The sequence below is a fragment of the Acidimangrovimonas sediminis genome, assembly GCF_002871005.1.
GTDB lineage: Bacteria > Pseudomonadota > Alphaproteobacteria > Rhodobacterales > Rhodobacteraceae > Acidimangrovimonas > Acidimangrovimonas sediminis.
Map to the genome: position 1 here is coordinate 1 of NZ_PHSN01000018.1, position 55763 is coordinate 55763.

General features: G+C 67.5%; 54 protein-coding genes and 2 tRNA genes (1 of these 56 running past the window's edge). 28 read left to right on the top strand and 28 right to left on the bottom strand.

The window, feature by feature from the left end; translation table 11 throughout:
* Positions 1–81: 81 nt before the first annotated feature.
* The 3 genes from radC to dnaK all read right to left on the bottom strand — a co-directional run bounded on the left by radC (position 82) and on the right by dnaK (position 4080).
* A complete protein-coding gene (gene radC, locus CVV76_RS16670) occupies positions 82–834 on the bottom strand; it encodes a RadC family protein (RefSeq protein ID WP_102225821.1) in 753 nt (250 codons plus the stop codon).
* Between the two features lie 119 nt (positions 835–953).
* Positions 954–2093 (bottom strand): molecular chaperone DnaJ, encoded by a 1140-nt coding sequence (gene dnaJ, locus CVV76_RS16675; RefSeq protein ID WP_102225822.1) that lies wholly within the window; start codon positions 2091–2093, stop codon positions 954–956.
* Between the two features lie 70 nt (positions 2094–2163).
* Positions 2164–4080: a molecular chaperone DnaK gene (gene dnaK, locus CVV76_RS16680; RefSeq protein ID WP_102225823.1), complete on the bottom strand. Its 1917-nt coding sequence runs from the start codon at positions 4078–4080 to the stop codon at positions 2164–2166.
* Between the two features lie 171 nt (positions 4081–4251).
* Between dnaK and CVV76_RS16685 the strand changes: the two genes are divergently transcribed.
* On the top strand, positions 4252–4896 hold the full coding sequence (locus CVV76_RS16685; RefSeq protein ID WP_102225824.1) for an alpha-ketoglutarate-dependent dioxygenase AlkB family protein: 645 nt from the start codon (positions 4252–4254) through the stop codon (positions 4894–4896).
* Positions 4897–4963: 67 nt separating this feature from the next.
* On the opposite strand, the gene CVV76_RS16690 is transcribed toward CVV76_RS16685, so the two are convergent.
* Positions 4964–5668, bottom strand: a complete 705-nt coding sequence (locus tag CVV76_RS16690) for a response regulator (RefSeq protein ID WP_102225825.1) — start codon at positions 5666–5668, stop codon at positions 4964–4966.
* A 42-nt stretch (positions 5669–5710) separates the two neighbouring features.
* Positions 5711–6220 carry a MarR family winged helix-turn-helix transcriptional regulator gene (locus tag CVV76_RS16695; protein WP_102225826.1) on the bottom strand — a complete coding sequence of 170 codons (510 nt, stop codon included), beginning with the start codon at positions 6218–6220 and terminating at the stop codon, positions 5711–5713.
* A 167-nt stretch (positions 6221–6387) separates the two neighbouring features.
* Between CVV76_RS16695 and CVV76_RS16700 the strand changes: the two genes are divergently transcribed.
* On the top strand, positions 6388–7257 hold the full coding sequence (locus tag CVV76_RS16700) for a branched-chain amino acid aminotransferase (RefSeq protein ID WP_102225827.1): 870 nt from the start codon (positions 6388–6390) through the stop codon (positions 7255–7257).
* 88 nt (positions 7258–7345) lie between these two features.
* On the opposite strand, the gene CVV76_RS16705 is transcribed toward CVV76_RS16700, so the two are convergent.
* The 11 genes from CVV76_RS16705 to CVV76_RS16755 all read right to left on the bottom strand — a co-directional run bounded on the left by CVV76_RS16705 (position 7346) and on the right by CVV76_RS16755 (position 21122).
* A complete protein-coding gene (locus CVV76_RS16705) occupies positions 7346–7858 on the bottom strand; it encodes a hypothetical protein (RefSeq protein ID WP_102225828.1) in 513 nt (170 codons plus the stop codon).
* 174 nt (positions 7859–8032) lie between these two features.
* A complete protein-coding gene (locus CVV76_RS16710; protein WP_102225829.1) occupies positions 8033–8230 on the bottom strand; it encodes a hypothetical protein in 198 nt (65 codons plus the stop codon).
* An 89-nt stretch (positions 8231–8319) separates the two neighbouring features.
* Positions 8320–9366 carry a tRNA epoxyqueuosine(34) reductase QueG gene (queG, locus tag CVV76_RS16715; RefSeq protein WP_102225830.1) on the bottom strand — a complete coding sequence of 349 codons (1047 nt, stop codon included), beginning with the start codon at positions 9364–9366 and terminating at the stop codon, positions 8320–8322.
* A gap of 69 nt (positions 9367–9435) precedes the next feature.
* Entirely contained in the window at positions 9436–10101 is a 666-nt protein-coding gene (fzlA, locus tag CVV76_RS16720) for an FtsZ-binding protein FzlA (RefSeq protein ID WP_102225831.1), read from the bottom strand.
* Positions 10102–10165: 64 nt separating this feature from the next.
* A complete protein-coding gene (gene mtgA / locus CVV76_RS16725; RefSeq protein WP_102225962.1) occupies positions 10166–10828 on the bottom strand; it encodes a monofunctional biosynthetic peptidoglycan transglycosylase in 663 nt (220 codons plus the stop codon).
* A gap of 183 nt (positions 10829–11011) precedes the next feature.
* Entirely contained in the window at positions 11012–11965 is a 954-nt protein-coding gene (locus CVV76_RS16730) for a Hint domain-containing protein (protein WP_102225832.1), read from the bottom strand.
* A 187-nt stretch (positions 11966–12152) separates the two neighbouring features.
* A complete protein-coding gene (gene gltB, locus CVV76_RS16735; protein ID WP_102225833.1) occupies positions 12153–16691 on the bottom strand; it encodes a glutamate synthase large subunit in 4539 nt (1512 codons plus the stop codon).
* 138 nt (positions 16692–16829) lie between these two features.
* A complete protein-coding gene (locus CVV76_RS16740; protein WP_102225834.1) occupies positions 16830–17609 on the bottom strand; it encodes a hypothetical protein in 780 nt (259 codons plus the stop codon).
* Positions 17609–19042, bottom strand: a complete 1434-nt coding sequence (locus CVV76_RS16745; RefSeq protein ID WP_102225835.1) for an NAD(P)-dependent oxidoreductase — start codon at positions 19040–19042, stop codon at positions 17609–17611. Before CVV76_RS16745 ends, CVV76_RS16740 begins: the two co-directional genes overlap by 1 nt.
* A 232-nt stretch (positions 19043–19274) precedes the next feature.
* Complete coding sequence (locus CVV76_RS16750; protein ID WP_102225836.1) at positions 19275–20075, bottom strand: undecaprenyl-diphosphate phosphatase; 801 nt, start codon at positions 20073–20075, stop codon at positions 19275–19277.
* A gap of 60 nt (positions 20076–20135) precedes the next feature.
* Positions 20136–21122, bottom strand: coding sequence for a complex I NDUFA9 subunit family protein (locus CVV76_RS16755; RefSeq protein WP_102225837.1), 987 nt, complete (start codon positions 21120–21122; stop codon positions 20136–20138).
* Positions 21123–21314: 192 nt separating this feature from the next.
* Here CVV76_RS16755 and CVV76_RS16760 point away from each other — a divergent pair, with 192 nt between their 5' ends.
* The 3 genes from CVV76_RS16760 to CVV76_RS16770 all read left to right on the top strand — a co-directional run bounded on the left by CVV76_RS16760 (position 21315) and on the right by CVV76_RS16770 (position 22695).
* Positions 21315–21773, top strand: a complete 459-nt coding sequence (locus CVV76_RS16760; protein ID WP_102225838.1) for a DUF4260 domain-containing protein — start codon at positions 21315–21317, stop codon at positions 21771–21773.
* Positions 21774–21965: 192 nt separating this feature from the next.
* Positions 21966–22050, top strand: a tRNA-Leu gene (locus CVV76_RS16765).
* Between the two features lie 33 nt (positions 22051–22083).
* On the top strand, positions 22084–22695 hold the full coding sequence (locus CVV76_RS16770; protein ID WP_102225963.1) for a ribonuclease D: 612 nt from the start codon (positions 22084–22086) through the stop codon (positions 22693–22695).
* 80 nt (positions 22696–22775) lie between these two features.
* Here CVV76_RS16770 and CVV76_RS16775 read toward each other — a convergent pair whose 3' ends face one another.
* Positions 22776–23789 carry a hypothetical protein gene (locus CVV76_RS16775; protein ID WP_102225839.1) on the bottom strand — a complete coding sequence of 338 codons (1014 nt, stop codon included), beginning with the start codon at positions 23787–23789 and terminating at the stop codon, positions 22776–22778.
* Positions 23790–23963: 174 nt separating this feature from the next.
* On the opposite strand from CVV76_RS16775, the gene CVV76_RS16780 reads away from it, so the two are divergent.
* The 7 genes from CVV76_RS16780 to CVV76_RS16810 all read left to right on the top strand — a co-directional run bounded on the left by CVV76_RS16780 (position 23964) and on the right by CVV76_RS16810 (position 29499).
* Positions 23964–24950 (top strand): KpsF/GutQ family sugar-phosphate isomerase, encoded by a 987-nt coding sequence (locus tag CVV76_RS16780; protein WP_102225840.1) that lies wholly within the window; start codon positions 23964–23966, stop codon positions 24948–24950.
* 1 nt (position 24951) lies between these two features.
* Positions 24952–25650 (top strand): LPS export ABC transporter periplasmic protein LptC, encoded by a 699-nt coding sequence (lptC, locus tag CVV76_RS16785; RefSeq protein ID WP_102225841.1) that lies wholly within the window; start codon positions 24952–24954, stop codon positions 25648–25650.
* 1 nt (position 25651) lies between these two features.
* Entirely contained in the window at positions 25652–26194 is a 543-nt protein-coding gene (gene lptA / locus CVV76_RS16790) for a lipopolysaccharide transport periplasmic protein LptA (RefSeq protein ID WP_233192991.1), read from the top strand.
* The gene (gene lptB, locus CVV76_RS16795; protein WP_102225842.1) at positions 26191–26952 is read left to right on the top strand and encodes an LPS export ABC transporter ATP-binding protein; all 762 of its coding nucleotides are present in this window, start codon (positions 26191–26193) and stop codon (positions 26950–26952) included. The genes lptA and lptB overlap by 4 nt, the downstream gene beginning before the upstream one ends.
* 90 nt (positions 26953–27042) lie before the next feature.
* Complete coding sequence (gene rpoN / locus CVV76_RS16800; protein ID WP_102225843.1) at positions 27043–28350, top strand: RNA polymerase factor sigma-54; 1308 nt, start codon at positions 27043–27045, stop codon at positions 28348–28350.
* Between the two features lie 71 nt (positions 28351–28421).
* Positions 28422–28997 (top strand): ribosome hibernation-promoting factor, HPF/YfiA family, encoded by a 576-nt coding sequence (gene hpf / locus CVV76_RS16805; RefSeq protein ID WP_102225844.1) that lies wholly within the window; start codon positions 28422–28424, stop codon positions 28995–28997.
* 37 nt (positions 28998–29034) lie between these two features.
* A complete protein-coding gene (locus CVV76_RS16810; protein ID WP_102225845.1) occupies positions 29035–29499 on the top strand; it encodes a PTS sugar transporter subunit IIA in 465 nt (154 codons plus the stop codon).
* A 205-nt stretch (positions 29500–29704) separates the two neighbouring features.
* Here the strand turns inward: CVV76_RS16810 and CVV76_RS16815 are convergent, their stop codons facing one another.
* The 3 genes from CVV76_RS16815 to CVV76_RS16825 all read right to left on the bottom strand — a co-directional run bounded on the left by CVV76_RS16815 (position 29705) and on the right by CVV76_RS16825 (position 33436).
* Positions 29705–30628, bottom strand: coding sequence for a 5'-nucleotidase, lipoprotein e(P4) family (locus CVV76_RS16815; protein ID WP_158243190.1), 924 nt, complete (start codon positions 30626–30628; stop codon positions 29705–29707).
* Positions 30629–30767: 139 nt separating this feature from the next.
* Positions 30768–31472 (bottom strand): response regulator transcription factor, encoded by a 705-nt coding sequence (locus CVV76_RS16820; protein ID WP_102225847.1) that lies wholly within the window; start codon positions 31470–31472, stop codon positions 30768–30770.
* Positions 31469–33436: a hybrid sensor histidine kinase/response regulator gene (locus CVV76_RS16825; protein WP_233192992.1), complete on the bottom strand. Its 1968-nt coding sequence runs from the start codon at positions 33434–33436 to the stop codon at positions 31469–31471. Before CVV76_RS16825 ends, CVV76_RS16820 begins: the two co-directional genes overlap by 4 nt.
* A 240-nt stretch (positions 33437–33676) precedes the next feature.
* Here CVV76_RS16825 and CVV76_RS16830 point away from each other — a divergent pair, with 240 nt between their 5' ends.
* Positions 33677–35650 (top strand): AMP-binding protein, encoded by a 1974-nt coding sequence (locus CVV76_RS16830; protein WP_233192993.1) that lies wholly within the window; start codon positions 33677–33679, stop codon positions 35648–35650.
* Here CVV76_RS16830 and CVV76_RS25695 read toward each other — a convergent pair.
* Positions 35557–35775, bottom strand: coding sequence for a hypothetical protein (locus tag CVV76_RS25695; protein ID WP_408607890.1), 219 nt, complete (start codon positions 35773–35775; stop codon positions 35557–35559). The genes CVV76_RS16830 and CVV76_RS25695 overlap by 94 nt on opposite strands.
* Here CVV76_RS25695 and CVV76_RS25465 point away from each other — a divergent pair.
* The 9 genes from CVV76_RS25465 to CVV76_RS16870 all read left to right on the top strand — a co-directional run bounded on the left by CVV76_RS25465 (position 35723) and on the right by CVV76_RS16870 (position 44870).
* Positions 35723–35926, top strand: a complete 204-nt coding sequence (locus CVV76_RS25465; RefSeq protein WP_233192994.1) for a hypothetical protein — start codon at positions 35723–35725, stop codon at positions 35924–35926. The two genes, CVV76_RS25695 and CVV76_RS25465, sit on opposite strands and share 53 nt — an antisense overlap.
* Positions 35919–36737 (top strand): ABC transporter ATP-binding protein, encoded by an 819-nt coding sequence (locus CVV76_RS16835; protein WP_102225848.1) that lies wholly within the window; start codon positions 35919–35921, stop codon positions 36735–36737. Before CVV76_RS25465 ends, CVV76_RS16835 begins: the two co-directional genes overlap by 8 nt.
* A 32-nt stretch (positions 36738–36769) precedes the next feature.
* Positions 36770–37756 (top strand): branched-chain amino acid ABC transporter permease, encoded by a 987-nt coding sequence (locus CVV76_RS16840; RefSeq protein ID WP_199178640.1) that lies wholly within the window; start codon positions 36770–36772, stop codon positions 37754–37756.
* Between the two features lie 34 nt (positions 37757–37790).
* Complete coding sequence (locus CVV76_RS16845; protein ID WP_102225849.1) at positions 37791–38867, top strand: branched-chain amino acid ABC transporter permease; 1077 nt, start codon at positions 37791–37793, stop codon at positions 38865–38867.
* Between the two features lie 82 nt (positions 38868–38949).
* Positions 38950–40239: an ABC transporter substrate-binding protein gene (locus CVV76_RS16850; RefSeq protein WP_102225850.1), complete on the top strand. Its 1290-nt coding sequence runs from the start codon at positions 38950–38952 to the stop codon at positions 40237–40239.
* A gap of 67 nt (positions 40240–40306) precedes the next feature.
* Positions 40307–41134, top strand: a complete 828-nt coding sequence (locus tag CVV76_RS16855) for an ABC transporter ATP-binding protein (protein ID WP_102225851.1) — start codon at positions 40307–40309, stop codon at positions 41132–41134.
* 29 nt (positions 41135–41163) lie between these two features.
* Positions 41164–42405: a phenylacetate--CoA ligase family protein gene (locus tag CVV76_RS16860; protein WP_102225852.1), complete on the top strand. Its 1242-nt coding sequence runs from the start codon at positions 41164–41166 to the stop codon at positions 42403–42405.
* Positions 42406–42449: 44 nt separating this feature from the next.
* Positions 42450–44150 carry a peptidoglycan-binding domain-containing protein gene (locus CVV76_RS16865; protein WP_102225853.1) on the top strand — a complete coding sequence of 567 codons (1701 nt, stop codon included), beginning with the start codon at positions 42450–42452 and terminating at the stop codon, positions 44148–44150.
* Positions 44151–44570: 420 nt separating this feature from the next.
* Positions 44571–44870 carry a hypothetical protein gene (locus tag CVV76_RS16870; protein ID WP_102225854.1) on the top strand — a complete coding sequence of 100 codons (300 nt, stop codon included), beginning with the start codon at positions 44571–44573 and terminating at the stop codon, positions 44868–44870.
* Between the two features lie 121 nt (positions 44871–44991).
* Here the strand turns inward: CVV76_RS16870 and ykgO are convergent, their stop codons facing one another.
* Both ykgO and CVV76_RS16880 read right to left on the bottom strand, forming a co-directional pair.
* Positions 44992–45117, bottom strand: a complete 126-nt coding sequence (gene ykgO, locus CVV76_RS16875) for a type B 50S ribosomal protein L36 (protein ID WP_013069105.1) — start codon at positions 45115–45117, stop codon at positions 44992–44994.
* Positions 45118–45196: 79 nt separating this feature from the next.
* A tRNA-Val gene (locus tag CVV76_RS16880) sits at positions 45197–45271 on the bottom strand.
* Between the two features lie 155 nt (positions 45272–45426).
* Between CVV76_RS16880 and CVV76_RS16885 the strand changes: the two genes are divergently transcribed.
* Positions 45427–46296, top strand: a complete 870-nt coding sequence (locus tag CVV76_RS16885; protein ID WP_102225855.1) for an N-formylglutamate amidohydrolase — start codon at positions 45427–45429, stop codon at positions 46294–46296.
* A 61-nt stretch (positions 46297–46357) separates the two neighbouring features.
* On the opposite strand, the gene dxs is transcribed toward CVV76_RS16885, so the two are convergent.
* The 5 genes from dxs to CVV76_RS16910 all read right to left on the bottom strand — a co-directional run bounded on the left by dxs (position 46358) and on the right by CVV76_RS16910 (position 51322).
* Positions 46358–48277, bottom strand: coding sequence for a 1-deoxy-D-xylulose-5-phosphate synthase (dxs, locus tag CVV76_RS16890; RefSeq protein WP_102225856.1), 1920 nt, complete (start codon positions 48275–48277; stop codon positions 46358–46360).
* A gap of 19 nt (positions 48278–48296) precedes the next feature.
* Positions 48297–49163 (bottom strand): polyprenyl synthetase family protein, encoded by an 867-nt coding sequence (locus CVV76_RS16895; protein WP_102225857.1) that lies wholly within the window; start codon positions 49161–49163, stop codon positions 48297–48299.
* Between the two features lie 3 nt (positions 49164–49166).
* Complete coding sequence (locus CVV76_RS16900; RefSeq protein ID WP_102225858.1) at positions 49167–49418, bottom strand: exodeoxyribonuclease VII small subunit; 252 nt, start codon at positions 49416–49418, stop codon at positions 49167–49169.
* Positions 49415–50341, bottom strand: a complete 927-nt coding sequence (locus CVV76_RS16905) for a histone deacetylase family protein (protein WP_102225859.1) — start codon at positions 50339–50341, stop codon at positions 49415–49417. The genes CVV76_RS16900 and CVV76_RS16905 overlap by 4 nt, the downstream gene beginning before the upstream one ends.
* Positions 50342–50500: 159 nt before the next feature.
* Positions 50501–51322, bottom strand: a complete 822-nt coding sequence (locus CVV76_RS16910) for an ABC transporter permease (RefSeq protein ID WP_102225860.1) — start codon at positions 51320–51322, stop codon at positions 50501–50503.
* Between the two features lie 180 nt (positions 51323–51502).
* Here CVV76_RS16910 and cysQ point away from each other — a divergent pair, with 180 nt between their 5' ends.
* The 5 genes from cysQ to CVV76_RS16935 all read left to right on the top strand — a co-directional run.
* Positions 51503–52312: a 3'(2'),5'-bisphosphate nucleotidase CysQ gene (gene cysQ, locus CVV76_RS16915; protein WP_102225861.1), complete on the top strand. Its 810-nt coding sequence runs from the start codon at positions 51503–51505 to the stop codon at positions 52310–52312.
* 10 nt (positions 52313–52322) lie between these two features.
* A complete protein-coding gene (locus CVV76_RS16920; RefSeq protein WP_102225862.1) occupies positions 52323–53123 on the top strand; it encodes a 3-deoxy-manno-octulosonate cytidylyltransferase in 801 nt (266 codons plus the stop codon).
* Between the two features lie 13 nt (positions 53124–53136).
* A complete protein-coding gene (locus CVV76_RS16925) occupies positions 53137–54402 on the top strand; it encodes a glycosyltransferase family 2 protein (protein ID WP_102225863.1) in 1266 nt (421 codons plus the stop codon).
* A 152-nt stretch (positions 54403–54554) separates the two neighbouring features.
* Complete coding sequence (galU, locus tag CVV76_RS16930) at positions 54555–55448, top strand: UTP--glucose-1-phosphate uridylyltransferase GalU (RefSeq protein WP_102225864.1); 894 nt, start codon at positions 54555–54557, stop codon at positions 55446–55448.
* Positions 55449–55471: 23 nt separating this feature from the next.
* Positions 55472–55763 carry the start of a glycosyltransferase gene (locus CVV76_RS16935; protein WP_102225865.1) on the top strand. It continues 941 nt past the right edge of the window, so only the first 292 of its 1233 coding nucleotides appear in the window; it begins with the start codon at positions 55472–55474; its stop codon lies off the right edge, out of view.

A 55763-nucleotide genomic window follows, 5' to 3' on the forward strand; every position in this document is an offset into this window, starting at 1 on the left:
TGCCGCAAAGGAGATCACCGGCAGGACCGGGAGCGAAGCCCCGATTACGCCATCTAAACGAACCCCGCTACAGCCACCCAGCTATAACCATCCCTCGGCGCGCAGACTGATCTCTCGCGCGCGGCCGATGATCAGGTGGTCGTGCAGGGTGATCCCAAGTACCTGCGCGGCCTCCTCCACCTTGCGGGTCATCGAGATGTCGGCTTCCGACGGGGTCGGGTCGCCCGACGGGTGGTTGTGCACCAGGATCAGCGCGCTGGCATTCAGCTCCAGCCCCCGGCGCACCACCTCGCGCGGGTAGACGGGAACGTGGTCGACGGTGCCGCGCGCCTGCTCCTCATCCGCGATCAATACGTTCTTGCGGTCGAGATAGAGCACGCGGAACTGCTCCGTCTCGCGGTGGGCCATGGTGGTGTGGCAATAGTCGAGCAGCGCGTCCCATGACGACAGAACGGCCCGGTGCATCACCTTCGCACGTGCCAGCCGCTGCGCCGCGGCCTCGACAATCTTCAACTCCTGTACCACGGCGGGGCCGACTCCCACCGTTGCCTCCAGCCGTACGGCCGAAGCCGACAGCACCCCATTGAAATCGCCAAATTCGTCAAGCAGGCGGCGGGCGAGGGGCTTGACGTCCTGCCGCGGGATGGCGCGGAACAGCACCAATTCCAGGAGCTCGTAATCCGGCATCGCGCCCGCGCCCCCCGCCATGAAGCGCGCGCGCAGGCGGGTCCTGTGGTCGCGGATGTAGGACGGCAGTTTTCCCGCCGCCAGCGCCCCGGGCGGCGCCTCGTCGGCGTCAAAGAGGGGCAGGGGGGCTTCGTGAAACGCACTCATCCCTCGAGCTTCGGCCAACATGGTTGCCAAAACGTTAATGGCTTTCATTGTTCCTTAAATACGCAGGCCGGAGCCTGGGCCCCGGCCGTGTCTTGCGTATTTGGAGAACAATGAAAGGGTCAGTTTTTCATGCTGTCCCAGAAGCCCTTCACCTTCGAGAAGAACGAGCTGCTTTCCGGGTTGTTGTCCTCGGACAGCGCGTCGAACTCGCGCAGCAGTTCCTTCTGCCGGGCGGTGAGGTTGACGGGCGTCTCCACCGCCAGTTCGATCAGCATGTCGCCCGAACCGCCCCCGCGCAGCGCGGGCATCCCCTTGCCGCGCAGCCGCATCTGGCGCCCGGTCTGGCTGCCTGCGGGGATCTTGACGCGCGAGCGGCCGCCGTCGATCGTCGGTACCTCGATGTCGCCGCCAAGCGCGGCCGAGGCCACGCCAACCGGCACCCGGCAGTAGAGGTTCACGCCGTCGCGCTGGAACAGCGGGTGGTCGCGGACCTCCAGAAAGATATAGAGATCGCCCGACGGTCCGCCGCGCAGCCCGGCCTCGCCCTCGCCGGCAAGGCGGATGCGGGTGCCGGTTTCCACCCCCGCGGGAATGTTGACGGAGAGCGCCCGTTCCTTTTCGACGCGCCCCGCACCGCCGCAGGACTTGCAGGGGTTCTTCACGATCTGCCCCATGCCCGAGCAGGTCGGGCAGGTGCGTTCGACGGTGAAGAAGCCCTGCTGCGCGCGCACCTTGCCCATGCCGGAGCAGGTGGGGCAGGTGACCGGTTCGGCGCCGCCCTCGGCCCCGGTACCGCTACAGGCCGAGCAGGCAACCGAGGCGGGCACGGTGATGGTTTTCTGCGCGCCGCTGAAGGCTTCTTCCAGGGTGACCCGCAGGTTATAGCGCAGGTCCGACCCGCGCTGCGCCCGCTGGCGCCCGCCGGGGCCGCCGCGCTGGCCCATGAAATCGCCGAAGAGATCCTCGAACACGTCCGAGAAGGCCGAGGCGAAATCGCCCTGGCCGCCCCGTCCGCCGCCCATTCCGCCCATGCCGTTGGCCGCATCGGGACCGTAACGGTCGTAGATGGCACGCTTCTGGTCGTCCTTCAGCGTGTCATAGGCCTCGTTCACTTCCTTGAACTGGTTCTCGGCATTCGGGTTGTCGGAATTGCGGTCGGGGTGCAGTTCCTTCGCCTTCTGGCGATAGGCCTTCTTGATCTCGTCGCCCGAGGCGCCGCGCTCCAGCCCCAGGACTTCGTAGAAATCGCGTTTTGCCATTCGCATCCCCCTTCCGGAACATGGCGGGACCGGCCCTTGCGGGCCGGCCCCCTATTGGTTCCGTCCGGCCTTACGACCGCTTCTTGTCGTCGCCCAGATCCTCGAAGTCGGCATCCACGATGTCGTCGTCGACATCGCGCGGGCCTTCTTCGTCCTGCGCTTCGCCTTCGCTCTCGGCCTGCTGGGCCTTGTAGATCGCCTCACCCAGCTTCATCGACGCTTCCGAGAGGTTCTGGATCGCGCCCTTGATCTTGCCGGCGTCTTCCGACTTCACCGCCTCTTCCAGCGCGCCGACGGCCAGTTCGATCGCCTCGACGGTCGAGGGATCAACCTTGTCGCCATGCTCTTCGAGCGACTTCCTGGTCGAGTGGATCAGGCTTTCCGCCTGGTTCTTGGTCTCGACCAGCTCGCGGCGGCCCTTGTCGGCCTCGGCATTCGCCTCGGCGTCCTTGACCATCTGGTCGATCTCGTCCTCCGACAGACCGCCCGAGGCCTGGATGGTGATCTTCTGCTCCTTGCCGGTGCCCTTGTCCTTGGCGGAGACCGACACGATGCCGTTGGCGTCGATGTCGAAGGTCACCTCGATCTGCGGCATGCCGCGCGGGGCCGGCGGGATCTGTTCCAGGTTGAACTGGCCCAGCATCTTGTTGTCCGACGCCATCTCGCGCTCGCCCTGGAAGACCCGGATCGTCACGGCGTTCTGGTTGTCCTCGGCGGTCGAGAAGATCTGGCTCTTCTTGGTCGGGATTGTCGTGTTGCGGTCGATCAGACGGGTGAACACGCCACCCAGCGTCTCGATGCCGAGGCTCAGCGGCGTCACGTCGAGCAGCACGACGTCCTTCACGTCCCCCTGCAGCACGCCAGCCTGAATCGCCGCACCCAGCGCGACCACCTCGTCGGGGTTCACGCCCTTGTGGGGCTCTTTCCCGAAGAACTTGGTCACTTCGTCCACGACCTTCGGCATCCGCGTCATGCCGCCGACCAGAACTACCTCGTCGATGTCCGAGGTCGAGACCCCGGCATCCTTGAGCGCGGCCTGACAGGGCTTCAGCGAGGCCTTGATCAGGTCACCCACCAGGCTTTCCAGCTTGGCGCGGGTCAGTTTCATGACCATGTGCAGCGGCGTGCCCGAGGTTGCGTCCATCGAGATGAACGGCTGGTTGATCTCGGTCTGCGACGAGGAGGAAAGCTCGATCTTCGCTTTCTCGGCCGCTTCCTTCAGGCGCTGCAGCGCCATCTTGTCCTTGGTCAGGTCGACTTGGTGTTCCTTTTTGAACTCCTCGGCGAGGTAGTTCACGATCCGCATGTCGAAATCTTCACCGCCCAGGAAGGTGTCGCCGTTCGTGGACTTCACCTCGAACAGGCCGTCGTCGATTTCCAGAATGGTGATGTCGAAGGTACCGCCGCCAAGGTCATAGACCGCGATGGTACGCGATTCCTTCTTGTCCAGCCCGTAGGCCAGCGCGGCCGCGGTCGGCTCGTTGATGATGCGCAGCACCTCGAGGCCGGCGATCTTGCCGGCGTCCTTGGTCGCCTGACGCTGGGCGTCGTTGAAATAGGCGGGCACGGTGATGACGGCCTGCGTCACCTTCTCGCCAAGATAGCTCTCGGCGGTTTCCTTCATCTTCTGCAGGATGAAGGCCGAAACCTGCGCGGGGGAGTATTTCTCGCCCTTCACCTCGACCCAGGCGTCGCCGTTGCCTCCATCGACGATGGCATAGGGCACCAGCTTCTTGTCCTTCTCGACCTCGGCGTCGGTGGTGCGGCGCCCGATCAGGCGCTTGACGGCGAAGATCGTGTTCGAGGGGTTGGTGACGGCCTGGCGCTTGGCCGATTGGCCCACCAGGCGTTCCGAGTCGGTGAAACCGACGATCGAGGGCGTCGTACGCGCCCCTTCGGCGTTCTCGATGACCTTCGGCTGCGAACCGTCCATGATCGCGACGCAGGAGTTCGTGGTGCCGAGGTCGATACCGATAACTTTGGCCATATCTGTCTAGTCCTCTTCATTCGGCGATGTGCTGGGGCGGATCCGTTCGCGGCCTCCGTCCCCGATCCCAATTCCGTCCGGGGGCTGTCCCCGTCCGGGCTTCCCAGCGTATATAAGGAGGGGTGTTTGGGCCTGCAAGCGCCCGAAGGCGGCGAAAAAGCATGGGGTGGCATGGAAGATCCGACCGACCTGGGGCTGGCGCCGGACGCGCCCGCGCCAACCCTCACGACCCGCGGCGTCGCGCTGTGGAAAGGCTGGCTCTCCCGCCCCGCGCAGGAGGCCATGCTCGCGGACCTGCGCGAGGTGATCCGCGCGGCCCCGCTCTTCTCCCCCGAGACGCGCTGGGGAAAGAAGATGAGCGTGCAGATGACCTCGGCCGGCCGCTACGGCTGGTACTCCGACCGGCGGGGCTACCGCTACGAACGGTGCCACCCGCGGGGCACCGAATGGCCACCGATTCCACCAAGCGTCCTCACCATCTGGCATGCCGTCGCCGGCCCCGCCCGGGCGCCCGATTGCTGCCTCGTGAACCTCTACCGGGAGGGCGCGAAGATGGGCCTGCACCAGGACCGGGACGAGGCCGATTTCTCCTGGCCCGTCCTCTCCGTCAGTCTCGGCGACGACGCCCTCTTCCGCATCGGCAATCTTGAACGCGGCGGCAAGACCGAAAGCCTCTGGCTCACCTCCGGCGACGTCCTTGCCATGGGTGGTCCCGCCCGCCTCGTGCACCACGGCATCGACCGCACGCGGCCCGGCTCCTCCGATCTTCTCACCGGAGGCGGCCGGATCAACCTCACACTCCGCGTGGTCGACTGACCTGCTCTTCTTCTGAGCGGAAATATCCCGGGGGGTCCAAGGGGGGCAGCGCCCCCCTTGCCTGATGTCAGTCAGGCGCCAGCATGTAGCCCGCGCCCCGCACCGTCTGCAGATAGCGGGGCTGTTTCGGATCGCTCTCGATCTTGCGGCGCAGGCGGGTGATCTGCACGTCCACCGCCCGGGCCGAGGCCTGGCCGTCGTCGCGCCCCAGATCCGCCACCAGCTGCTCGCGCGAGAAGGCCTCGCCCGGGCGCGCGGCGAAGATCCGCATCAGCGCCGCCTCGGTCGCGGTCAGCCGCACCAGATCCTGCCCCGACCACATCTCGCCGCGGTCGACGTCGTACCGGACCGGACCCAGCTGCAGGAACTTCGGCCCCTGCTCGGCCACCCGCGCCAGGGGCACCCGCCGCAGGATCGCGTTGATCCTGAGCAGAAGCTCCTTCGGCTCGAACGGCTTCGGCAGGTAGTCGTCCGCCCCGGCCTCGAACCCCTCGATCCGGTTGCCGGTCTCGCCCTTCGCGGTCAGCAGGAGGATTGGCGTCGCGCTGTGGGTCCGCATCCAGCGGGTGAAGGTGATCCCGTCCTCGCCCGGCATCATCACGTCCAGCACGATCAGGTCGAATTCCAGCCCCTTCAGCAGGCCGCGCGCATGTGCCGCCGACCGCGCCGCCGTCACCCAGAAGCCCTGCCGTACAAGGAACTTCTGCAGCAGGCCGCGGATCCGTTCGTCGTCGTCGACGATCAGCAGGTGGATCTCCGACCCTTCACTCATCTGCGCCCTCGCATTTGCCCCGTCCGGCCGATCCGGCAGACGTCATGTACCGCCGTCCTTGAGCGACTGATACTGCCGTTTCATCTCGGGTTCCATCATCGCCTCGAGCACCTGCCGAAAGCCCGCCACCGCGGCCGGTCCCGCCGCGCGGTAGGCGGTGCGCATCCGCGCCCGCTGCACATCCGAGATCTCGCCTTCCAGCGCGGCGCCCTTTTCGGTCAGGAACAGGTGCCGCTCGCGCTTGTCGCGCCGGCCGATGCGGCTTTCCACCAGCCCGTCCTCGATCAGCGTCCTCAGCACCCTGTTCAGTGACTGCTTGGTCACGCCGAGGATCCCCAGCAGGTTGTTCACCGTCGTTCCGGGGCTGCGCTTGATGAAGTGGATCGCCCGGTGATGCGCCCGCCCGTAGGCATGTTCCTCGAGGATCCTGTCGGGATCCGCCGTGAAGCCGCGGTAGGCGAAGAACATCGCCTCGATTCCCTTGCGCAATTGTTCGTCGGTCAGGAAAAGCAGGCTTTCGCCGCTTCCCGGTCCCGGTCCTCCTTCTGCCATTTCTCTCCTCGCCGATCACTATTTTTTGTGCGTTGTGGGAACTTTATGTCAGCCTTGTTGACTTTCCAAGAATCAATTGCTAGCGACGAGCAGTTTTCGCGCAATTTTATGTCCGGTCCGGACCTTGGTTGCGCAATTTTCGAAAAACACTTGGGCCGGAGGTTAGCATGGCTGGTGCATACGACGATCGCGACGGAAAGATCTGGATGGATGGCAAGCTCGTGGAGTGGCGCGATGCCAACGTGCACGTCCTCACCCACGCGCTGCACTACGCCTCCTCGGTGTTCGAGGGGGAGCGCTGCTACAATGGCAAGATCTTCCGCGGCCATGACCACTCGGTCCGGCTGCGCAAGTCGGCCGAGCTTCTCGATTTCGAGATCCCTTTCTCGCCCGAAGAGATCGACATCGCCAAGGATGCGATGCTGAAGGCCAACGGCTGGACCGATGCCTACGTCCGCGCCGTCGCCTGGCGCGGTTCGGGCGAGGACATGGGCGTCTCGGCCAAGCGCAACCCGGTGCGGCTGGCGATCGCCGGCTGGGAATGGGGCAACTACTACGGCGACGCCAAGATGAAGGGCGCGAAGCTCGACATCGCGAAGTGGAAGCGCCCCTCGCCGGAGACCATCCCGACCGCGGCCAAGGCCGCCGGCCTCTACATGATCTGCACCATGTCCAAGCACGCGGCCGAGGCCAAGGGCTGCTCGGACGCGCTGTTCATGGATTACCGCGGCTACGTGGCCGAGGCGACCGGCGCCAACATCTTCTTCGTCAAGGACGGCGAAGTGCACACCCCGCTGGCCGACTGCTTCCTTGACGGCCTGACCCGGCAAACGGTCATCGGCATGCTGAAGGATCGCCAGATCAAGGTGCACGAGCGTCACATCCAGCCGGGCGAGATGGAGGGCTTCGAGCAGTGCTGGCTGACCGGCACCGCGGCCGAGGTCACCCCGGTGGGCCAGATCGGCGATTACAATTTCGAGGTGGGCGCGCTGACCCGCGACGTCTCGGAAAGCTACGAAAAGCTGGTCCGCGCCTGATCCGCCGCCGTCACGGCATGGTACGAATGATGCGGGCGCTTCCGAAGGGAGGCGCCCGTTTTCCATTCTGCGATCTCCACGACCGCCGTCACTTTCGCACGGAGATGAAGGTGGTGCCGCCATGGTCGGTGCCAAAGGCGCCGGGCTTGTGGCCGCCGGTCGAATCCCAGCCCAGCACACGCGGCGCGCCAGCCGATTCCGGCCCGATCCGCTGCGGCCCCGGATGGTTGCCCTGCGGTCCCACGCCCATCTTCGCCAGCGTGCGCGAAAGCGTCTGGATCTCGGCCATCAGTCCCGGCCCCAGCGGTGTCGACAGCGCCGCCAGCACGGTGATCTGCCCGACGAAGATCACCCGCAGCGTCACCTTCAGCGGATAGCGCCGGAGCGCGCGGGCAAAGCGCAGCTCGGCCAGGTTCGCCCCCAGTGATCCGCCCAGGGCCGAAACCGCCAGCAGCGGCGCGATCGGCATCGGCCGGTCCCGCCGCACCAGCGCCATGAGCCCGCTGCGGTAAAGCGCATAGCCAAGCCCGTTGGCCAGCAAAAGGTAGCAGGCCAGAACGGCCAGCGTCGTCATGTCCGAGGCAGTCGCGGGAAAGCCCATGGCCTTGCTCCCTGGTTCGTGACCCCAAGCCTGCCACCCGATCGCGGCGGGCCTGGGGTCGAACCGGGGTCTTCTCGCGGCGCGACTGCGGCGCAGTCAGGCGCGGGGCCCGGGCAGGCAGATCATCGTCAGGCGGATCATCGGCTGGCGGATCACCGTCCCCCGGGTCAAAGGTCACGCCCTGTGGCCGCGTTCGATCCTGGCGTAATGTGCGGCGCGGCGATTCTTGCCGTCGCGCTCCTCCGGGCGGCGGGTCAGTGCCTTGGCCGAGGGATGCGATCCCTCCGCGCCAGAGGTCCGCTCCACCTCGGCGAAATGCTTCATGCGGCCCCCGTCCGAAGGCTCGTGATGATCGACGGGATGACGGCTCATGGTCTCCTCCTTCCATGTTCTGTCGGGGTTCGACCCTAACATAGGCAGGCCGCCACGGGAATTCAGGACCGCACCCCGGCCCCCGCCGGTCAGGATGGCGTGAGCCGCCCCAGCGCCCAGCACGCCGCGTCCGCAACGGTCGGATCGGCGTCCCGGGTCAGCGCACGGGCCGCCCCGGCCAGCGACGCATCGCCCGAATTGCCGATCGCATAGAGGACGTTGCGCACAAACCGGTCACGCCCGATCCGCTTGATCGGGGAGCCCGAGAACCGCGCCCGGAACTCCGGATCGTCCAGCGCCGCCAGCTCGGCCAGCGGCGGCGCGCCCACCCCGTTGCCGCCCGCGGCATAGCGCGCCTCCCGCGCGGTGACGGCGAACTTGTTCCAGGGGCAGACGGCCAGGCAATCGTCGCACCCGTAGATCCGGTTGCCTATCAACGGACGCAGCTCGGGGTCCACCGGCCCCGAATGCTCGATCGTCAGGTACGAGATGCACCGCCGCGCATCGAGGCGGAAGGGCGCCGGAAAGGCCCGCGTCGGGCAGATGTCGAGACAGGCGGTGCAGGATCCGCAATGCTCCGCCTCCGGCGGATCGGGCGGCAGATCCGCCGTGGTGAAGATCGCGCCCAGGAACACCCAATTGCCGAACTGCCGCGACAAAAGGTTCGTGTGCTTGCCCTGCCAGCCAAGCCCCGCCGCTTGCGCAAGGGGCTTTTCCATCACCGGCGCGGTGTCGACGAAGACCTTGATCTCCGTCCCTTCCCCCGCCTCGGCGATCAGCCACCGCCCGACCCGCTTCAGCCGCTTCTTGACGATTTCGTGGTAATCGCGCCCCTGCGCATAGACGCTGATCGCCCCGTGGTCCCGCGCCCCCAGCACCGCCAGCGGGTCGGCCTCGGGCGCATAGCTCTCGGCCAGCATCACGACCGACCGCGCCTCGGGCCAGAGCGCGGCCGGATCGCCGCGCCAGCCCATCCGCTCCGCCATCCAGCCCATCTGCCCATGCATCCCGGCGCCGACGAAGGCCTCCAGCCGCCCCGCCGCCTGGGGGATGGCATCGGGCCGGCAGACCCCCATCGCCACGAACCCCGCCGCCCGCGCCTCCGCCTCCAGCCGTGCCTTCAGCTCTGCGGACATGACCTCTCTTCTTCTGAGCGAAAATATCCCGTGGGGTGCAGGGGGGCAGCGCCCCCCGCCGGGGCGACCTCAGAAATCGAGATCGGCATAATGGGAGGGTTGCGGGAACCCCGGCACCTGATCCACGAGCAGCGTCCGGAAGGCCGGGCGCGACTTGATCTTAGCGTACCAGTCCTTGACCGTCGCCGACCGGTTCCAGTCGACATCCGAGATGTAGTCGAGCGACGACAGATGCGCGGCGGCGGTGAAATCCGCCAGCGTCATCGCATCGCCCGCAAGCCAGCGGCGCTGATCCAGCAGCCATCCCATGTAATCGAGGTGATACTTGATCTTCTGGGCGCCCATCTTGACGTTCTTGCTGTCGGGATAGCCCTGCTTCATCACCTTCTTGTTCACCCGCTCGTACAACAGCTTCGACGTCACCTCGTGGTGGAACTTGTCGTCGAACCACGAACACAGGCGACGCACCTCGTATCGGCCCTCGGGCGTGCGCGGGATCAGGGCTGGGTCGGGAAACTTCTCGTCCAGGTATTCGCAGATCGCCTGGCTTTCCGACATGACGCGGCCTTCCAGCCGCAGCACGGGCACCTTGCCGGCGGGGTTGCGGCGCAGGAAATCCGGGGTCTGTTCCCAGTACCTTTCCTCGATCAGCTCCACCTCGATGCGCTTTTCCGCAAGGACAAGGCGCACCTTGCGGCAGAAGGGGGACAGCGGCGAGTGGAAGAGGCGGTTCATTCAGGCCCTCGTGACGGTGATGCGTGACGGGAATGGGCCTTCATCGCGGATCGACGCGGGGAATTCAATGCTCGAAACAGGCCGCCCGGCCGTCGGCTTCGATCGTCGCCGCCCCGCTGCGGATCTCCGCCGCCCGGCCGCGCATCCAGTTGGTCGGGCGGGCCGGGTTGCGTTCCTTCGGGTCGGGCAGGGCCGAGGCCATCAGCGCCGCCTGCTGCGGCGTGATCTTGTCGGGCTCTACATGGAAATAGGTGGCTGCCGCGGCAGTCACGCCGAAGACCCCGTCGCCGAATTCCGCCATGTTCAGGTAGGCCTCGAGGATCCGGCGCTTTGACCATGTCACCTCCACCACCGGGGTCAGCGCGGCCTCCAGCGCCTTGCGGGGCCAGCTGCGGCCCTGCCAGAGAAAGACGTTGCGGACCACCTGCTGGTCGATGGTCGAGGCGCCCCGGTTGGCGCCGTCCTTGATCGCGGCGCGGATCGCCTTCACGTCAAAGCCCCAGTGCAGGCAGAAGTTGGCATCCTCCGACGCCACGACCGCGCGCGCCATCGCCGGCGAGATCTTCGACATCGGCGTCCAGCGGTGCATGACGCTGCCCAACCGGCGGGTTTCCGAGGCCATGTAGAAATCGGTCGGCGGATTGATGAACCGCACGAGGCCCACGATCACCACGATCGGGATCAGCACGGCCATCGCCACGCGCCAGCCGCGGCCACGGCTGCGCATCGCCGCCTTGCCCGCACCCTTGCCCGTTACAGTGCCTTTGCCGGCGGCCTTGACCGCGGATTTGCCGCTGCTGCCCTTGCTCGTCTTGGTCGTTGCCATGCCCAGTCCCCTTGCCCCTAAATCGACGGGGGGGAGGGGTCTGGTCAACCCGGAAAAGTTCCGTGCGGTGGGGCGAAGGGCGCCTCAGGCGGCCGCAGACAACAATTGCGCCTCATGTGCCTTGAGAATGGTCCGCGCGGAATGCCAGCCGGTCGCGGTCGACAGGTCGCCCAGTTCGGGGAACAGCGACACCAGTTCCTCGCGCAGCGCGGTGTCGCCCGACAGGATATAGTCGCCGGGATGAAAGCTTTCGGACGGCACGCCCTCGGCCTCGACGATCTCGTGCCGGTCGAAGAGCAGGTGGACATAGGTCACCTCGCGCCGCGGGGCGCGGGTGATGGTGTCGCCGTTGACCATGTGCAGGGCCGCGGCCAGCACCTCGTCCTCGCCGCACAGAAGCTCGGCCCGCCACCCCGAGATCAGCATCCGGTGCTGGGGCGAGACGTAGAGATCGCGGGCGTTGCCGATCGCGCCGCGGGCAAATCGGACCGGGGTGTTTGTTCCCATGCCCGGAACCGTGCGGCTGCCGATCCAGCGCAGGGGCCGGACGCCGTTGTCATGGGTCACCACCAGATCGCCGGGCAGCAGCGTCTCGACCGGGCGCAGCCCCTCCGGCGTGCGGATCAGCGTACCTGCGACGAAGCAGGGCGTCCCGAGGTTCTTGAGCGGGATCTTCGTGCTCTGATTGACGTAGGTCGATTTGACGAAGGTCGCGTCATGCAGGTTCGACCCGTCGGTCGGGGTGAAGTACTGGTGCCCATCCGAGGTGTAGAAGGTCACGCCGGTGACCGTCTTGGTCTCGCCTGTCGCGTTGTCGACCACCGTGACGGTATCGCCGACCCAGACCGCCGTGATCTTCTCGCCGTTGATCGTGTCGCTGGAGGTCTGGTTCCACCAGTAGTTGTTGGAACTGCTCGGCGACAGGTAGCCGTCGTTGTTGGCGTCGGTGTAATCCAGAGTGAGCGTGTTCAGCTCTGTCCCCGACGACGGCGGATTGCCGGGGTCCATTTCGTAGAACTTGTCGGGGTAGGTGGCCATCCTGGCCTCTCCGCATGAAGTTTGTCCCTCCCTCGATGCACATGAAAACGTGCGAAATCATGGCGATGGACCGTGCGGAAGCTGCCGAATTGGGGCTTTATCAAGGCAAACGGCCCCCGCTTCGGAAAAGCGGGGGCCATCGTTCCTGAACCGTCCCGTCAGGGCCGGATGCGAGGGGCGGGGCGGATCACTCCGCCGGCATCGCCTCCACCTCGTCCGAGAGCGGCTGCGACAGGTGCGGCAGCATCTCCTTCGGGCAGACCTGAAGGAAGTTGGCGCGCTCGGTCTCCCAATGCGTCAGGATGTCGACGGCGCGGCGGCTGCCTGTCTCCTGCGCGTGGCGCTCGATCAGGCCCTTCAGCTCGGCTTCCCAGTGCGGATGCCCGATCGCGCAGGTCACCAGCGACTCGAGGTTGATCATCTCCTCGGCCGTACCCTCGGGATCGTAGAGATAGGCCATGCCCCCGGTCATCCCGGCACCGAAGTTGGCACCGATCTCGCCCAGGATCACGGCGACTCCGCCGGTCATGTATTCACAGCCGTTGGAGCCGCAGCCCTCGACCACCACGCTGGCACCAGAGTTCCGGACCGCAAAGCGCTCGCCCGCGCGGCCGGCGGCGAAGAGATGCCCCGCGGTCGCGCCATAGAGCACGGTGTTGCCGATGATCGTGTTCTCGCAGGCCTTGAGCGGCGAGGCCATCGGCGGACGCACCACGATCAGGCCACCCGACAGGCCCTTGCCCACGTAGTCGTTGGCATCGCCCGAAACCTCGATCTTCAGCCCCGGTGCCGCGAAGGCGCCCAGCGACTGCCCGCAGGAGCCGTTCAGCTTCACCGTCAGATGGTCGGGCTGAAGGCTGTTGTTCATGCCGAACTTGCGGACGATGTGGCTGGAAGCGCGCGTCCCGATGGTGCGGTGGGTGTTCCGCACGGCATAGGAAAGCTGCATCTTCTCGCCATCCTCGAAGAACCGCGCGCCGTCGCGGATGATCTCCGCGTCCAGCGTGTCGGGCACCGCGTTGCGCGGCTTCGACCGGTCGTAGATGATCTTCGACGCGCCGTCGACGGTGATCAGAAGCGGGTTCAGGTCGAGGTCATCAAGATGCGCGGCGCCCCGGCTGACCTGGGTCAGCAGGTCGGCACGTCCGATGATCTCGTCCAGCGACCGGGCGCCGATCTGGCTGAGGATCTCGCGCACTTCCTGGGCGTAGAAGGTGATGAGGTTCACCACCTTGTCGGCGTTGCCGGTGAACTTTCCGCGCAGCGCCTCGTCCTGGGTGCAGACGCCCACCGGGCAGGTGTTCGACTGACATTGACGCACCATGATGCAGCCCATCGCGATCAGCGCGGCGGTGCCGATGCCGTATTCCTCGGCCCCCATCATCGCCGCGATGACGATGTCACGCCCGGTGCGCAGCCCGCCATCCGTGCGCAGCGTGATCCGCTCGCGCAGGTTGTTCATGGCAAGCACCTGATGGGCCTCGGTCAGGCCCATCTCCCACGGCAGGCCCGCGTACTTGATCGACGTGGCAGGCGAGGCCCCGGTGCCGCCGTTGTGGCCCGAGATCAGGATCACATCGGCCTTGGCCTTGGCCACGCCTGCGGCGATCGTGCCGACGCCGGACGAGGACACCAGCTTCACCGTCACCTTGGCGCGCGGGTTGATCTGCTTGAGGTCGTAGATCAGCTGCGCGAGGTCCTCGATCGAGTAGATGTCGTGGTGCGGCGGCGGCGAGATCAGCGTCACGCCGGGGGTGGAATGCCGCAGGCGCGCAATCAGCTTGGTCACCTTCATGCCGGGCAGCTGGCCGCCCTCGCCGGGCTTGGCGCCCTGGGCCACCTTGATCTCCAGCTCCTCGCAGGCGTTCAGGTATTCGGCGGTGACGCCGAAACGGCCCGAGGCCACCTGCTTGATCTTGGCCGAGGGGTTGTCGCCGTTCGGCTCGGGGTGGAAATGCGCCGGATCCTCGCCGCCCTCGCCGCTGTCGGACTTGGCCCCGATGCGGTTCATCGCGATGTTGAGGGTCTTGTGCGCCTCGGGCGACAGCGCCCCCAGCGACATGCCCGGCGTCACGAAGCGCTTGCGGATCGAGGTGATCGATTCGACCTCCTCGATCGGCACCGGCTTGCCCAGGGCCTTGATGTCCAGCAGATCGCGGATGTGGATCGGCGGGTTGGCCCGCATCGCGGCGCTGTATTGCTTCCACACGTCATAGCTGGCGCGGTCGCAGGCGGCCTGCAGCATGTGCATGGTCTGCGCTTCCCAGGCGTGCTTCTCGCCCGAGCGGCGCGCCTTGTAGATGCCGCCGATCGGCAGCACCCCGGCCTGGCCCTGCCAGCCCTTGGCATGGGCCTCTTCCAGCTTGTGCTGGATGCCATGCACCCCGATGCCCGAGATGCGTGAGTGCATGCCGGGGAAGTATTCGGCCACCATCGCGCGGCTGAGGCCCACGGCCTCGAAGTTCAGCCCGCCGCGGTAGGACGAGATGATCGAGATCCCCATCTTCGACATGATCTTCAGAAGCCCCGCGTCGATCGCGTCGCGGTAGCGGCGCATCGCATCGACAAGCGAGCCCTCGATCAGGCCGCGGCGGATCCGGTCGGCGATCGAATCCTGCGCGAGATAGGCGTTCACCGTGGTCGCGCCGCAGCCGATCAGCACGGCGAAGTAATGCGGGTCGATGCATTCGGCCGCGCGGACGTTGAGCGAGGTGAAGGTGCGCAGGCCCTTGCGCGTCAACCACGAATGCACCGCGCTGGTGGCCAGGATCATCGGCATCGGCACCCGGTCGGGGCCCTGGTTCTGATCGGTCAGCACGATGTGCCCGGCGCCCGAGCGCACGGCATCCTCGGCCTCGTTGCGGATCCGCTCCAGCCCCACGCGCAGCGCGTCATGCTGCCCGCCTGCGGCGAATGTGCAGTCGATCACCACCACGTTGCTGCCGAAGACGTTCATCATCTCGTCGAATTCGGCATTCGCGATGAACGGGCTTTCCAGCACCAGGATCTCGGTCTGGCTGCTATCCTCGTCCAGCACGTTCTTGAGGTTGCCGAACCGCGTCTTGAGGCTCATCACCCGGCTTTCGCGGAGCGAGTCGATCGGCGGGTTGGTGACCTGGCTGAAGTTCTGCCGGAAGAAGTGGCTCAGCGGACGGTACTGCTTGGACAGCACGGCGGCAGGGGTGTCGTCGCCCATCGAGGCGATCATTTCCTTGCCGTCCTCTGCCATCGGCGCCAGCACCTGTTCGAGCTCCTCGAGAGAGTAGCCCGCGGCGATCTGGCGGCGGCGCAGGTCCTCGCCCTCGAACAGGTGGGTTTCGGGCACGTCCTTCAGGCCGGCGTTCAGGTCGATGACCTTTTCAAGCCAGTCGGCATAGGGCCGGGCGGTGGCCATCCGGTCCTTCATCTCGGTGTCGTGGTAAAGCTTGCCCTCGCCCATATCGACGGCGATCAGCTGGCCCGGCCCAAGCGCGCCCTTTTCGCGCACCGTGGTCTCGTCCACCGGCACCATCCCGGCCTCGGAGCCCGCGATCAGCATGCCGTCGCCGGTGATGACATAGCGCATCGGGCGCAGGCCGTTACGGTCGAGCCCGGCGCAGACCCAGCGGCCGTCGGTCATCGCAAGGGCGGCGGGGCCGTCCCACGGCTCCATCACCGCGTTGGAATAGGCGTACATGTCCTGCCAGGCCTGCGGCATCTCGCCGGTGGTCTTGGACCAGGCTTCGGGCACCAGCATGGTCTTGGCCATCGGCGCCGAACGCCCGGCGCGCACCATCACCTCGAACACCGAATCCAGCGCGGCCGAATCCGACGACCCGGCGGGGACGATCGGCTTGATGTCCTCGGCCCATTCGCCGAACGACGCGCTGGCCATCCGGATCTCGTGGCTTTTCATCCAGTTGACGTTGCCCTTCAGCGTGTTGATCTCGCCGTTGTGGGCAAGCATGCGGAAGGGCTGGGCCAGCCACCATTGCGGGAAGGTGTTGGTCGAATAGCGCTGGTGATAGATCGCGAAGGCGCTCTCGAACCGCTCGTCCTGCAGGTCGGGGTAGAAGGTCGCGACCTGCTCGGCCAGCATCATGCCCTTGTAGATCAGCGACCGGCACGACAGCGAACACAGGTACAGCGCCGGCACCTGCGCTGCGGCCGCCGCCTTCTCGATCCGGCGACGGATGATGTACAGCTCGCGCTCGAAGGCCTCGTCGTCGATGTCCTTCTCGTTGCGGATCAGGATCTGCTCGATCTCGGGGCGGGTGGCGTTGGCCTTTTCGCCCAGCACCTCGGTGTTCACCGGGACGTGGCGCCAGCCATAGATGTAGTGGCCCATCCGCAGCACTTCGGTTTCCACGATCGTGCGGCAGCGTTCCTGTGCGCCGAAATCGGTGCGCGGCAGGAATACCTGGCCAACGGCGATCAGCTTTTCCATGTCGGGCTCATGCCCCGTCCGGCGGATCTGGTCGTAGAAGAACGGCGCCGGGATCTGCACGTGGATGCCCGCGCCGTCGCCGGTCTTGCCGTCGGCGTCGACCGCGCCGCGGTGCCAGACGGCCTTCAGCGCGTCGATGCCGTGTTGCACGACCTTGCGGCTGGGCTTGCCCGAAAGCGAGACGACAAGGCCCACCCCGCAGGAGGCATGTTCGTCATCCTCGCGGTAGAGGCCATGTTCGGCCATGTAGGCGCGTTTCGCTTCCTCGGCCGCCACCCAGGCTTCGTCAAACTTGGTCATCGTGCTCTCCCTTCGCGGAAAGGCCCCCATCGTCATCGGGGGCGGTGGCTCAACTATCCAGCGCCTTGCGCACTTCGGCGCGGTGCTGGCGGGTCTTGCGGTTCCGGCCGGGGCCGGTCTGAAAATCCTGCGGCGCCGTCACTGTCGCGGCTCCGTCCCGGCGGCGCCTGCGGGCACCGACATCGGCCCGTTGCGCCAAAGCGCCGCGGGCACCAGCCCCGGTGCGGTGTCGCGCTCCGAGGTCATCGAATCGCAGCCGTATTCCGGGATCGTCTCGGCAAAGCCGGGCTGTCCCTTCTGAATCATCCGGGCGGGCGAATTGTCGTAGGGCAGGGTGCCCGACTTGTTCTGCCACATCCCGGCGCCGGAAAAGAACGTGCGCCACTGGGCCGAGACATATTCGTGCCCGGTCGACTTCCAGATCATGTTGCCGGCGTCGTCGGTGGCCGTGATCGCGTATTCCGTCTTCTTCAGCGGCACGCCGTCGATCGCGACGTCCTGGTCGGTCAGCTTGTCGAACCCCTTGTAATGGCGCACTTCGCCCTGGTCGTTGACCGTCGAGAATTCGAAATCGTTGCGCCCCGCCGCCAGAAGCTTGCTGAGGGACGCCGGCGCCGGCGCGTCGGGGGCCAGAACCTCGTGATTGCGGGTCTCGAGGTCCATGCTTTCCAGCCAGCGCGTCTCGCGGTCGATCTTCGAGACGAAGAACGCGCCGTTCAGGCCGAAATCGGCGCGCCACTGGTCGCCCGCGGCGTCGCTGTCGCAGCGGTAGAGGTTCGACACGACGCAGCCCTGTTCCTGTACTGTCAGGTAGACGTGGCAGCCCGGCGGCGGGGTGAACAGCTTCGCCGCGGCGGGCGAGGCCACCGCGCCGAGGGCCACCCCGGCCAGAGCGGACAGGAGGGCCGCCCGCGCCATCACTCGGCCGCCACCGCGCCAGCTTCGGCGAGGTAGTCGAGGATCGCGTCGGCCGCCTCACGTCCGTCGCGGATCGCCCAGACCACAAGGCTTGCGCCCCGCACGATGTCGCCCGCGGCAAACACGCCCGGCAGGCTGGTCGCATGAGTGCGGAAATCGGCCTTCACGGTGTTCCAGCGGGTGACGCCCAGGTCCGGGGCCTCCCAGGTCTCGGGCAGGTCCTCGGGTTCGAACCCCAGCGCCTGGATCACCAGCTCGGCGGGCTCGAGGTAGTCGGCCCCCTCGATCAGCTCCGGCATCTGCCGACCTGAAGCGTCGGGCGCGCCAAGGCGCATCTTCTGCACCATCACGCCCTCGACCGGCGCACCGGTGAAGCCCTTGGGAGAGGAGAGCCAGACGAATTCGACGCCCTCTTCCTCGGCATTCGCCACCTCGCGCTGCGAGCCGGGCATGTTCGCCCGGTCCCGGCGGTAGAGGCATTTCACCGAGGTCGCGCCCTGCCGGATCGCCGTGCGCACGCAATCCATCGCCGTGTCGCCGCCGCCGATGACGACGACGCGCTTGCCGGCGGCGTTCAATTCGCCGCTGTCATACTGCGGCACCTCGTCGCCAAAGCTGAGGCGGTTCGACACGGTGAGGTAGTCCAGCGCCTTGACGATGCCCTGCACGCCGACGCCCGGCGCCTTCAGGTCGCGCGCCTTGTAGACGCCGGTGGCGATCAGCACGGCGTCATGCTTGCCGCGGATCGCGTCGAAGCTGATGTCGGTGCCGACGTTGCAGTTCAGCTCGAACGCCACGCCAGCCGCCTCGAGCTGGTCGATACGGGCCATGACGACATCCTTCTCCAGCTTGAAGCCGGGGATGCCGTAGGTCAGCAGGCCGCCCGCACGGTCGTGCCGGTCGTAGACGGTGACCTGAACGCCCTGACGGCGCAGCGCATCCGCCGCCGCAAGGCCACCCGGGCCTGCGCCGATCACGGCCACGCTTTCGGGGCGCTCGGTCGCGGGCTTGATCGGCTGGACCCAGCCGTTTTCCCACGCCGTGTCGGTGATGTATTTCTCGACCTGCCCGATGGTGACCGTGCCGTGGCCCGATTGCTCGATAACGCAATTGCCTTCGCAAAGGCGGTCCTGCGGGCAGATGCGGCCGCAGATCTCGGGAAAGGTGTTGGTCGCCTGGCTGACCTCGTAGGCCTCCTGCAGCCGGCCCTCGGCGGTCAGGCGCAGCCAGTCGGGGATGTTGTTGTGCAGCGGGCAATGCGACTGGCAGAAGGGCACGCCGCACTGGCTGCAACGCCCGGCCTGCACCGCTGCCTTCTCGGCCGCGTATTCACGGTAGATCTCGTGGAAATCCTGTGCCCGAAGAGAAGGCGGACGCTTCTCGGGCATCTCCTTCTCGACACTCACGAACTTCAGCATGGGGTTCTTTGCCATGCGGGCGCCTCCCTCGGGAACAATCGGGTCAAAACGTGATAATGCGGCTCCCCAACAAATAAAAGTCAGCAGTGCTGACTTAAATTCAGGTATTTTGACCCCGGCGGACAAAAAGGGCCCGTGGAAGAGGTGATTTTATGTCAGCAGCTCTTCCCTATCGTGTCGGCGTGCCATGTTTGGCGGCCCTGACCGGGCTCAGACTACACGAAAAAGGGCTGATTCGGTCAGGCCTTCAGCCGATCGTGCCGGAATAGGCGAGTACGAGCAGGATGCCGCCAAAGATGATGCGGTAGATGGCGAAGAGCGTGAAGCGGTGGGTCTGGATGTAACCGAGCAGCCATTTCACCGCGATGAACGCCGTGATGGTCGACACCACGAAGGCGATTCCCAGCGAAGTCCAGCTTTCGACGCCGGTGCCGGCGCCGTGGCGCAGCTGCGAGAGCAGCTCGTACCCCGAGGCGGCGTACATCGTGGGAATCCCGACCAGGAAGGCGAATTGCGTCGCCGCGGCCCGGTTCGAGGTGCCCAGCAGCATCGCCAGGAAGATCGTCGAACCCGAGCGCGAGGTGCCCGGGAAGATGCCTGCGATGATCTGGGCGATGCCGACGGCGATCGCTACCTTGAGCGTGACCTTCGAGGAATCGGGCAGCTTGCTGGCCCCCCATTCCGCGGCGATCATCCAGAACCCGCCGATCACGAGCGCCCAGGCGATCGGCGTGACCGCGGTCGGAAGCTCGAACCCCATCTTCTTGACGATCAGCCCCAGAACCGAGGTGACGAGGAAGGCGATGATCAGCTTGATCAGGTAATCGCGGTTCTCGGGCTCGCGCCAGTTGCCGATCAGCTCCACCAGCGTGCGCCAGTAGATGACCGTCACCGCCAGGATCGCCCCGGCCTGGATGACGATGTTGTAGGTGTCGGAGCGCTGGCCCAGCCAGTGCTCGGCCACGATCAGGTGGCCGGTGGAGGAGATCGGGAGGAACTCGGTGATCCCCTCGATCACGCCAAGCCAGACGTCATTCAGGTAGGTCAAGGAAACTGCCCCTCTATGGTGGGGCGACGCCCCGGATGCGCCAGCCCGGGTATTCCCGGATCAAGCCTTGCGCAGGTTGCGCGCGGATTCCTTTATGGCGTCGTACTGCCCGCTCGGGCGATAGCGCCACAGGTAGTCGCCCACCACCGCCTCGAAAGGCGTAGGCTGAAGCCCGAGATCGGAAAAGCCCCGCGCGCCGTCCGACACGACATTGTCATGAGCAAGGTTCTTCACCTGGTCACGGGTCAGGACCGAATTCGTCCAAAGCCCGCCGGTCAGTTTCTGCGCAAGGTCGAACACTCCGCCCATCATGGCGCCAAGGCCGAAGGGCAGGTCGATCACCAGGCGCTTGCGCCGGATCTCCTTCAGGAGCCAGGTGCAGATTTCACGCAGGGTGTTCACGTCGGGACCGCCAAGTTCGTAGATCCCCGGCGCCGCGCGGCCCTCGACCCCCAGCACCGCGGCCTGGGCGACGTCGTCGACATAGACCGGCTGGAACCGGGTCTTGCCGCCGACGATCGTCAGCACGGGAGAGAGCCGGGCCATCCCGGCGAAACGGTTGAAAAAGCCGTCCTCGGGCCCGAAGATCACCGAGGGCCGCAGGATCACGGCGTTCGGGAAGGCCTCGGTCAGCGCGGCCTCGCCCTGTGCCTTGCTGCGGGCATAGATGCTGTCGCTGTCCTTGTCGGCACCGATCGCCGAAATCTGGACAAGGTGCTTCACCCCCTGTTCGGCGGCGATGCGCCCGATCCGGCCCGGCCCTTTGGCCTGCACCGCGTCGAAGCTGTTCTTGCCCGAACCCACGAGGATACCCACGCAGTTCACCACCGCGTCGGCCCCGCGCATCGCGGCGCGCACCGATTCGTCGTCACGGATGTTGCAGAACACCGGCTCGACCTGACCCACCGCGCCGTAGGGGCGGGTGAAGATCGCCTCGTTCGGGCGGCGCACGGCGATGCGGATGCGCCAGCCGTCCTTGGCCAACCTGCGCGCGATGTACCGTCCGACGAACCCCGAGCCGCCGTAGATCGTGACCAGCTTCGACATTCCTGCGCCTCCGAACCGTTTCCGCAAAAGGTGCCGCGGGGCACCCCGTCGGCTTCTGAATAGCCCCCGCGCCCGCGCTGGACAAGGCGCAAGCGTGCGTGAATGCCGCAGGGCGGCGTCTGCGGGCGCCCCACGGCCTTGCGGCATCCCCGCCGCCCGGTAATCTCACCACAGGTTTGCAAGGAGCGGAGCATGCGCGAAACCGTGATCTGGCAGCGGCTCGAGGGCGCGCTGGTCTTCGTCGGCGCCCTGACGATCTACGCCGTAGGAATCCGGGCCGGGGCGCAGGTCTTCCCCTGGTGGGCCGCGCTGCTGATCTTCTTCGCGCCGGACCTGAGCTTTGCCGGATACGCCGCGGGCCCGCGTATCGGTGCCTTTGCCTACAACATCGTCCATGTCTACGCCCTGGGCGTCGTGGTGCTGGCGCTCGGGCTGGTCCTTGCGATGCCCGTGCTCGCAGGTCTCGGCGCCCTGTGGCTGGGCCATTCGGGCTTTGACCGGATGCTTGGCTACGGCCTGAAATCCTCCGAGGGATTCGGCGTCACCCATCTCGGGCGGATCGGCGGGGGGCAAACCGGCAAGGGGCAAACCGGCAAGGGGCAAACCGGCAAGGGGGACACCGGCAAGGGGGACACCGGCAAGGGGCACTGAACGGTGCCTGCCGTGGCGCTTTCCGGGGGCGCTATCCGGGGCCGGAGCCTGGGCCCCGCAGCCGCCGATGGGCCGCGCCGGCGGATGCCGGAACCCGCCGCGCCGGGCGCCCCTCCGGTCCATCGAAAGATTTTCGATCGGACCCCGTTGACACCGCCCGCGGCCCCCGATACATCGCGCTCCACGACACCGGCCCAGGTGGCGGAATTGGTAGACGCGCAGGTTTCAGGTACCTGTACCGCAAGGTGTGGAGGTTCGAGTCCTCTCCTGGGCACCATATCTCCCTCCCCCGAGAGACGGAGATATGGACGTGGCGATTACCCTGTATAAAGGCGATCTTCCCGACGGGCTTCACCTTGGCCCTGTCGTGGCCATCGACACCGAGACGATGGGCCTGATGCCGCATCGTGACCGGCTCTGCCTGGTGCAGCTGTCGTCGGGCGACGGCAACGCGCATCTGGTGCAGATCGCCAAGGGCCAGACCTCGGCGCCCAACCTGCAGGCGCTGCTTGCCGATCCCGGGGTGACGAAGCTCTTCCACTTCGCGCGTTTCGATGTCGCGGCGCTCTACCATGCCTTCGGCACGCTGACCGCGCCCATCTATTGCACCAAGATCGCCTCGAAGCTGGTGCGCACCTTCACCGACAAGCACGGCCTCAAGTGGCTTTTGCAGGAGCTGGTGGGCGTCGACATCTCCAAGCAGCAGCAGACCTCGGACTGGGGCGCGGCGGAGCTGACCGACGCGCAGCGCGAATATGCGGCGTCGGATGTGCTTTACCTTCACCGCCTGAAGGCCGCGCTGGATGAGCGCCTCGTCCGCGAGGACCGGCAGGAGATCGCGAAGTCCTGCTTCGACTATCTGCCGACGCGCGCCCGGCTCGACCTCATGGCCGGGGGCGAGTTCGACATCTTCGCGCACTGATCTGGGCGCACCGATCTGCGCATATTGACCGCCGCCGCGCCTGACCGGTTTCACCCGCTAATCCGCGCGGTCCGCGAAACTCAGGCGCGGTAGGGGCGCAGCACGCTCATCTCGACGTAGCGGCGGTCGTGGCCGTCTTCCATCGGAATGCCCGCGTAATTCACGTTGCCCCTGACCCTTGGCGTCCGTACCGGGGTGCGGGGCGTCGCGGGGGGCGTGGTGGCCGGCGCCTCGTGCAACCGGCCGACGATGCCCGACACCTGACTGGCCGCGGTGTCCAGCGCCGCGCCGGAGGTGACCTGAACCGGCACCGACATGGTCTCCGTCCTCAGCCCCACGCCGCTGCCGAGGATCGAGAACCCCGCCGCCAGTGCGGCCTGTTCCAGCGCCTCGGTGCCGGAATGCCCCTCGGCCATCGACTGCAGGCCGGCGAAGGTGCCGCTGCCCCCGCTGCTGACCGAGATCACGGTGATCTGCTCTGCGCGCGACAGGGTCGACATCGCGGGGGTGCCCAGGCTGACGGCGCCGACCACGAAGGTGCCGGTGGCGTTGATCATCGCGGCGCCGACGTTGCCGGTATCCTGGTAGGTCGCGGTGCCGCGCAACGCCGACCCGGCGCCCAGGGCGGCCACCGCTGCCCCGCCCGACAACGCACTGGCCCCGGCGACGAGGATCGTGGCCGATCCGTCGCGCACCACCTCGGCGCCCTGGACGGCGGTTTCCCACCCGCTGACGTGGCTGTCGATCGACCGGCGCGAGCGGCGGTTGCAGTCGCGCCGCATCGCCTCGTGCCGCTGCAGCGCGCCGCGGGTGCGCGCGACCAGGGCAATCAGATCCTGCCGCATGCTGGCGCCACTGGCGAGAAGGGCGCGCTCGGCCCTTGCGAACTGGCGTTCGGTCTTGCTGTCAACCGCGGCGCGGAAACCCTCGAAATTCGTGCTGACGTTATAGGTCGTGGGCAGCAGGAAGCCGTGATCCGTCTCCTCGACCCGCGACCGATGCAGGATTTCAAGCGCACGCACCGAGGCCCGGATCAGCAGATAGAGCCCCTCGGTATTGAGGGACCATCGCTGCGACCGGTCGTCGGTGTACATGATCCAAGGCAGCGGGGCGGTTCCCGGACTGGGCGGCCCCTGAAACCCGGGCCGGCATGGATAAGGCAATGCTTGAAATTCCTGCGTCCATGGTAAAGTAAGGGCCCCTGCACGTCAAACTTCCCCCGGGGTCCGGGCCCTGCGGCTCCACCCCCTGCCTGCCGGGCCCCTGCGATGACCGAGAACGAGACTTTCCTTGCCGCCGCGCGCCGGGTGATCCGCGCCGAGACCGAAGCGCTTCAGATGCTCGAGGGCAGCCTGAACGGCGATTTCGCCCGCGCCGTGTCGCTGATCCTCGACGCGCCGGGGCGGGTGATCGTGTCGGGCATGGGCAAGTCGGGCCACATCGGGCGCAAGATCGCGGCGACGCTGGCCTCCACCGGCACGCCCGCGCATTTCGTCCATCCGGCCGAGGCCAGCCACGGCGATCTTGGCATGGTGACGCCGGGCGACGTGGCTTTGGTCTTGTCGTTCTCCGGGGAGACGCCGGAACTTGCCAACATCATTGCGCATACGCGGCGCTTCTCGATCCCGCTGATCGGGGTGGCGAGCCGGCCAGACTCGACCCTGCTGCGCCAGTCCGACGTGGCGCTGGTGCTGCCCGCCGCGCCCGAGGCCTGCGGCACCGGAATCGTGCCAACCTCGTCGACCACGATGACGCTGGCGCTGGGCGATGCGCTGGCCGTGGCGCTGATGGAGCACCGCCAGTTCACGCCCGAGGATTTCCGCAAGTTCCACCCCGGGGGCAAGCTGGGGGCGCGGCTGGCCAAGGTGGCGGACCTGATGCATGCGGCCAGCGACGTGCCGCTGGTCACCGGCGACACGCCGATGGGCGAAGCCTTGCTGGTGATGAGCCAGAAGGGCTTTGGCGTGGTTGGCGTGACCGATGCCGATGATTATCTCGTGGGCATTGTCACCGACGGCGACCTGCGCCGTCACATGGAGGGGCTTCTGTCCCATACCGCGGGCGAGGTCATGACGCCGGACCCGCGCACCATCGGCCCCGGGGCCCTGGCCGAGAAAGCGGTTGCCGAAATGAATGCGCGCAAGATCACCACGCTTTTCGTCGTCACCCCGGGCGAGGGGGAGGGCAACGCCGCGCGGCGCAAGGTCGCGGGGCTGATCCACATCCACGATTGCCTGAGGGCCGGGGTCGTCTGAGATGCGCCGGCGGGACAACGCCCATTCGCGCCTCGTCGCCTGGCTCAAGATCGTCCTGCCGCTGGGCGCGCTGGCGCTTCTGTCGACATTGTTCCTGTTCTCGCATTCGATCGACCCGTCGCGGGCGGTGCGCTTTTCCAAGGTCGACGTGAAGCAGATCGCCTCGGAGCAGCAGGTGACCATGCCCAATTACAACGGGGTCACCCAGGATGGCACCTCGGTCAGCGTGACGGCGAGCGTGGCCAAGCCGCTTGCCGATCCCGCCGGCGGCGGCACGGGTGGCACGGCGCAGGCCGCGGGCAAGACGGCCCCCGCCGCGCCCGCCGTGCCGGCCAAGCCGGGGGCGCGGGCGACGGTGGTCCACGCCACCTTCGACCACCCCGACGGCGGTTACACCAAGGTCGACGCGCAGCATGGCAAGGTGAACCCGACCACCGGCAATATGGATCTGAGCGGCGGGGTCGTGATCACCACCTCCGACGGCTACAGGATGGACACCGACGCCTTGACCGGACGGCTGGACCGGACACATTTGCAAAGTGCAGGGGCCGTTGCCGGAACCGGGCCGCTTGGCCGGATCGACGCGGATCACATGGTGATTGATGCGACGCCCGGCGCGGACGGCAAGCCGGGGCCGTATGTTCTGGTTTTCAACGGCGACGTGAAGCTGGTATACACGCCGTCGCAGAAGGGGAAATGACGTGATTTCGTTCCGCGCAGTCTTGGTCGGCCTTTGTCTTGCCGTTCCCGCCACCGCGCTTGCGGCGCAGGGTACGCAAGTGGACATGGGGATGAAGGCCAATCCCTCGGCCCCGGTCGAGGTCACGTCCGATCAGCTTCAGGTCAACCAGAAGGACGGCACCGCGCTTTTCACCGGCAACGTGATCGCGACCCAGGACCAGATGAAGCTTACCGCCGACAAGGTGCATGTCGATTACGTCAAGGGCGAGAACGGCCAGAAGGGCAAGATCAAGACGATCCATGCCATGGGCAATGTCGTCATGGTCACCAGCCCGACCGAGGCGGCCAAGGGCGCCGATGCCGTCTACACGCTGGAAAGCGGCCACGTGGTGATGACCGGCAACGTTCTGCTGACACAGGGCCAGAACGTGATGTCCGGCACGCGGCTGGTGGTAAACCTGCACACCGGTCTGGGAACGATGACGGGCCGCGTCAAGACCACGCTCCTGCCGCAGACAGCGCCCGGATCCGGCGGCAAATCCGGTGGGGCTGCCAAGAAATGACGCCGCCTCCCGAACTTTCCGTCGCCCAGGGCGGGGCCGGCCTCCGGGTGGAGGGGCTGCGCAAGTCCTACCGCCGGCGCCCGGTGATCCGTGACGTCTCTCTCGAACTCGGGCGTGGCGAGGTGGTCGCGCTGCTCGGACCCAACGGGTCGGGCAAGACCACCTGCTTCTATGCCATCGCGGGCCTTGTCACCCCGGAGGGCGGCGAGGTGCGGATCGATGGCCGCGACGTGACCCTTCTGCCGATGTACCGTCGCGCGCGGATGGGCATCGGCTACCTGCCGCAGGAAGTGTCGATCTTCCGCGGCCTGTCGGTGGAGGACAACATCCTCGCCGTGCTCGAGATCGCCGTGAGCGACCGTCACAAGCGGCGCGAGCGGCTGGAGGAGCTTCTGTCCGACTTCTCGATCACCCACCTGCGCCGCGCCCCCGCGCTGTCGCTGTCGGGGGGGGAGCGGCGCCGGGTCGAGATCGCGCGCTGCCTGGCCGCCGACCCCAAGTACCTGCTTCTTGACGAACCCTTCGCCGGGGTCGACCCGATCGCGGTGAACGAGATCCGGACACTGGTCGCTGACCTGCGCGGCCGGGGCATCGGCGTGCTGATCACCGATCACAACGTGCGTGAGACGCTGGAAATCGTGGACCGTGCCTATATCCTGCATGATGGCAAGGTGCTGATGAGCGGCACCAGCGACGAGGTCGTCCGCGATGAGAACGTCCGCCGTGTCTACCTGGGGCAAAGCTTCCGCATCAGCTGATCGCGGGCCGCGTCCGGGGGGGCGGGGCACGGCCCCCGGGGCAGGCGGACGCGGCACCCCGCGGCGCGGCATCAGGGAAAGGGCATTCCGATGGCGGTGACCCAGCGCCTCGGGATCGCCCAGCAGCCCGGCCTCGCCCTGACGCCGGGCATGCGGCAATCGTTGCAGATCCTTGCCATGCCGCCGCTCGATCTTGCGCAGGTGATCGCGCGCGAGGCAGGCTCCAACCCCTTCCTGCGTGTCACCCCGCCGTCGCGCGGAGGACTTTCGGCCTACGACATCGCGCTTGAAACCGTTGCGGCGCGGCCCTCGCTGGGCGAGGGGCTGCGGCGCCAGCTTGGGCAGATGAGCCTGCCGGGCGACGTGCACGCCGTCGCGATCTACCTGACCGGCGCGCTGCGTGACGACGGCTATCTCGACGCGACCGACGCCGAACTGATCGAGGAGACGGGCCAGCCTGCCGAGCTGGTGGCCGAGGCGATAGCCGCGCTGCAACGCTGCGAGCCGGCGGGGGTGGGCGCGCGCGACCTTGCCGAATGCCTGGCGCTGCAACTCGCCGACAAGGGCGTGGCGCCGGATCTGGCCGCGCAGGTCGTCGCGCATCTCGACCTCTTCGCCCAGGATGACTGGACCGCGCTGTCCCGCCGGCTTGGCGTGCCGGTGACCGAGGTGAAGGCCCTTGACGCCGCGCTGCGCAGCGTCTCGCCGCATCCGGTCGACGGGGGAGAGACCTCGGCGATGCCGCTGGTGCCCGATCTGGTGGTCGACAGGGGGCCCGACGGCGGGCTGGCGGTGAGGCTGGCCGAGGGGGTGATGCCGGCGCTCAGGCTCGACTCAGCCCTGCTGGCGCGCGTGCCTGACGTGCATGACCCCTTCGTCGCGGCGGCCCGCGCCCGGGCCGAGGCGCTGATCCGCGCGGTCGGCCAGCGCGGCGAGACGCTGCTGCGAATCGGGGGGCGCCTGGTCGCCGATCAGCACCTCTTCTTCACCCGCGGCCCCGAAAACCTGGCGCCGCTCAGCCGCCGCAAGCTGGCGGACGAACTGGGGCTGCATCCCTCGACCCTCGGGCGCGCGGTGGCGGGCAAGGTGCTGATGAGTGGCGGCGCCCTCTATCCGCTGTCGCTGTTCTTCCCGTCTGGCCTGCCCGCCGGGCGGGGCGGAAGGGTTTCCAGCCACGCGGTCAAGATCGCGATACGGCGGATGGTGGAGCATGAGCCCGCCACCACGCCGCTCTCGGATGCGGCCATCCGCGCACGGCTCAATGCCGACGGCATTGACATCACCCGCAGATGTGTCGCCAAATACAGGGAAAGCATGAGGATACCCTCTTCCTTCGAGCGCCGCCGCCGCGCCCGCGACCACAAGGGCCCCGCTGCGGATCACGGCCTCAAAGGTTAATAATAACCAAGCCGGGCCAAGGCCTTGCGATCGCATGGCATCCGTGGCCTGGCAATTCCGAAGGAGGCAACATGCGCTACCAGATCAGCGGAAAACAGATCGACATCGGCGAGGCCTTGCAAAGCCACGTGAAGGCCGAGCTGGGCGAGGCGGCGGCCAAATATGCCGGCCGCCCCACGGATGCCGTCGTGACGTTCTCGCGTGCCGCGCACGAATATGTCTGCGAATCGACGATTCACCTGTCGACCGGTCTCTCGGCCACCGCCAAGGGCCACGCGACCGAGATCTACGCCGCCTTCGACGCCTGTGCCGAGAAGATGGCCAAGCAGTTGCGCCGTTACAAGCGCAGGCTGAAAGACCATCATCAGGGCCGCGCGCAGCCGGTTGAATTCGGGGCCGGTTCCGCCTATATCCTCGCCGCGTCGGAAGGGTCGGACGAGGTGGAGCCGGAATCTCTGCAACCCATGATCATCGCCGAGATGGAGACCAAGATCCCGTCTCTCTCGGTCGGTGAGGCTGTGATGCAGATGGAGCTGGCGGAATCTCATCTCCTGGTCTTCCGCAACGAGAAGCATAGCGGGGTGAACGTGGTGTACCGTCGCGAAGACGGCAACATCGGCTGGATCGATCCGCGCAACAACGGTTGATCAAGCGCGCCCGAAGGCGCCGGACAGAAGAAGGTACATGGATCTCTCCAGCATTCTGAAGCCCGGCGCCGTTCGGATCGTCGGTCACCTCACCAGCAAGAAACGCCTGTTCCAGGAAATCGGCGACATCGCGTCCCAGGTCTACGGCCTGGGCGCCCCCGATGCCGTCGACGCCCTGCAGGAACGCGAGGGGTTGGGCCCGACCGGCGTAGGCAACGGCATCGCCCTGCCGCACGCCCGGCTCCATGGCCTCGACCACATCGTCGGCGTGTTCCTGCGGCTTGAGAAATCGCTCGATTTCGGCGCGGTCGACCGCCAGCCGGTGGACCTCGTCTTCGCGCTTTTTGCACCGAAGGACAGCGGCGTCGATCACCTCAAGGCGCTGGCGCTGGTCTCGCGCACCATGCGCGACGGGCAGGTCTGCGCCAAGCTGCGCGCCAACGACGACCCGTCGACGCTCTACGCCGTACTGACCGAAGCGCGCACCAGCCAGGCGGCATAGTCCCGGCCCCTTTCCAAGGCGTGGGCGCCTGCGTCGATGTCGCGCCGGCGGGGGAGCTGCCCCCTGCACCCCCGGGATATTTGAGAGCAGAAAGTGAGAGAAGGCCTGTCTTCTTCTGAGCGGAAATATCCCACGGGGGTGCGGGGGTGTGAAACCCCCGCAGAGTCGGTGGGTGCGGGGGTGTGAACCTCCCGCGGATGTGGCCTCAGCCCTTGGGCGACCAGGGATGCAGCGCCTCGATCTTTTCCTTCCGGCGCTGGTCGGCCGGTTTTTTCCAGTCGTTGTCGAAGGCCGCCGATTCCCACGACCCGTATTCGGGGTTGGGGAAAACGATCCAGTCGTGGCCCCAGTGCTTGTGGTCGGCCTCGAACGCCTTCATCCGCGCCTTCGCGTCGCCCTTCGCCTTGTCGGTGAAGTCGCCCATGTTGTCGCCCATCAGCAGAACCACGCGATAATCCTTGGCGACATAGGCGATCCGGCTGCCCTTGGACGAGCCCCATTCGGGCTTGTCGCCCTTCGACAGGAAGTCCGTCTTCTTGGCGTCCACCGGGAAGCCGAGCGCCTTCATGTTCTCGCGCGTCGCGGGCTCTTCCGCCTTGTTGCGGTTCGAGACGTAGAAGATGTGGACCCCGTGCTTTTCCGCGTATTTCAGGAAGGCGATCGCCCCGGGCATCGCCTTCGACGTCTTGGAATTCACGTAATCCGTCCATTCCTTCGGCGAAAAGCTGGTGTGGCGGGTGACCAGCGAGGCCTCGTAATTCGCGTTGTCGAGCACGGTCTCGTCGAGGTCGGTGATGATCGCCACCGGCTTCTTCTCGTAGCCCGACCCCTCCATGTCCGGTACCGCGGTCCATCCCTTGTGGCTCAGCGCCTGGTGCAGGCGCATGCGGGCCAGGTCGAACAGACCCATGGCCACCGCCTTGTGCTCGACCGAGTTCTGCATCCACAGCGTGGCGTTCAGGTTGTCGTCCTGCGGCACGTCGGCCGGGGTGGCGGGGGCGGCCGCTGGGGCGGTGGCAGTGGTGGTGTTGGCAGTGGTGGTGTTGGCAGTGGTGGTGTCAGCGATCGCCGCGCCCGCGCCGAGGGCGAGGCTGGCTGCGACCAGCGTGGTCAGGGTCATGCGCGTCATCGGTGTCTCCGTTTCATGGCGGGCCCGACGGGCGGGCCGATCGCAGAAGCCTCCGGCGCGCGCGGGAGGAACACAACGCACAGCGCCGTCATATCGCCGTGATCGGAGCGGGGAGCGGGGGAGGCGTTCCCGGCCGCCTTCAGGTCCAGTCGACATCGCCCAGGAACAGGTAACCCGCGCCGTAGATCGTCTTGATCAGACGCGGCGTCTTCGGATCCTCTCCCAGCTTGGTGCGCAGGCGCGAGATCCGCACGTCCATCGCCCGATCGAAGCTGTCGCCTGCCGCGCCGCCCAGGGCTTCCTGCATCTGCGCGCGCGAGATCAACCGCTTCGGCGCCTCGAGGAACAGCCGCAGCACCTCGCCCTCGGCGTGGCTGAAGGGCACCTCGGCGCCGTCGGGGCCGATCATGAGGTAGCGGTCGAACTGCACTTCCCAACCCTCGAAGCGGGCGGTCATCGGCGCGCGCTCGGCCCCCGGGCGGCCCTTGCGCAGGCGGGCGCGGACGCGGGCGACCACCTCGGCCGGGTCGAACGGCTTGATGATGTAATCGTCGGCGCCCAGCTCCAGCCCGGTCACGCGGTCCTGCACCTGCGCGCGGCCCGAGACGATGATGATCGCCGCGCCCGATTCCAGCGCCAGCCGGTGGACAAGGCCCAGACCGTCGCGGTCGGGCAGGCCCAGGTCGACGAGGCAGACGTCGAAGGCGGTCTTGCGCAGCGCAGCCTCGAACTCGGTCGCGCGGCCGTAGGCGGTGGTGCGGAACCCGGCCTCGGTCAGCGCGTCCGACAGCATGCGTCGGATCTCGGGCTCATCGTCGAGAATGGCGACATGCGGTGCGCTCATGCCGCCGACCCGGTGCCCAGGAAAGCGGCGAGGCCGGTCGCGTCGAAGGGTTTCGGCAGCACCGGCACCCCCAGCGCGGCGGCGCGGCGGCAGGCCGGGTCGGCGGCGGGGAGGGACGTCATCAGGCAGCGCCGTGCCCGGGTACCGCGGGCCGTGAGCGCCTCCATCAGGTCGACGCCGGAGCGGGGGCCGGGCAGGCCGATGTCGGACAGTACGAGGCCGATCTCGGGCAGGTCGGCCAGTGTCAGCGCCTCCTCGACGCTGGCCGCCTCGATCACCGCATGGCCCCGGGCGCGAAGCATCTCGCGCACGCTCAGGCGGATTTCCTCGGTGTCCTCGACCAGAAGCACGAGGTCGGGCGCCGTCGAGGCCGGGGCGGGGGGCGCCAGCCGCAGCGGCAGGCGCAACACCACGCGGGCGCCGCCCTCGGGCCGGTTCGTCAGCCGGACCGACCCGCCGGCGAGATTGGCCTGATCGTACACCATCGAGAGCCCGAGGCCCGAACCCTCGCTGCCCTTGGTTGTGAAGAACGGGTCGAGCCCGTGCGCCAGCGCCTCGGGGGAAAAGCCGGGTCCGGTGTCGGTCACCGTGATCTCGACCCAGGTGTCGCGCACCGGGCGGGCGGCAAGCCGGATCTCGCCGCCTGCAGTCACCCCGCCCGCGCCGATCGCGTCGCGGGCATTGAGGACAAGGTTGACCAGCGCGTCCTGCAGCGGCCCCTGGTCGATCATCACCGGCGCGGTCAGCCCCGCCACGGAAACCGAAAGCTGCACCCCCTCGGGCAGCGACGGCGCCACCAGTGCCCGAAGGTCGCCCAGGTAGACAGGAAGGTCGGTCGGCACCGGCCGCGGCGCGCGCCGCCCCGAGATTCCGGCGATCCGGTCCAGAAGCCGCCCGCCGCGGCGCGCCGTCGCCTGCGTCGCCGCCACCAGTTCCGCCGCCTCGGCGGGCAGGCCGAGGCGTTCCAGCCGGGATTGCAGCCCCAGGATCACCGTCAGCAGGTTGGCGAAATCATGCGCCAGCCCCGATGACAGCTGCGCCGCCAGTTCGCGCTTGCGGGTCTGGAGAAGGGCGGCCCGGGCCTGCGCCTCCTCGGTCACGTCCATCGACAGGATGTAGACGCCGTTGACCGGACCTTCCGTCCCTTCCGGCCCGATCCGGTCGGGGGTGAAGGCGCCGCGGATTCTCCGCCCGCTGACCTCGTCGGTGAATTCGAAAACCGACGCCTCACCCGCCAGCGCGCGGTTCAGATAGGGGGCTACCCGCGCGAAGGTCTCGGGGCCCAGAACCTCGGCCAGTGTCAGGCCGAGGATCTGCGCCGGCCGTCCGGGCATGACCGAGGCCAGCCGCCGGTTGGAATAGGTATAGCGCAGATCGGTACCGACATGGGCGATGTGGGCGGGCATCATTTCGGTCGTCAGGCGGGTTCGCGCCTCGGTCTCGGTCAGCTCGCGCTGGGCCTCCTCGAGCGCGGCATTGGTGGCCGCCAGGGCGCGGTTGGCCTGCCCCAGGCGTTCGGCATGGGCCAGAAGCTGTTCCGACAGTTCCGCCGAACGGGCGCGGAGCAGCGTCTCCTGGTGCTTGATCTCGGTGATGTCGGTATAGACCGTGACCCAGCCGCCCTGCGGCAGCGGCGCCCCCTCGACAGAGATCGTCCTGCCGTTCGGGCGCGGCCGCTCCATGTAGTGCGGACGAAAGGCGCGGGCGGTCTCGACCCTGTCGCGCACCGCCGCCTCGACATCCTCGACCGGGCCGTATTCGCCGCGGGTGACGAGGTAGCGGATCGTCTCCTCGAACCCCGCGCCGGGGGTCGTGAGGTGATCTGGCAGGGCGAACATCTCCTGGTAGGCGCGGTTCGACACCGCCAGCCGCAACTCGCTGTCGAAGATCGACAGCGCCTGCTGGATCAGGTTCAGCCCCGCCTGCGTAAGCTTGGCCGTCATGTCGCCCGGGTTTTCCGGCATCCGCGCCTTCCCCCTCCTCCGGGGCTGCATCGCGGATCAGCTAACTACGGCGCGGGCGTCCCGCCAAGGGCTTAGCGTGGGGCTGTTACAATTCGTTAGGATTGCGAAAAATTCCCGCAAGACTTGCAGGCCACCAATCGGAATACGGGGAAGGCGGATGTCGCAGGACATGCTCGCACCCCGAGCGTCCGGACCGAGGGAAGAGGAGCCCGCGGAACCGGCGAGGGGAGGAGGAGAAGAGTGGCGATCAGGACCCCGGACGGGGAATTCCCGTCGATTCCTGCTCTGTTGCGGCGCAACGCGCGGGACCACGGCGGCCTTGCGGCATACCGCGAGAAGGAATTCGGCATCTGGCAAAGCTGGACCTGGACAGGGGCCGAGGCCGAGATCCGGGCAATGGCGATGGGCTTCCTGGCGCTGGGCCTCGCGCGTGGCGATCATGTCGCGGTGATCGGGCGCAACCGTCCCGCGCTCTATTGGTCGATGGTGGCGGCGCAGATGTGCGGCGCGGTGCCGGTGCCGCTCTACCAGGACGCGACGGGCGATGAGATGGCCTATGTGCTGGACCATTGCGGTGCGCGCTTCGTCGTCTGCGGCGACCAGGAGCAGGTCGACAAGGTGATCGAGGTGCAGGAGGGCAGCGGCGCCCACGCGATCGAGCAGGTCGTCTATCTCGACAAGCGGGGGATGCGGAAATACGACCACGCCCGGCTCAACGCCCTGGCCGATGTGGTGGCCGAGGGCCGCGCCGCGCATCACCGCTTCGAGGCTGAACTGGACGCCCGGATCGCCGGGCTGGACCCCGACAGCACCTGTGTCATGCTCTATACCTCGGGCACGACGGGGCGGCCCAAGGGCGTCGTCCTGTCGAACCGCAACATCATCGAGACCTCGCGCGCCTCGTCCGAGTTCGACCACCTCAAGGCCGGCGACGACGTGCTGGCCTACCTGCCGATGGCCTGGGTCGGCGATTTCATCTTTTCCGTGGGTCAGGCGATGTGGACCGGCTTTTGCGTGAACTGCCCGGAATCGGACAGCACGATGATGACCGACCTGCGCGAAATCGGGCCCACCTACTTCTTCGCCCCGCCCCGGATCTTCGAGACCATGCTGACCAGCGTGATGATCCGGATGGAGGATGCAGGCCCGCTGAAGAAGCGGCTTTTCGATCATTACATGAAGCTTGCGCGCCGGGTCGGCCCGGCGATCCTTGACGGTAAGCCCGTCAGCGGGATGGACCGGCTGCGCTATGCGCTGGGGAATCTGGCTGTCTTCGGGCCGCTGAAGAACACGCTGGGCCTCACGCGAATCCGCGTGGCCTATACCGCGGGCGAGGCGATCGGGCCGGAGATCTTCGATTTCTACCGTGCGCTAGGGATCAACCTGAAGCAGCTCTACGGCCAGACCGAGGCCTCCGTCTTCATCACCCAGCAGCCGGATGGAGAGGTGCGGTCCGACACGGTGGGCGTGCCCTCGCCGGGGGTGGAGGTGAAGATCGGCGACAGCGGAGAGGTCTTCTACCGCTCGCCCGGGACGTTCGTGGAATATTACAAGAACCCCGAAAGCACGGCTTCGACCAAGGATCCGGAGGGCTGGGTCGCTACCGGCGATGCCGGGTTCTTCGAGGAAGGCACCGGCCACCTGCGCATCATCGACCGCGCCAAGGACGTCGGAAAGATGGCCGACGGCCGGCTGTTCGCGCCGAAATACGTCGAGAACAAGCTGAAGTTCTATCCCAACATCCTCGAGGCCGTGGTCTTCGGCGCCGGGCGAAGGATGTGCACGGCCTTTCTCAACATCGACCTGACCGCGGTCGGAAACTGGGCAGAGCGCAACAATATCTCCTACGCCTCGTACCAGGAGCTCAGCCAGAACCCGCAGGTGATCGCGGCACTCAAGGCCCATGTCGAGGAGGTCAACCGCTCCGTCGCCGAAGATCCGATGCTGGCGGGCTGTCAGATCCACCGCTTTCTCGTGCTGCACAAGGAACTGGACGCCGATGACGGGGAGCTGACCCGCACCCGCAAGGTCCGCCGCAAGATCATCGAACAGAAGTTCGCAGACCTGATCGAGGCGCTCTACGGCGGGGCGGACAAGATCTACACCGAGACCGAGGTGACCTATGAGGACGGCCGCAAGGGCGCGATCAAGGCGACGCTGACGATCACCGACGCGGACACGGTGCCGCGCACGCAGAGGATGGCGGCGGAATGAGTGATCAACGCAAGAGCAAGCGGACACTGGGTTTTCTGGCGCCGTGGCAATTGGTGATGCTGCCGGCCTTCGGTGCCGTGCAGTCTGGTCTCGACGCGCGCCCACGCACGGGTCGACGCTGCCAAGGACCCGGCCGAGGCGGGCGCGGTGCACTTCCTCTCGATGGCCGACGCCGGCGCCTCTCTGATGGCGGTCACGACGATCTGGCTGATCGGCACGCTGTTCCTCGGCCTCGTCTGGGTCGTATTGCGCTCAAGGGGGCAGGGTCATGAATGACATGAGCCAAGCCGCCCCCACCGCCGACGGCCGCAAGATCGGCGGTGTGCTGATGGAGATGAAGAACATCACCTTGCGGTTCGGCGGCGTGAAGGCGATCACCGACATCTCCTTCGACATCCGCGAGGGCGAGATCCGCGCCATCATCGGCCCGAACGGTGCGGGCAAATCCTCCATGCTCAACGTCATCAGCGGCTTCTACACCCCGCAGGAGGGCGAGGTCTGGTTTCGCGGGCAGCGGCGCCAGCCGATGAAGCCCTACGAGGTGGCGCGCCAGGGGATCGCGCGCACCTTCCAGAACATCGCGCTGTTCGACGGGATGACGGTGCTCGACAACATCATGACCGGGCGGCTGACGATGATGAAATCGGGGCTGCTGGCGCAGGCCCTCTGGTGGGGCCGGGCCGAGGCCGAGGAGGTCGCCCATCGCGCGCAGGTGGAAAAGATCATCGACTTTCTCGAAATCCAGGCGATCCGCAAGACGCCGGTGGGCCGCCTTCCCTACGGCCTCAAGAAGCGGGTTGAACTGGCCCGGGCGCTGGCGGCGGAGCCGAAGCTTCTGCTGCTCGACGAGCCCATGGCGGGGATGAACGTCGAGGAGAAGGAGGACATGAGCCGCTTCATCCTCGACGTGAACGACGAGTTCGGCACCACCATCGCGTTGATCGAACATGACATGGGCGTGGTCATGGACCTGTCCGACCGGGTCGTGGTGATGGATTACGGCAAGAAGATCGGCGACGGCACCCCCGCCGAGGTCCGCGCGAATCAGGACGTGATCGACGCCTATCTCGGGGTCGCCCATGACTGACCATTCCCCCAAGACCGGAGGCCGCCATGGTCCTGCCTGATACCCTTCTTTTCGCGATGGAGGCCGCGCTGAACGGCCTTCTGTCGGGGGTGATGTATGCCCTCGTGGCGCTGGGGTTCGTGCTGATCTTCAAGGCCTCGGGCATCTTCAACTATGCGCAGGGGGTGATGGCGCTGTTCGCCGCGCTCACCCTCGTGGGCATCCAGCAGGGGCAGGTGCCCTTCGCCGACCTGATCCACGCCCTCACGGGGGTGGAGATGCACGGCTTCGGCTGGACCCTGCCGGCCGTCGTGGCGATCGTGCTGACCGGTATCGTGATGATCGGCATGGCGATGGTGATCGAGACGTTGATCCTCAAGCACCTCGTCAACCAGCCGCCGATCATCCTGTTCATGGCGACTATCGGGCTGGCCTATTTCCTGGAAGGGCTGGGCGACACGATGTGGGGCTCGGACATCAAGGCGATGGACGTGGGCCTGCCGCAGGGGATCACCGGCTGGATCGACGAGAGCACCAACAGCCTTTTCGGCTACGGCTTCTATGTCGATCAGCTCAACATCGTGGCGATGGTGGTGGCGGCGATCCTTGTCACCGCGCTCACGCTCTTCTCGCAGTATTCCAAGCAGGGCCGGGCGCTGCGCGCGGTGGCCGATGACCACCAGGCGGCGCTTTCGGTCGGCATCTCGCTTCGGTTCATCTGGGTGCTGGTCTGGTCGATCGCGGGGTTCGTGGCACTGGTCGCGGGGATCATGTGGGGGGCGAAATCGGGGGTGCAGTTCTCGCTCTCGCTGATCGCGCTGAAGGCGCTGCCGGTGCTGATGCTGGGCGGCTTCACCTCGATCCCAGGCGCGATCGTCGGCGGCCTCATCATCGGGGTCGGCGAGCAATTGTTCGAATTCTTCGTGGGCCCCCTCGTCGGCGGCGCGACCGAGAACTGGTTCGCCTATGTCCTGGCCCTTCTGTTCCTCGTGTTCCGGCCGCAGGGCCTGTTCGGCGAGAAGATCATCGAGAGGGTCTGACAATGCGCCACCCCCACCCGAAACGGAGGAAGTGATGTTCTACCGCGAGGCAGGCGACTTCAAGACATCCTACCGCGACGACGGGCAGACCTTCCCGATCCGCTTCGACCGCTACCGCTATTACGCGGTGCTGGTCTTCGGCTTCGTGGTGCTGCCGTTCCTTCTGAACGACTATTGGACCAACGCTGTCTTCGTGCCCTTCCTTATCTACGCCATCGCGGCGATCGGGCTGAACATCCTCGTGGGCTATTGCGGCCAGCTCAGCCTTGGGACGGGCGGGTTCATGGCGGTGGGGGCCTATGCCTGTTACAAGCTGACGACGGCCTTTCCCGATGTGAACATCGTCTTCCACATCCTCGGCGCGGGCATCGTCACCGCGCTGGTCGGCATGCTGTTCGGCCTGCCGTCGCTCAGGATCAAGGGCTTTTACCTCGCCGTCGCCACGCTGGCCGCGCAGTTCTTCCTCGTCTGGCTCTTCAACCGGGTGCCGTGGTTCTACAACTACTCGGCCTCGGGCCAGATCTCGATGCCCGAGCGCACGGTGCTGGGCATTCCCGTCACCGGCGCCTCGGTCGCGCCCTGGGCGGGGTACCTCGTGTGCCTGGTGTTCGCCGTGGCGCTGGCCTGGATGGCGCGCAACCTGACCCGCGGGTCGGTGGGCCGCCGGTGGATGGCGATCCGCGACATGGACATCGCGGCCGAGATCATCGGGGTGAACCCCCTGAAGGCCAAGCTGACCGCCTTCGCCGTATCGTCCTTCTACGTGGGGATCGCGGGGGCGCTGTTCTTTTCGGTCTACCTCGGCGCGGTCGAGGTGGGCGAGGCGTTCGGTATCCAGAAGAGCTTTGCCGTGCTCTTCATGATCATCATCGGCGGCCTCGGCTCCATCTTCGGAAGCTTCGCGGGGGCGGCCTTCATGGTGGTGCTGCCGGTCATGATCAAGCTGGTGCTGGTCGACACGCTGGGCTGGCCTACCGACCTTGGCGCGCACATCCAGCTGATGGTCGTCGGTGCCCTGATCATCGTTTTCCTGATCGCCGAACCCCACGGCATGGCCCAGCTCTGGCGCCTGACGAAGGAGAAGCTGCGGCTCTGGCCGTTCCCGCACTGACACCGACCAACGACCGGGGGCGAACCCCGGCGGAACCGACGCGACGTCCAACTCACTGGCCCGATACGGGAGGAGAAACCAGATGAAGAAGACCCTGACGACCCTGACGCTTGCCGCGGGCCTGCTGGCCGGGGTGCCGGCGATGGCCGATCTCGTGATGCCCTCGCTCAGCTACCGCACCGGGCCCTATGCCGCGAACGGCATCCCCTTCGCCGATGCCTACGCCGATTATTTCACCCTTCTGAACGAACGCGACGGCGGCATCGGCGGCGAGAAGATCAAGCTGGTGGAATGCGAGACCGGCTACAACACCGAGAAGGGGGTGGAGTGCTACGAGAGCACCAAGGGCACCGGCGCGCTGCTGTACCAGCCGCTGTCCACCGGGATCACCTACCAGCTGATCCCCAAGGTCACGGCCGACGGCATCCCGATGCTGACCTCGGGCCTTGGCCGTACCTCGGCGGCGGACGGCAAGGTGTTCAAATGGGTGTTCAACTTCCCGGCCAACTACTGGGACGGCGCCTCGATCATGGTGAAGTACCTGCTGTCGGAGAATAACGACAGCCTGAAGGGCAAGAAGATCGCGCTGCTCTACCACAACTCCGCCTACGGGAAGGAGCCGATCCGCACGCTTCAGGACCTGTCGAAGAAGTACGGCTTCAAGCTCAGCCTGATCCCGATCGACGCCCCCGGCCAGGAACAGAAGAGCCAGTGGCTTCAGGTCCGGCGCGAGCGGCCGGATTACGTGCTGTTCTGGGGCTGGGGCGTGATGAACCCGGTCGCGATCCAGGAGGCCGCCAACATCCGCTTTCCGATGGACCATTTCATCGGCATCTGGTGGTCGGGCTCGGAGAACGACGTGAAGCCGGCGGGCGCCGGCGCCAACGGCTACAAGGCGCTGACCTTCTCGGGTGTGGGTGACGGCTTCCCGATCTACGGCGACCTCAAGAAATACGTCTATGACGCGGGCAAGGCCGCGGGCGCGGGCGACCAGCACGGCACCATCCTCTACAATCGCGGGCTCTATGCCGCGATGCTGACCGCCGAGGCGGCGAAGAAGGCGCAGGAACTGTCGGGCCACGCCCGGATCACGCCCGCCGAGATGCGCGACGGGATGGAGGCGCTGAACGTCACCGAGGACCTGATGGCCAAGGATGGCATGCCCAAGTTCGGCCCGGCCTTTCAGGTGACCTGCGCCAATCATGGCGGGTCGGGTCAGGCGCAGGTGATGCAGTGGGATGCGAAGGCGGCGAAGTGGAACGTCATCACCGACTGGATCCAGTCCGACAGCTCGGTGATCCAGCCTCTGATCGACGCCGACGCCGCGGCCTTCGCCAAGGAGAACAACATCACTCCGCGCGACTGCAAGTGATCCACCGCCCCGGCCCGGTCGCCACGAACGCGGCCGGGCCGGCGCCCTTTCCCCCGAGGTTCCAGCCATGCTCGATACCGCGCCCGCGCAGACGGAAACCCTTCTCGAGGTGAACAACATCGAGGTGATCTACAATCACGTCATCCTTGTCCTGAAGGGGGTGAGCCTGCGGGTCCCGAAGGGCGGCATCACCGCACTTCTGGGCGGCAACGGCGCGGGCAAGACGACGACGCTCAAGGCGATCTCGAACCTGCTGCATTCCGAACGCGGCGAGGTGACGAAGGGCGCGATCCGCTACCGCGGCGAACGGGTGCAGGACATGTCCCCCGCCGACCTGGTGCGCAAGGGCGTGATCCAGGTGATGGAGGGGCGCCACTGCTTTGAGCACCTGACGGTGGAGGAGAACCTGCTGACCGGCGCCTACACGCGGCGCGACGGCAAGGGGGCCGTGAGGGCCGATCTGGAGATGGTCTATGCCTATTTCCCGCGGCTCAAGGAACGACGTAAGAGCCAGGCCGGCTATACCTCGGGCGGAGAGCAGCAGATGGTCGCGATTGGCCGCGCACTGATGTCGCGCCCCGAGACGGTGCTGCTGGACGAGCCGTCGATGGGCCTCGCGCCGCAGCTTGTCGAACAGATCTTCGGTATCGTCAAATCGGTGAACGAGAATGAGGGCGTGACCTTCCTGCTGGCCGAGCAGAACACCAACGTCGCGCTGCGCTATGCCCATTACGGCTACATCCTCGAAAGCGGGCGAGTGGTGATGGACGGGCCGGCTGTCGAACTGCGCGAGAACCCGGACGTGAAGGAATTCTACCTCGGCATGTCCGACGAGGGGCGCAAGTCCTTCCGCGACGTGCGCAGCTACCGCCGCCGCAAGCGCTGGCTGGCGTGACGGTCGGGGATGTGGCGAAGGACGGAAAGATGAGCACCCATTTCGACGATCTGGAAACCCGCAGCGCCGACCGGCGCGCCGCCGACCTTGCGCGCGACCTGCCCGCCCAGATCGCCCGGGCGATGAAGGCGCCGGGCCTTGCCGCGCTGCTGGGCGAGGTGGATCCCGCTGCGATCACGACGCCCGAGGCGCTGGCCGCCCTGCCGGTGATCCGCAAGTCGGAGCTGGCCGCGGCGCAGAAGGCCCGGCCGCCGCTGGGCGGGCTGATCCCGGCGGGCGGCGCTTTCGAACATGTCTTCCAATCCCCCGGCCCGATCTACGAGATCGGCCGCACCACCCCCGACTGGTGGCGCATGGGGCGTTTCCTGCATGCGGCGGGGATCGGCGCGGATGACATCGTGCAGAACTGCTTCGGCTACCACCTGACGCCCGCCGGGATGATCTTCGAAAGCGGCGCGCGGGCGGTGGGTGCGGCGGTGCTGCCCGCCGGGACCGGCCAGACCGAGCTTCAGGTCCGCGCCGCGGCCGATATCGGCTGCACCGCCTATGCCGGCACGCCCGATTACCTGAAGGTGATCCTCGACCGCGCGGCGGAGATGGGCGAGACGCTGAAATTCACCCGCGCGGTTGTGGGGGGCGGGGCGCTTTTCCCCAGCCTGCGCGCGGAGTATGCCGAGCGCGGCATCGCCTGCCTGCAATGCTACGCCACCGCCGATCTCGGCAATATCGCCTATGAGAGCCCTGCGCCCGATGACCCGCCGGGTGGCCCGCCCGAGGGCATGATCGTCGACGAGGGCGTGATCGTCGAGATCGTCACCCCCGGCACCGGCACCCCCGTCCTGCCGGGGCAGGTGGGCGAAGTGCTGGTGACCACGCTGAACCCCGACTATCCGCTGATCCGCTTCGCCACCGGCGACCTCTCGGCGGTGCTGCCCGGCGCCTCGCCCTGCGGCCGCACCAACATCCGGATCAGGGGCTGGATGGGCCGCGCCGACCAGACCACCAAGATCAAGGGCATGTTCGTCCGGCCCGAGCAGGTGGCCGCCCTCGTCGCCCGCCATGACGAGGTCAGCCGCGCCCGCGTGATCGCCGAGCGCGAGGGCGAGATGGACCTGATGATCGTGCAGATCGAAACCAGGGCCGCGAATCCGGCGTTGTATGAGGGAAGCGTCCTCGAGACGCTGAAATTGCGGGGCAGGGTCGAACTGGTGCCGCCCGGATCTCTGCCGAACGACGGCAAGGTGATCGAGGACCGGCGCAGCTACGACTAGAGGGCCATATGTCCCCCCGCGTGCCCCGAACGAGGGAGGGAAGGATGAAACGTCTTCACACTGCGACCGCGATCTGCGCGGTTGCCCTTGCCGCGCCGCTTGTGGCGCCGGTGCTTGGCCCCGTGGCCGCCCCGGTGATCGGCCCGGCCTTCGCGCAATCCGCCAATGTCGAGAGCCAGCCGCGCGCCATGCTGCTGGGCACGCCGCAATCGGCCGCCAATGCGCTGTCGAAGGCCGGCATGCGGGTCTCGCTCGACCAGGCGCTGAGCACGCCCGACCTGCGCCGCGCGCTTTCGGCGCTTTATCAGGACGGCGGCAGCGGGCCGCTGGTGATCGCGCTGAACGGCACCTTTGCCCATGGTGGCGGTCAGACCTGGCTTCTGGGGTCCGACGCGGCCGGCCAGCCGACGGAGCCGGATCTTGCCACGGTCGGCGGGGTCGGGGTTGGCCTCGACACGGTGATGGCCATCGCGGCCCGCCATGCGGGGCACGCGCTGATCCTTCTGGGCGATACCGACCGCAACCCCAAGCTGGGCGCAGGGCTTGAGGTCGGGATCGGCACGCTGGACATCCCGCAGGGCGTGACGGTGATGTACGGCCCCGCCACCAAGGTGTCGGCCTTCGCGGGCGGCGCGCTGGCACAGCGCGGGATCAGTCTGGGCGCGCTGGCCGATGCGCATTCCGAACTGAAGGCCGAGGGCTACCTGTCCGCCACCACGCCCTTCCTGCCGGAAGAGACCCGGGACGCGGGGGCGAATTCGCCTTCGTCCGTGCCGCCCTCGCCCTCCGACACCGGGGAGAGCGCGGCGTGGGATGTCGCCACCAAGGCAGATACCGAGACCGCGCTGCAGGCCTACCTCAACCGCTTTCCCAACGGCGTTCATGCCGAGGATGCCCGCCAGCAGATCGCCGCGATCAAGGCCGAGCCGAATCGCGCGCAGCGCCAGGCCGAGGATGCCCTGGGCCTGACCCGTGACCAGCGCCGGCAGGTGCAGCGCAACCTGTCGCTTCTGGGGCACGATCCGAAGGGCATCGACGGCATCTTCGGCCCCGGAACGCGCGCGGCGATTTCCGACTGGCAGGCCAGCGAGGGGGCGGCAAAGCCGACCGGCTACCTGACCGCCGCGCAGGTCGCAAAACTCGATGCCCAGGCCGCGGTGCGGCAGAAGCAGCTTGAGGCCGAGGCGGCCAAGCGCAAGCAGGAGCAGGATCGCAAGGATCGCGCCTATTGGGAAGATACCGGTGCCAAGGGCGACCGCGCCGGCCTGCAGGCCTATCTCGACCGCTACCCCGACGGCAATTACGCCGATGTCGCGCAGGGGCGGCTCGACAAGATGGATGCGGCCAGCCACGAACGCGCCCGACACGAGGACCGCGCGGCCTGGCATCGGGCGCAGCAGGACGACACTGTCGACGCCTACCGCCAGTACCTGCACGACCAGCCGGACGGCGCCTTCGCCGATGATGCCAAGATGCGGATCCGCCAGCTGAGGGGCGGGCCGGAGGGGCCGGATCGGCAAGCGGCCCAGGCGGGTGAGGAGCAGCTCAACATGACCGGGTTCACCCGCACGCTGGTCGAGAAGCGCCTGGGGCAGCTCGGCTATGACCCGGGGCAGGCCGACGGCCAGTTTGACCGTCAGACCCGCCGCGCCATCCGCCGGTTCCAGCGAGCCGCGGGCCTGCCGCCGACCGGTTACCTGGACCGCCAGACGCTTGTGCGGCTCGTGGCCGGCGCGGGGCAGTAGCCCCGTCCGGCGCGCGCAGCGCCGTCGCCCCAGGGGCGGGCGGGCCGCGGGTGGGCCCGGGGTCGAGACTGTCCCATCCACGTCCCTGGGGACACGCTGAAGTGCCCCCCGGGCGGCCGCGCCCCCGTAATACTGCACCTGCGCAATGATTCGCCGCAGTGCGGAAGGATTCGGGCCCCTGCCTCAAAGCCAAGCACTTGCCGCCGGAAGCGCCGCTGAAATCGGGGGCAAATGCCCCGCGGACCCGCAACATTCGGCAGGTTCGTTGCCCATCGGTGCCAGCTTGGAACCGGAGGTGACGATTTCTTGACAGGTCGGTGTTAAGATTTCGAAACTCGATATCCCGACATGCGCGGAAGCTTGCGACCGGGCAGTCAGGATGAACGAGAGACGCCCTGTGGGGGGCAAAGGAACGTCTGGGTGGAGGAAATCGTGGTTGTCGCGATGATGATTGCCGCCATGGCCGTCGGGGCCATTTCCGCGGTTGCAGCTTTACTGGCCGGCGCGACCTGGTGGGGCGCTGTTCTGGTGTATGCCGGCGCGGGCAGCCTGTCGCTGTTTGCCGTCGCGGGCTTTGCCGTGACATGCGACGCGCGCAGGTTACGCAAGGCACGCCGGACGGCCTCCGCCTCCGGCTATGGGCGCGCGTCCTCCATCGGCTGGACTGCGCCGATGCCGGTCTCGGGCCTCTCGGCGCCTGGTCGCCACGACGCCGACTGAGCGTCGCGATCCCGCTGCCCATTCGATCCGCGACGCGGAAGTCTCGGACCTTGCCGTCATGCACGACTCAAAAGGCCGCCCAGAGGGCGGCCTTTCGTATATTCCGTGGCTGGAGCCAGCCTCAGCCCTGACGGGCCTTGAACCGCTTCTGCGTCTTGTTGATCACGTAGACGCGGCCCTTGCGGCGCACGATCTGGCAATCGCGATGACGCTGCTTGAGCGAGCGGAGCGAGTTGCGGACCTTCATCGGTCGATCTCCTGTTCGCGGCGCGCGTGCGCCTTGAAAAACGAAAGCCCCCGGCGTGACGCCCCGGGGGCGGTGAAGATGGTGGGCGGTACTGGGATCGAACCAGTGGCCACTACGATGTCAACGTAGTGCTCTACCGCTGAGCTAACCGCCCACACCCAGCGCATACCGCCCAACATCCCTTCCGAAAAGAAAGGACGCGGGACGATCCGCGTCGGTCGGTGGGTCTATATAAAGAGTCGGCACGCGGTTCAAGAGGTTTTGGCAACTTCGCGAAACCGATTATATTGAAGCGCCGGAGGGTAACAGATGAACCGTGCCAGTACCGCCTATGACCTGTACCTGCCCGCCCGGCTCCGATCGGGTGTCGTGATCTCGTCGCCCCACTCCGGGCGCGACTATCCTTCGTCCTTCCTGGCCGCGTCGATGCTGGACCCGCACCAGATCCGTTCCTCCGAGGACGCCTTCGTCGACCTCCTCTTCGCCGAGGCGCCGCGGCTGGGGGCGCCGCTGATCTGCGCCCGCGCGCCCCGCGCCTATGTCGACCTCAACCGTGCCCGCGACGAGTTCGATCCCGCCGTGATCGCGGGGATTCGCGCGGCGGGGCACAATCCGCGCGTCAGTTCGGGCCTGGGGGTGATTCCCCGCGTCGTGTCGAACGGTCGGGCGATCTACCGCGGCAAGATCACCCCGCACGAGGCCCGCGCCCGTATCGCCGGTTTCTGGGAGCCCTACCACGCCCGGCTTCGGATGCTGATGGACGAAGCCCGCGCCACCTTCGGCGCGGCGGTGCTCATAGATGCCCATTCGATGCCGCATGAGGCGATCCAGCATCATTCGCGACCCGGCCGCCCGGCGCCCGAGGTCGTTCTGGGCGATCGCTTCGGGGCCTCCGCCGGGCCGGAAGTGATGGCGATCCTGGAAGAGGCGTTCTCTGCCGAGGGCTTTCGCGTCGCGCGCAACACGCCCTTTGCCGGCGCCTACATCACCCAGGCCTACGGCCGCCCCTCGCTGGGCCAGCACGTGGTCCAGGTGGAGATCGACCGCGCGCTCTACATGGATGAGGAGTCGATCCGCCCGAATGGCCGCTTCGCCGACATCCAGGCCGCGCTGACCCGCGCCATGGCCGGGATCATCGCCGCCTCGGGGCAGGACGACCAGCCGCTGGCCGCGGAATAGCGCGCGGAGGCGCCCCCGCCGGAAAGCGCGCCGCCCCGCCGGAAAGCACGACGTCCGGGCCTCAGGCCCGCCGGCTGGACAGTTCCGCGATTCCCAGCGTCTCGAGTACCTTGGCCTCGATCCGCGCGGCGTCGAGGCCGGCGACGTGATACATCGTGTCGGGGCTGGCCTGGTCGATGAAGATGTCGGGCAGCACCATCATGCGGAATTTCAGGCCCCGGTCGAACACCCCCGCGTCCGACAGCAGTTGTGCGACCTGGCTGCCAAAGCCGCCGACCGCGCCCTCCTCGATTGTGATCAGCGATTCGTGCTCGGCCGCCAGTCGCAGGATCAGCTCACGGTCCAGCGGCTTGGCAAAGCGCGCGTTCGCGACCGTTGGCGTGATGCCCCGCTGCGCGAGCGATTCGGCGGCTTTCTCGACCTCGGACAGGCGCGTGCCGAACGACAGGATCGCGACCCGCTTGCCCTCGCGGATCAGCCGGCCCCGGCCGATCTCCAGCACCTCGCCGCGTTCGGGCATGGTCACGCCCGAGCCTTCACCCCGCGGATAGCGGAAGGCCGAGGGGCCATCGTCGAGCGCATGCGCCGTGGCGACCATGTGCACGAGCTCCGCCTCGTCGGCGGCGGCCATCACCACCATGCCCGGCAGGTTGGAAAGGAAGGCCACGTCGAAGGCGCCCGCATGGGTCGCCCCGTCGGCCCCCACGAGGCCGGCGCGGTCGATGGCAAAGCGCACCGGCAGGCGCTGGATCGCGACGTCGTGCACCACCTGGTCGTAGCCGCGCTGCAGGAAGGTGGAATAGATCGCGCAGAACGGCTTCATCCCCGCCGCGGCGAGGCCGGCCGAGAAGGTCACCGCGTGCTGCTCGGCGATGCCCACGTCGAAGCAGCGCTTCGGGAACCGCTCGGCAAAGAGGTTGAGGCCGGTGCCGTCCGGCATCGCGGCGGTCACCGCGACCACCTTGTCGTCCTGCTCGGCCTGCGACAGCAGGGCGCGGGCGAAGACCTTGGTGTAGCTTGGCGCATTCGAGGGCGCCTTGACCTGCTTGCCGGTCAGGACGTCGAACTTGGCGGTCGCATGGCCGCGGTCGGGCGCGCCTTCGGCCGGTGCATAGCCCTTGCCCTTACGGGTGATCGCGTGAATCAGGATCGGCCCCGTGGCCCGCGCCCGCGCGGTGCGCAGCACCGGCAGCAGCTGTTCCATGTCGTGGCCGTCGATCGGGCCGAGGTAGCTGAACCCCATCTCCTCGAACAGCGACCCGCCCACGGCCAGCGTCTTGAGCATGTCCTTGGCCCGGCGCGCGCCCAGCTGGAACGGCTCGGGCAGGAGGCTGACCGCACCCTTGGCCGCCGCCTTCAGTTCCTGGAACGGCGCCCCGGCATAGAGCCGCGAGAGATAGGCCGACATCGCGCCGACGGGCGGGGCGATCGACATCTCGTTGTCGTTGAGGATGACGAACAGGCGCTTGCCCAGGTGGCCCGCGTTGTTCATCGCCTCGTAGGCCATGCCCGCGCTCATCGCGCCGTCGCCGATCACCGCGATCGCGTCGCCGGTGCCCTCGGCGCCCAGTTCGCGCGCCATGGCGAACCCCAGCGCCGCACTGATCGAGGTCGACGAATGCGCCGCGCCGAACGGGTCATAGGGGCTTTCCGACCGTTTGGTGAAGCCGGACAGACCGTGTTCCTGGCGCAGGGTGCGGATCCGGTCGCGCCGCCCGGTAAGGATCTTGTGGGGATAGCACTGGTGGCCGACATCCCAGACCAGCTTGTCGCGCGGGGTGTCGAACACTGCGTGGATCGCCACCGTCAGTTCGACCACGCCCAGCCCGGCGCCAAGGTGTCCGCCGGTTTCGCTCACCGCGCTGATCGTCTCGGCGCGCAGCTCGTCCGCCAGCTGTTTCAACTCGCGGTCGGTCAGTGCCTTGAGGTCTGCAGGAAGCTTTACCCGGTCGAGCACCGGGGTCTTGGGTCGGTCGGTCATGGCGCCCCTCCTCGGGGAATTACATCTCGCGGGCAATAACGAAGCGGGCCGCCTGTCGCAAGGTTTCCGCCCTGTCGCCATAAGCGGAAAGCGCCGCGCAGGCCTCGTCGACCAGCGCGCCGGCCCGGGCCTTCGCCCCTTCGAGGCCAAGCAGCGACACGAAGGTCGCCTTGCCCGCCTCGGCATCCTTCTGCAGCCGCTTGCCGGCCTTCTCGGCATCGCCCTCGACATCAAGGATGTCGTCGGCGATCTGGAAGGCAAGGCCCAGAGCATCGGCATAACGCCCAAGCGCCGCCGGATCCGCCCCTGCGATCACTGCCCCTGCCTCGGCCGACCAGCGAATGAGCGCGCCGGTCTTGCCCGCCTGCAACGCGGTGATCTGGTCCAGCGTCAGCGGCCGGGTCGCCGTCTCGGCCGCGATGTCGAGAGCCTGGCCCAGCACCATGCCCTCCGCCCCGGCGGCCTTCGCCATCCTGGCAACCAGCGCGATGCGCCGATCCGCCGGCCCCAGCGCCGGGACGGCCAGCAATTCGAAGGCCAGCGTCTGCAGGGCATCGCCAGCCAGCACCGCCGTCGCCTCGTCCCACTTCACATGCACTGTGGGTTGGCCCCGGCGCAGGTCGTCGTCATCCATTGACGGCAGGTCGTCGTGCACCAGGGAATAGGCGTGCATCGCCTCGACCGCCGCGGCGGCGATCACCGAGACCTCGGGCGCCACCCCGTGCAGGCGCGCGCCTTCCATCACCAGGAAGCCGCGCAGCCGCTTGCCGCCGCGCACGGCGTAGCGCATGGCATGAATCACCGGCTGATCGGCCCGGGCCGACAGCGCGTTCTCCAGCCGGGCCGCGATCAGCGCCGCGTCCTCGGCCAGCACCTCGGGAAACATGGGTTACAGCCCTTCGGCGGGATCGGTGCCGACCGCGCGCCCTTCGGCGGCGCGGATCTTCTCGACCTTCTCCTCGGCGGCCTTGAGCATCGCCTCGCAGCGCGCCTTCAGCGCCGCGCCGCGTTCGTAAAGCGCGATCGACTGTTCCAGCGGCACGTCGCCGCGCTCCAGCTTGCCGACCACCTGCTCAAGCTCGGCCATCGCCTGCTCGAAGCTCATCTGGTCCACCGGGCTATTGCTGGGGGTCTCGCTCATCGGCTCCGCTCCGTCAGTCCGCGCACATGGGTGGCCGTGCATTCGGCCAGCGCCTGCAAATCATATCCCCCCTCGAGTGTCGAGACCACCCGCCCGCCGCAGTGGCGACCCGCCAGCGTCAGGATCTCTTCGGTGAGCCAGCCGAAGTCGCCCGCCTGCCAGTTCAGCTGCGCCAGCGGGTCGGCGGCATGCGAATCGAACCCGGCGGAGACGATGATGAGTTCCGGCGCAAAGGCGTCGACCGCCGGCAGGATCACCCGCTCATAAGCGGCGCGCATCTCGGCGCCGCCGGTCCCGGGGGCGAGCGGCACGTTCAGCACGTTGTTCAGCGCGCCGCGCTCCTCCGTCCGTCCGGTCCCGGGGTAGAGCGGTATCTGGTGTGAGGAGCAGAACAGCGTCCGTCCCTCGTGCCACAGAAGATCCTGCGTGCCATTGCCGTGGTGGACGTCGAAGTCGACGATGGCGACGCGGGAAAGACCGTGGTGATCCAGCGCCCGTTTCGCCCCGATCGCCGCGCTTCCGAACAGGCAGAAACCCATCGGCGTCTCGCGCTCGGCATGGTGGCCGGGCGGGCGGCAGCCGACGAAGGCGGTCGTGTCCTCGCCGCCCAGCACCGCATCGACCGCGGCGCAGATCCCGCCGACGCCGCGCAGCGCCGCCGCCCACGACCCGGGCGAGAGGTAGGTGTCGCCGTCGAGCATGGTCCAGCCTTCCTCGGGCACCGCGTTGCGGATCCGCGCGATGTATCCCTCCGGGTGGCAGCGCGCGATCTCGGCCTCGTCGCCGATCGGCGCCAAGCGCCGGTCGAGCCCTTCGACCGTTTCCAGCGCGGCGGCCACGGCCTTCATCCGCGCGTGCTGTTCCGGGTGGCCCGGCGGCTCGCGGTGCCCCAGGCAATCCTCGTGCGTGTAGACGATGGTCATGCGCCCCTCCCCTGGCCTTCGTTCGGCAGAGGATACTCCGGTGTTTGCGCGGCGCAACCAGGGCGAGAGACGCAAGGCACGGTGCGCGCCCGGCCGCCCACCGCCCGGGCGCCCCGAGGACATGACCCGACCGGGACGCGCCCGGCCCGGGGCGCGATCCTACCGCTTGGCGCCCCAGCTCAGCGAGGCGTGCTGGCGGGTCCAGAATTCGCCCATCAGCCCGACCATCAGACAGGCGATGCAGACGTAGATCGGGTATTCGAGGTTGGAATTGTGCGGGTTGTAATTGATGAAGATGAAGCCGCGCGACTGGTCGATGATATGGAACAGCGGGTTCCAGTCGAAATACGAAAGCAGCGTCGGGGTCAGCGTATTGGCCACGAACATCTTGCCCGAGGCGATCATGTTGGCCCGCATGTAGACCAGCGACAGGATCCCGATCACCTCCGGAGACCATGGCTTGAAGGCGCGGAACACCATGCCGATCGCGATCCCCGAGAACCAGGCCAGCAACAGCACCCCCATCGCCTGCACGGGTTCGTAGATCACGAAGGGGGTGAAGGCGCAGTAATAGATCGTCAGTACGACGACCATCGACAGCACCTGCACGTAAAGCGTACCCAGGGCCGCCGCCCCGATCGACACGATCGTGTTCATCGGCGCGTGTTTCATCATCTGCGAGGTCGGTCCGTCCGCCGCCACCACGGCGCCCATGGTCTTGGTGTGGGTCATGAACATGAACACGCCCGACATGATGTAGAGCACGAAGTCGCCCCGGATCGAGGTGGAGCGCAGCTTCAGCACCACGATCAGCACGTAGAACACGACGATCAGAAGGACCGTCTGCACCATGTTCAGCAACAGGCCGACGATCGCGTTGCGGTGGGTCTTGCGCACGTGGCGCACCGCGGCATGGTAGATCAGCTCCAGCTGGCCGAACGCCAGACGCAGCGTCGAGGGCGGAAGATCCTGCCTGAACATGCCGTCGATTCCTGCCTCGCTCGCATCGCCCCCGGAGGCGGTCTCCAGGGCGGTCTCCAGAGTTGTCTCCGGTGGAAATCCCGGCGAATGCTTGCCGTCCGGTGCTATCGGGATGATAAGGAAGCGGACCCCTTGAATCAACTGCCGGGCGCGAAACCCCCGCCCGCACGAGGAGAAACAATGTCGCGACCTGATCCCGCCCGCCTCGTCTCTGTCTTCCGCCGTCTCGCGCTGGAGGCCGGCGACAAGATCATGGAGATCTACGGCGCCGAAGATTTCGAGGTGCGCTCCAAGTCCGACGCCTCGCCGGTGACCGAGGCCGACGAGGCCGCCGACGCGCTGATCTCTGCCGGATTGCGCGCGGCCTTTCCCGATCTGCCGCTGGTGACCGAGGAGCAATCGGACACCCACGACCAGAAGATCTCGACCTTCCTGATCGTCGACCCGCTCGACGGGACCAAGGAGTTCGTCAAGCGGCGCGGCGATTTTACCGTCAACATCGCCTATGTCGAAGACGGCGTGCCGGTCTTCGGCGTGGTCTATGCGCCGGCGAAGGGGCGGCTCTTCTACACCGCAGCCGATGGCGCGTCGGTCGAGGAGAGCGGTGATTTCGCCAAGGACGCGCCCGGCGCGACCACGCCGCTCAGGGTCTCGACGCCCGATAACGGCGCCCTGATGGTCGTCGCCTCGAAATCGCACCGCGATGCCGCGACCGATGCCTATATCGGCCGCTACGGCGTCCGCGACATGACCAGCGCCGGTTCGTCGCTGAAGTTTTGCCTGGTCGCGACGGGCGAGGCTGACCTTTATCCCCGTCTCGGGCGGACGATGGAATGGGATACGGCGGCGGGCGACGCGGTGCTGCGCGGGGCAGGGGGGGCGATGGTGCGCTTCGACGATCACACCCCCTTCACCTACGGCAAGCCGGGGTTCGAGAACCCGTTCTTCATCGCCCACGCCCCCGGCGTCGACCTGAAGCCCGCCGAGTGAGGGGCTTTCGGTGAAGACGCTGATCGTCATTCCCGCGCGCTATGCCTCGTCGCGCTATCCGGGCAAGCCGCTGGTCACGCTGACCGGCGCCACCGGCGAAAGCCGCAGCCTGATCGAACGCTCCTGGCGCGCGGCGGCGGAGGTGCGGGGCGTGACCCGCGTCGTCGTCGCGACCGACGACGACCGGATCCGCGACGCCGCGGAGGCCTTCGGCGCCGAGGTGGTGATGACCTCGACCGAATGCCGCAACGGGACCGAGCGTTGCGCCGAGGCGCATGAGACGCTGGGTGGCGGCTACGACATCGTGGTGAATTTGCAGGGCGACGCGCCTCTGACGCCGGCCTGGTTCATCGAGGATCTGGTCGCGGGGCTGGCTGCCGACGCGACAGCCGAGGTCGCGACCCCGGTATTGCGCTGCGACGGTCGGGCGCTGAACGGCTTTCTCGACGACCGCCGCGCCGGCCGTGTCGGCGGCACCACGGCGGTGTTCGGCGCCGGCCGCAAGGCGCTCTACTTCTCCAAGGAGGTGATCCCCTACACCGGGAAGACCTACGCCGACGACGACCCGACCCCGGTGTTTCACCATGTCGGTGTCTACGCCTACCGCCCCGCTGCGCTGGCCGCCTACCCGCTATGGGAACCCGGCCCGATCGAGTCGCTCGAAGGTCTCGAACAACTGCGGTTCCTCGAGCGCGAGCGCCCGGTCCTCTGCGTCGAGGTCGAGGCCCGCGGCCGCCAGTTCTGGGAGCTGAACAACCCGTCGGACGTGCCGAAGATCGAGGCGATGTTGGCCGAGATGGGCGCGCCATGAACGGGGCGCGGGGATGAACGGGCGCGCGGGCCCTCCGGCGACCAGCGTCGTCGTGGTCTCGCGCCACCGTCCCGAGGCGCTGCACCGCTGCCTCTGCGCGCTGAGCCAGCAGGATCACCCGCGGCTCGAGGTCATCGTGGTGGCGGACCCCCAGGCCTGCGCCGCGTTGCACCTGCTGTCGGACAGCCTGCGGATCGTCCCCTTCGACGAGGCCAACATCTCGGCTGCGCGCAATCTGGGCCTCGCCCATGCGGCGGGCGAGGTGGTGGCCTTCATCGACGACGACGCAGCGGCAGAGCCCACCTGGGCCAGCCGCCTGGCCGCCCCCTTTGCCGATCCGCGGGTGGCGGCGGCGACCGGCTTCGTGCGCGGGCGCAACGGCATCTCCTATCAGTGGAAGGCGGCGACGGTGGACCGCTTCGGCGAGGACACGGCCCTTGCCGTGGACGAGGGCGCGGTGACACTACTGCCGGGCGATGGGGTGGGCGCGGTCAAGACCCAGGGCACCAACATGGCGTTCCGGGCCGACACGTTGCGCGCGGCGGGCGGCTTCGACCCGGCGCTGCGCTTCTACCTCGACGAGGCGCATGTGAACCTCACCCTTGCGGCCGCCGGGCACCTGACTGCGGTGGTGCCGGGGGCACAGGTGCATCACGGCTTTGCCGCCAGCGCCCGGCGCCGCGCCGACCGCGCGCCCACCGACCTGACCGAGATCGGCGCCTCGGTCGCGGTCTTCCTGCGCCGCCACGCGGCCGGCGAAGACCCGGCGCCGGTGCTGGACCGACTGCGCGCCGCGCAGCGCCGGCGCCTTGTCGCGATGATGGTCGACGGGCGTCTGTCGCCCCCCGACGTGCCGCGCCTTCTTGCCACGCTCGAGACCGGCCTGGCCGAGGGTGTCGCCCGACCGCTGCCCGCGCCCGCCCCGATCGCCACCCGGGCGGCGCCGTTCCGCCCCCTGCCGGGCACCGGCCCGCGCGCGGGTCTGGTGGTGTCGGGCCGTCCCTGGATCGCCGCGCGCCTGGCCCGGACCGCCGCCGCGGGCGTCGCCGCGGGGCGCATCGTCACGCTGATCCTTCTGGGCCCGAGCGCCCGCCCGCTTACGATGCGTTACGATCCCGCGGGATACTGGATCCTGGCCGGGGGGCTTTTCGGACGGGCGGAGCGGGCGGGCCCCCGCCCAAGAATTACCCGTTTCTCCGCGCGAGTGGCGCGCGAATCGGCACGCATCGGCGGATTTCGCCCGGTTGCCGCCCCAGGCAGGAACCCCCGAAACCTCTAAGGGGTTCTCAAGAAATCGCGCGCTTGTTAAGCTGGGGACGTAGTGCTGACCTTCCGAGGGCAAGATCTGAAGGCCGGTCCCGGTGCAAGTGTTTCCGACACGGCCGCCGCGCTTCATGCTGCGGTAGATACGGACAGAGAGGACGTGACAACATGTCGAAGAAGGTAACGAAGGCGGTATTCCCGGTCGCAGGGCTCGGAACACGCTTTTTGCCCGCTACCAAGTCGATTCCGAAAGAGATCATGACGCTGGTCGACCGACCCCTGATCCAATACGCGATCGACGAGGCGCGGGCCGCCGGGATCAAGGAATTCATCTTCGTGACGTCGCGGGGCAAGGGCGCGCTCGAGGATTACTTCGATCACGCGCCGCATATCGAGCAGGAGCTCAAGAAGAAGGGCAAGGATGACCTTCTCGAGATCCTCAAGGGCACCAACATGGAGAGCGGCGCGATCGCCTACGTGCGCCAGCACAAGGCGCTTGGCCTCGGCCACGCGGTCTGGTGCGCCAGCCGCCTGATCGGGAACGAACCCTTCGCCGTGATCCTGCCCGACGACGTGATCGCCGCCGAAACCCCCTGCCTCCAGCAGATGGTCGAGGCCCATGCCGAAACCGGCGGCAACATGGTCGCCGCGATGGAAGTACCGGCCGAGAAGGCCTCGGCCTACGGTCTTCTGGACGTGTCCGAGGACATGGGGTCAATGGTCCGCGTCAAGGGCATGGTCGAGAAGCCGAAGCCCGAGGACGCGCCCTCGAACCTTGCCGTGATCGGGCGTTACATCCTCACGCCGAAGGTGCTGCGCAACCTCAACAAGAAGCAGGCTGGTGCGGGCGGAGAGATCCAGTTGACCGACGCCATCGCGCAGGAAATCGCGGCCTCGAACGACGTCTACGGCTACCGTTTCCGCGGTCAGCGCTTCGACTGCGGCTCCAAGGCGGGCTTCCTGCAGGCGACCGTGGCCTTCGGCCTGGCGCGCGAGGAACTGCATGACGAGTTCTCGCAGTACCTGCAGGAAATGGCGGCGATCCAGAAGGCGGCCCAATAACTCCGCTCGCCGGCAGTCCCCACATGACCGAGGCCGCGCCCCCCACGGCGCGGCTTCTTGACCTGACGCGGCTGGTGTCGCGGGCGGGTCATCCCGCCGACACCGGCATCGACCGGGTCGAGCGCGCCTATCTCGACACATTGCTGGCCCGGCCTGAGCCGCTCTATGCCCTGGTGCGGACAACGCTGGGCTTCGTCCTGCTGCCACCCGGCGGCACCGCGGCGCTGCGCGACCGCCTGAACGGCACGCATCCCTGGGGCGTGCAGGATCTGCTGGGGCGTCTTGCGCAGCGTCGCAATCCGGGCCGCGCCGCCG

Bases quoted from the DNA above. Each gene is read 5' to 3' on its own strand.
- radC (WP_102225821.1), bottom strand. From the start codon at position 834: ATGAGTGCGTTTCACGAAGCCCCCCTGCCCCTCTTTGACGCCGACGAG.
- dnaJ (WP_102225822.1), bottom strand. From the start codon at position 2,093: ATGGCAAAACGCGATTTCTACGAAGTCCTGGGGCTGGAGCGCGGCGCC.
- dnaK (WP_102225823.1), bottom strand. From the start codon at position 4,080: ATGGCCAAAGTTATCGGTATCGACCTCGGCACCACGAACTCCTGCGTC.
- CVV76_RS16685 (WP_102225824.1), top strand. From the start codon at position 4,252: ATGGAAGATCCGACCGACCTGGGGCTGGCGCCGGACGCGCCCGCGCCA.
- CVV76_RS16690 (WP_102225825.1), bottom strand. From the start codon at position 5,668: ATGAGTGAAGGGTCGGAGATCCACCTGCTGATCGTCGACGACGACGAA.
- CVV76_RS16695 (WP_102225826.1), bottom strand. From the start codon at position 6,220: ATGGCAGAAGGAGGACCGGGACCGGGAAGCGGCGAAAGCCTGCTTTTC.
- CVV76_RS16700 (WP_102225827.1), top strand. From the start codon at position 6,388: ATGGCTGGTGCATACGACGATCGCGACGGAAAGATCTGGATGGATGGC.
- CVV76_RS16705 (WP_102225828.1), bottom strand. From the start codon at position 7,858: ATGGGCTTTCCCGCGACTGCCTCGGACATGACGACGCTGGCCGTTCTG.
- CVV76_RS16710 (WP_102225829.1), bottom strand. From the start codon at position 8,230: ATGAGCCGTCATCCCGTCGATCATCACGAGCCTTCGGACGGGGGCCGC.
- queG (WP_102225830.1), bottom strand. From the start codon at position 9,366: ATGTCCGCAGAGCTGAAGGCACGGCTGGAGGCGGAGGCGCGGGCGGCG.
- fzlA (WP_102225831.1), bottom strand. From the start codon at position 10,101: ATGAACCGCCTCTTCCACTCGCCGCTGTCCCCCTTCTGCCGCAAGGTG.
- mtgA (WP_102225962.1), bottom strand. From the start codon at position 10,828: ATGCGCAGCCGTGGCCGCGGCTGGCGCGTGGCGATGGCCGTGCTGATC.
- CVV76_RS16730 (WP_102225832.1), bottom strand. From the start codon at position 11,965: ATGGCCACCTACCCCGACAAGTTCTACGAAATGGACCCCGGCAATCCG.
- gltB (WP_102225833.1), bottom strand. From the start codon at position 16,691: ATGACCAAGTTTGACGAAGCCTGGGTGGCGGCCGAGGAAGCGAAACGC.
- CVV76_RS16740 (WP_102225834.1), bottom strand. From the start codon at position 17,609: ATGGCGCGGGCGGCCCTCCTGTCCGCTCTGGCCGGGGTGGCCCTCGGC.
- CVV76_RS16745 (WP_102225835.1), bottom strand. From the start codon at position 19,042: ATGGCAAAGAACCCCATGCTGAAGTTCGTGAGTGTCGAGAAGGAGATG.
- CVV76_RS16755 (WP_102225837.1), bottom strand. From the start codon at position 21,122: ATGTCGAAGCTGGTCACGATCTACGGCGGCTCGGGGTTCGTCGGACGG.
- CVV76_RS16760 (WP_102225838.1), top strand. From the start codon at position 21,315: ATGCGCGAAACCGTGATCTGGCAGCGGCTCGAGGGCGCGCTGGTCTTC.
- CVV76_RS16775 (WP_102225839.1), bottom strand. From the start codon at position 23,789: ATGTACACCGACGACCGGTCGCAGCGATGGTCCCTCAATACCGAGGGG.
- CVV76_RS16780 (WP_102225840.1), top strand. From the start codon at position 23,964: ATGACCGAGAACGAGACTTTCCTTGCCGCCGCGCGCCGGGTGATCCGC.
- lptC (WP_102225841.1), top strand. From the start codon at position 24,952: ATGCGCCGGCGGGACAACGCCCATTCGCGCCTCGTCGCCTGGCTCAAG.
- lptB (WP_102225842.1), top strand. From the start codon at position 26,191: ATGACGCCGCCTCCCGAACTTTCCGTCGCCCAGGGCGGGGCCGGCCTC.
- rpoN (WP_102225843.1), top strand. From the start codon at position 27,043: ATGGCGGTGACCCAGCGCCTCGGGATCGCCCAGCAGCCCGGCCTCGCC.
- hpf (WP_102225844.1), top strand. From the start codon at position 28,422: ATGCGCTACCAGATCAGCGGAAAACAGATCGACATCGGCGAGGCCTTG.
- CVV76_RS16810 (WP_102225845.1), top strand. From the start codon at position 29,035: ATGGATCTCTCCAGCATTCTGAAGCCCGGCGCCGTTCGGATCGTCGGT.
- CVV76_RS16815 (WP_158243190.1), bottom strand. From the start codon at position 30,628: ATGACGCGCATGACCCTGACCACGCTGGTCGCAGCCAGCCTCGCCCTC.
- CVV76_RS16820 (WP_102225847.1), bottom strand. From the start codon at position 31,472: ATGAGCGCACCGCATGTCGCCATTCTCGACGATGAGCCCGAGATCCGA.
- CVV76_RS16825 (WP_233192992.1), bottom strand. From the start codon at position 33,436: ATGCCGGAAAACCCGGGCGACATGACGGCCAAGCTTACGCAGGCGGGG.
- CVV76_RS16835 (WP_102225848.1), top strand. From the start codon at position 35,919: ATGAATGACATGAGCCAAGCCGCCCCCACCGCCGACGGCCGCAAGATC.
- CVV76_RS16845 (WP_102225849.1), top strand. From the start codon at position 37,791: ATGTTCTACCGCGAGGCAGGCGACTTCAAGACATCCTACCGCGACGAC.
- CVV76_RS16850 (WP_102225850.1), top strand. From the start codon at position 38,950: ATGAAGAAGACCCTGACGACCCTGACGCTTGCCGCGGGCCTGCTGGCC.
- CVV76_RS16855 (WP_102225851.1), top strand. From the start codon at position 40,307: ATGCTCGATACCGCGCCCGCGCAGACGGAAACCCTTCTCGAGGTGAAC.
- CVV76_RS16860 (WP_102225852.1), top strand. From the start codon at position 41,164: ATGAGCACCCATTTCGACGATCTGGAAACCCGCAGCGCCGACCGGCGC.
- CVV76_RS16865 (WP_102225853.1), top strand. From the start codon at position 42,450: ATGAAACGTCTTCACACTGCGACCGCGATCTGCGCGGTTGCCCTTGCC.
- ykgO (WP_013069105.1), bottom strand. From the start codon at position 45,117: ATGAAGGTCCGCAACTCGCTCCGCTCGCTCAAGCAGCGTCATCGCGAT.
- CVV76_RS16885 (WP_102225855.1), top strand. From the start codon at position 45,427: ATGAACCGTGCCAGTACCGCCTATGACCTGTACCTGCCCGCCCGGCTC.
- dxs (WP_102225856.1), bottom strand. From the start codon at position 48,277: ATGACCGACCGACCCAAGACCCCGGTGCTCGACCGGGTAAAGCTTCCT.
- CVV76_RS16895 (WP_102225857.1), bottom strand. From the start codon at position 49,163: ATGTTTCCCGAGGTGCTGGCCGAGGACGCGGCGCTGATCGCGGCCCGG.
- CVV76_RS16900 (WP_102225858.1), bottom strand. From the start codon at position 49,418: ATGAGCGAGACCCCCAGCAATAGCCCGGTGGACCAGATGAGCTTCGAG.
- CVV76_RS16905 (WP_102225859.1), bottom strand. From the start codon at position 50,341: ATGACCATCGTCTACACGCACGAGGATTGCCTGGGGCACCGCGAGCCG.
- CVV76_RS16910 (WP_102225860.1), bottom strand. From the start codon at position 51,322: ATGTTCAGGCAGGATCTTCCGCCCTCGACGCTGCGTCTGGCGTTCGGC.
- cysQ (WP_102225861.1), top strand. From the start codon at position 51,503: ATGTCGCGACCTGATCCCGCCCGCCTCGTCTCTGTCTTCCGCCGTCTC.
- CVV76_RS16925 (WP_102225863.1), top strand. From the start codon at position 53,137: ATGAACGGGCGCGCGGGCCCTCCGGCGACCAGCGTCGTCGTGGTCTCG.
- galU (WP_102225864.1), top strand. From the start codon at position 54,555: ATGTCGAAGAAGGTAACGAAGGCGGTATTCCCGGTCGCAGGGCTCGGA.